Source organism: Chryseobacterium sp. MEBOG07 (assembly GCF_021869745.1).
GTDB classification, from domain to species: domain Bacteria; phylum Bacteroidota; class Bacteroidia; order Flavobacteriales; family Weeksellaceae; genus Chryseobacterium; species Chryseobacterium viscerum.
In genome coordinates, this window is the sequence record NZ_CP084579.1 from 2,652,891 (window position 1) to 2,710,561 (window position 57,671).

At 35.6% G+C, this 57,671-nt stretch carries 51 protein-coding genes, 1 other RNA gene and 3 pseudogenes (2 of these 55 cut by a window edge); 43 read left to right on the top strand and 12 right to left on the bottom strand.

All coding sequences use genetic code 11. The annotated features are described in order from the left end of the window. The 4 genes from LF886_RS12240 to LF886_RS12255 all read left to right on the top strand — a co-directional run. A protein-coding gene (locus LF886_RS12240; RefSeq protein WP_236849826.1) for a M12 family metallo-peptidase crosses the window boundary here: on the top strand, positions 1-650 show its final stretch. The gene continues 1,513 nt to the left of window position 1, outside the view; 650 of the gene's 2,163 nt are visible here — the last part of the coding sequence; its start codon lies off the left edge, out of view; it ends in the stop codon at positions 648-650. Between the two features lie 161 nt (positions 651-811). Continuing rightward, positions 812-1,738 (top strand): mevalonate kinase, encoded by a 927-nt coding sequence (locus LF886_RS12245; protein WP_236849827.1) that lies wholly within the window; start codon positions 812-814, stop codon positions 1,736-1,738. Positions 1,739-1,748: 10 nt separating this feature from the next. Beyond that, positions 1,749-2,678 carry a UbiA family prenyltransferase gene (locus tag LF886_RS12250; protein WP_236849828.1) on the top strand — a complete coding sequence of 310 codons (930 nt, stop codon included), beginning with the start codon at positions 1,749-1,751 and terminating at the stop codon, positions 2,676-2,678. Between the two features lie 63 nt (positions 2,679-2,741). Next, a complete protein-coding gene (locus LF886_RS12255; RefSeq protein ID WP_236849829.1) occupies positions 2,742-3,908 on the top strand; it encodes a proline dehydrogenase family protein in 1,167 nt (388 codons plus the stop codon). Between the two features lie 487 nt (positions 3,909-4,395). Here the strand turns inward: LF886_RS12255 and LF886_RS12260 are convergent, their stop codons facing one another. Next, positions 4,396-4,932 (bottom strand): helix-turn-helix domain-containing protein, encoded by a 537-nt coding sequence (locus LF886_RS12260; RefSeq protein ID WP_236849830.1) that lies wholly within the window; start codon positions 4,930-4,932, stop codon positions 4,396-4,398. A 968-nt stretch (positions 4,933-5,900) separates the two neighbouring features. Here LF886_RS12260 and LF886_RS12265 point away from each other — a divergent pair. Continuing rightward, complete coding sequence (locus tag LF886_RS12265; RefSeq protein WP_236849831.1) at positions 5,901-7,010, top strand: M14 family zinc carboxypeptidase; 1,110 nt, start codon at positions 5,901-5,903, stop codon at positions 7,008-7,010. A 231-nt stretch (positions 7,011-7,241) separates the two neighbouring features. Here LF886_RS12265 and LF886_RS12270 read toward each other — a convergent pair whose 3' ends face one another. Then, positions 7,242-7,739, bottom strand: coding sequence for a DUF4920 domain-containing protein (locus LF886_RS12270; protein WP_236849832.1), 498 nt, complete (start codon positions 7,737-7,739; stop codon positions 7,242-7,244). Between the two features lie 142 nt (positions 7,740-7,881). Between LF886_RS12270 and LF886_RS12275 the strand changes: the two genes are divergently transcribed. The 7 genes from LF886_RS12275 (at position 7,882) to LF886_RS12305 (ending at position 16,909) form a co-directional block, all read left to right on the top strand. Continuing rightward, complete coding sequence (locus LF886_RS12275; RefSeq protein WP_236849833.1) at positions 7,882-9,294, top strand: APC family permease; 1,413 nt, start codon at positions 7,882-7,884, stop codon at positions 9,292-9,294. Positions 9,295-9,464: 170 nt separating this feature from the next. Further along, positions 9,465-9,905, top strand: coding sequence for a GPW/gp25 family protein (locus tag LF886_RS12280; protein ID WP_103235398.1), 441 nt, complete (start codon positions 9,465-9,467; stop codon positions 9,903-9,905). 24 nt (positions 9,906-9,929) lie between these two features. Then, a complete protein-coding gene (locus LF886_RS12285) occupies positions 9,930-11,813 on the top strand; it encodes a type VI secretion system baseplate subunit TssF (RefSeq protein ID WP_236849834.1) in 1,884 nt (627 codons plus the stop codon). 142 nt (positions 11,814-11,955) lie between these two features. Further along, positions 11,956-12,843 carry a class A beta-lactamase, subclass A2 gene (gene bla / locus LF886_RS12290; protein WP_236849835.1) on the top strand — a complete coding sequence of 296 codons (888 nt, stop codon included), beginning with the start codon at positions 11,956-11,958 and terminating at the stop codon, positions 12,841-12,843. A 293-nt stretch (positions 12,844-13,136) separates the two neighbouring features. Next, positions 13,137-15,968 carry an excinuclease ABC subunit UvrA gene (uvrA, locus tag LF886_RS12295; protein WP_236849836.1) on the top strand — a complete coding sequence of 944 codons (2,832 nt, stop codon included), beginning with the start codon at positions 13,137-13,139 and terminating at the stop codon, positions 15,966-15,968. 288 nt (positions 15,969-16,256) lie between these two features. Continuing rightward, positions 16,257-16,661 (top strand): hypothetical protein, encoded by a 405-nt coding sequence (locus tag LF886_RS12300; RefSeq protein ID WP_124531765.1) that lies wholly within the window; start codon positions 16,257-16,259, stop codon positions 16,659-16,661. Between the two features lie 113 nt (positions 16,662-16,774). Further along, complete coding sequence (locus LF886_RS12305; RefSeq protein ID WP_124531763.1) at positions 16,775-16,909, top strand: bacteriocin-like protein; 135 nt, start codon at positions 16,775-16,777, stop codon at positions 16,907-16,909. A gap of 35 nt (positions 16,910-16,944) precedes the next feature. Here the strand turns inward: LF886_RS12305 and LF886_RS12310 are convergent, their stop codons facing one another. After that, positions 16,945-17,490 (bottom strand): hypothetical protein, encoded by a 546-nt coding sequence (locus LF886_RS12310; RefSeq protein WP_236849837.1) that lies wholly within the window; start codon positions 17,488-17,490, stop codon positions 16,945-16,947. A gap of 192 nt (positions 17,491-17,682) precedes the next feature. On the opposite strand from LF886_RS12310, the gene LF886_RS12315 reads away from it, so the two are divergent. The 3 genes from LF886_RS12315 to LF886_RS12325 all read left to right on the top strand — a co-directional run bounded on the left by LF886_RS12315 (position 17,683) and on the right by LF886_RS12325 (position 19,017). Further along, a complete protein-coding gene (locus LF886_RS12315; RefSeq protein WP_236849838.1) occupies positions 17,683-18,195 on the top strand; it encodes a DUF421 domain-containing protein in 513 nt (170 codons plus the stop codon). Between the two features lie 5 nt (positions 18,196-18,200). Continuing rightward, complete coding sequence (locus LF886_RS12320; RefSeq protein WP_236849839.1) at positions 18,201-18,692, top strand: GNAT family N-acetyltransferase; 492 nt, start codon at positions 18,201-18,203, stop codon at positions 18,690-18,692. A gap of 103 nt (positions 18,693-18,795) precedes the next feature. Next, the gene (locus tag LF886_RS12325; protein ID WP_236849840.1) at positions 18,796-19,017 is read left to right on the top strand and encodes a hypothetical protein; all 222 of its coding nucleotides are present in this window, start codon (positions 18,796-18,798) and stop codon (positions 19,015-19,017) included. A 36-nt stretch (positions 19,018-19,053) separates the two neighbouring features. On the opposite strand, the gene LF886_RS12330 is transcribed toward LF886_RS12325, so the two are convergent. After that, positions 19,054-19,368 carry a DUF4286 family protein gene (locus LF886_RS12330; RefSeq protein ID WP_165835327.1) on the bottom strand — a complete coding sequence of 105 codons (315 nt, stop codon included), beginning with the start codon at positions 19,366-19,368 and terminating at the stop codon, positions 19,054-19,056. 149 nt (positions 19,369-19,517) lie between these two features. Between LF886_RS12330 and gyrA the strand changes: the two are divergent. The 6 genes and pseudogenes from gyrA to LF886_RS12360 all read left to right on the top strand — a co-directional run bounded on the left by gyrA (position 19,518) and on the right by LF886_RS12360 (position 26,498). Next, positions 19,518-22,117: pseudogene (gene gyrA / locus LF886_RS12335) on the top strand (DNA gyrase subunit A). Between the two features lie 28 nt (positions 22,118-22,145). Then, complete coding sequence (locus LF886_RS12340; RefSeq protein ID WP_236849841.1) at positions 22,146-23,180, top strand: tetratricopeptide repeat protein; 1,035 nt, start codon at positions 22,146-22,148, stop codon at positions 23,178-23,180. A gap of 209 nt (positions 23,181-23,389) precedes the next feature. Beyond that, entirely contained in the window at positions 23,390-24,226 is an 837-nt protein-coding gene (locus LF886_RS12345) for a 1,4-dihydroxy-2-naphthoyl-CoA synthase (RefSeq protein WP_236849842.1), read from the top strand. 73 nt (positions 24,227-24,299) lie between these two features. Beyond that, on the top strand, positions 24,300-25,229 hold the full coding sequence (menA, locus tag LF886_RS12350; protein WP_236849843.1) for a 1,4-dihydroxy-2-naphthoate octaprenyltransferase: 930 nt from the start codon (positions 24,300-24,302) through the stop codon (positions 25,227-25,229). Positions 25,230-25,246: 17 nt separating this feature from the next. Continuing rightward, positions 25,247-25,693 carry an SRPBCC family protein gene (locus LF886_RS12355; RefSeq protein WP_124531743.1) on the top strand — a complete coding sequence of 149 codons (447 nt, stop codon included), beginning with the start codon at positions 25,247-25,249 and terminating at the stop codon, positions 25,691-25,693. 118 nt (positions 25,694-25,811) lie between these two features. Further along, positions 25,812-26,498 carry a metal-dependent hydrolase gene (locus tag LF886_RS12360; RefSeq protein WP_236849844.1) on the top strand — a complete coding sequence of 229 codons (687 nt, stop codon included), beginning with the start codon at positions 25,812-25,814 and terminating at the stop codon, positions 26,496-26,498. Between the two features lie 117 nt (positions 26,499-26,615). Here LF886_RS12360 and ffs read toward each other — a convergent pair. Continuing rightward, positions 26,616-26,713: signal recognition particle sRNA small type (ffs, locus tag LF886_RS12365), an RNA gene on the bottom strand. Positions 26,714-26,844: 131 nt separating this feature from the next. Between ffs and LF886_RS12370 the strand changes: the two genes are divergently transcribed. The 12 genes and pseudogenes from LF886_RS12370 (at position 26,845) to LF886_RS12425 (ending at position 38,112) form a co-directional block, all read left to right on the top strand. Continuing rightward, positions 26,845-27,447, top strand: a complete 603-nt coding sequence (locus tag LF886_RS12370) for a DUF4199 domain-containing protein (protein WP_124531741.1) — start codon at positions 26,845-26,847, stop codon at positions 27,445-27,447. 16 nt (positions 27,448-27,463) lie between these two features. Next, positions 27,464-28,414 carry a glycosyltransferase family 2 protein gene (locus LF886_RS12375; protein ID WP_236849845.1) on the top strand — a complete coding sequence of 317 codons (951 nt, stop codon included), beginning with the start codon at positions 27,464-27,466 and terminating at the stop codon, positions 28,412-28,414. A gap of 206 nt (positions 28,415-28,620) precedes the next feature. Then, positions 28,621-29,010 carry a hypothetical protein gene (locus tag LF886_RS12380; RefSeq protein ID WP_236849846.1) on the top strand — a complete coding sequence of 130 codons (390 nt, stop codon included), beginning with the start codon at positions 28,621-28,623 and terminating at the stop codon, positions 29,008-29,010. A gap of 189 nt (positions 29,011-29,199) precedes the next feature. Continuing rightward, a complete protein-coding gene (locus tag LF886_RS12385; RefSeq protein WP_236849847.1) occupies positions 29,200-29,901 on the top strand; it encodes a GIN domain-containing protein in 702 nt (233 codons plus the stop codon). Between the two features lie 203 nt (positions 29,902-30,104). Beyond that, positions 30,105-31,820: a phospho-sugar mutase gene (locus LF886_RS12390; RefSeq protein WP_236849848.1), complete on the top strand. Its 1,716-nt coding sequence runs from the start codon at positions 30,105-30,107 to the stop codon at positions 31,818-31,820. Between the two features lie 17 nt (positions 31,821-31,837). Beyond that, entirely contained in the window at positions 31,838-32,749 is a 912-nt protein-coding gene (locus tag LF886_RS12395; RefSeq protein ID WP_236849849.1) for a hypothetical protein, read from the top strand. Positions 32,750-32,776: 27 nt separating this feature from the next. Then, complete coding sequence (locus LF886_RS12400; RefSeq protein WP_236849852.1) at positions 32,777-34,030, top strand: pyridoxal phosphate-dependent aminotransferase; 1,254 nt, start codon at positions 32,777-32,779, stop codon at positions 34,028-34,030. Between the two features lie 266 nt (positions 34,031-34,296). Beyond that, on the top strand, positions 34,297-35,283 hold the full coding sequence (locus LF886_RS12405) for a phosphatase PAP2 family protein (RefSeq protein ID WP_152288873.1): 987 nt from the start codon (positions 34,297-34,299) through the stop codon (positions 35,281-35,283). A gap of 141 nt (positions 35,284-35,424) precedes the next feature. Next, a complete protein-coding gene (gene kdsB, locus LF886_RS12410; protein WP_236849854.1) occupies positions 35,425-36,147 on the top strand; it encodes a 3-deoxy-manno-octulosonate cytidylyltransferase in 723 nt (240 codons plus the stop codon). A 101-nt stretch (positions 36,148-36,248) separates the two neighbouring features. Further along, a pseudogene (locus LF886_RS12415) lies at positions 36,249-36,910 on the top strand (histidine kinase). Positions 36,911-36,945: 35 nt separating this feature from the next. Next, entirely contained in the window at positions 36,946-37,521 is a 576-nt protein-coding gene (locus tag LF886_RS12420) for a glutathione peroxidase (RefSeq protein WP_103232275.1), read from the top strand. A gap of 75 nt (positions 37,522-37,596) precedes the next feature. Continuing rightward, positions 37,597-38,112, top strand: a complete 516-nt coding sequence (locus LF886_RS12425) for a VOC family protein (RefSeq protein WP_317207627.1) — start codon at positions 37,597-37,599, stop codon at positions 38,110-38,112. Between the two features lie 102 nt (positions 38,113-38,214). Here LF886_RS12425 and LF886_RS12430 read toward each other — a convergent pair whose 3' ends face one another. After that, positions 38,215-38,871 carry an NAD(P)H-binding protein gene (locus LF886_RS12430; RefSeq protein WP_103232276.1) on the bottom strand — a complete coding sequence of 219 codons (657 nt, stop codon included), beginning with the start codon at positions 38,869-38,871 and terminating at the stop codon, positions 38,215-38,217. Positions 38,872-38,999: 128 nt separating this feature from the next. On the opposite strand from LF886_RS12430, the gene LF886_RS12435 reads away from it, so the two are divergent. Beyond that, positions 39,000-39,353 (top strand): MmcQ/YjbR family DNA-binding protein, encoded by a 354-nt coding sequence (locus tag LF886_RS12435; RefSeq protein WP_103232277.1) that lies wholly within the window; start codon positions 39,000-39,002, stop codon positions 39,351-39,353. Between the two features lie 82 nt (positions 39,354-39,435). Continuing rightward, entirely contained in the window at positions 39,436-39,927 is a 492-nt protein-coding gene (locus LF886_RS12440; RefSeq protein WP_236849855.1) for a hypothetical protein, read from the top strand. A 41-nt stretch (positions 39,928-39,968) separates the two neighbouring features. On the opposite strand, the gene LF886_RS12445 is transcribed toward LF886_RS12440, so the two are convergent. Next, complete coding sequence (locus LF886_RS12445) at positions 39,969-40,889, bottom strand: bifunctional riboflavin kinase/FAD synthetase (RefSeq protein ID WP_103232278.1); 921 nt, start codon at positions 40,887-40,889, stop codon at positions 39,969-39,971. 216 nt (positions 40,890-41,105) lie between these two features. Between LF886_RS12445 and atpD the strand changes: the two genes are divergently transcribed. From atpD to LF886_RS12460, 3 genes are all read left to right on the top strand, one after another. After that, positions 41,106-42,614 (top strand): F0F1 ATP synthase subunit beta, encoded by a 1,509-nt coding sequence (gene atpD / locus LF886_RS12450; RefSeq protein WP_236849857.1) that lies wholly within the window; start codon positions 41,106-41,108, stop codon positions 42,612-42,614. Positions 42,615-42,703: 89 nt separating this feature from the next. Next, positions 42,704-42,985 carry a FoF1 ATP synthase subunit delta/epsilon gene (locus tag LF886_RS12455; protein ID WP_236849859.1) on the top strand — a complete coding sequence of 94 codons (282 nt, stop codon included), beginning with the start codon at positions 42,704-42,706 and terminating at the stop codon, positions 42,983-42,985. Between the two features lie 80 nt (positions 42,986-43,065). Then, the gene (locus LF886_RS12460) at positions 43,066-43,884 is read left to right on the top strand and encodes a hypothetical protein (protein WP_236849860.1); all 819 of its coding nucleotides are present in this window, start codon (positions 43,066-43,068) and stop codon (positions 43,882-43,884) included. Positions 43,885-44,203: 319 nt separating this feature from the next. Here LF886_RS12460 and LF886_RS12465 read toward each other — a convergent pair. Then, a pseudogene (locus tag LF886_RS12465) lies at positions 44,204-46,392 on the bottom strand (B12-binding domain-containing radical SAM protein). Positions 46,393-46,549: 157 nt separating this feature from the next. Beyond that, positions 46,550-47,311: a hypothetical protein gene (locus LF886_RS12470; protein WP_236849861.1), complete on the bottom strand. Its 762-nt coding sequence runs from the start codon at positions 47,309-47,311 to the stop codon at positions 46,550-46,552. Between the two features lie 562 nt (positions 47,312-47,873). On the opposite strand from LF886_RS12470, the gene LF886_RS12475 reads away from it, so the two are divergent. From LF886_RS12475 to LF886_RS12485, 3 genes are all read left to right on the top strand, one after another. Further along, positions 47,874-48,461 (top strand): Crp/Fnr family transcriptional regulator, encoded by a 588-nt coding sequence (locus tag LF886_RS12475; RefSeq protein ID WP_124531707.1) that lies wholly within the window; start codon positions 47,874-47,876, stop codon positions 48,459-48,461. 138 nt (positions 48,462-48,599) lie between these two features. Continuing rightward, positions 48,600-49,250: an NADPH-dependent F420 reductase gene (locus LF886_RS12480; RefSeq protein ID WP_236849863.1), complete on the top strand. Its 651-nt coding sequence runs from the start codon at positions 48,600-48,602 to the stop codon at positions 49,248-49,250. Positions 49,251-49,354: 104 nt separating this feature from the next. Continuing rightward, entirely contained in the window at positions 49,355-49,744 is a 390-nt protein-coding gene (locus LF886_RS12485; protein ID WP_236849869.1) for a YybH family protein, read from the top strand. An 82-nt stretch (positions 49,745-49,826) separates the two neighbouring features. Here LF886_RS12485 and LF886_RS12490 read toward each other — a convergent pair whose 3' ends face one another. The 3 genes from LF886_RS12490 to LF886_RS12500 form a co-directional block, all read right to left on the bottom strand. Then, complete coding sequence (locus LF886_RS12490) at positions 49,827-50,705, bottom strand: DMT family transporter (protein ID WP_236849870.1); 879 nt, start codon at positions 50,703-50,705, stop codon at positions 49,827-49,829. A gap of 68 nt (positions 50,706-50,773) precedes the next feature. Continuing rightward, positions 50,774-52,045, bottom strand: a complete 1,272-nt coding sequence (locus LF886_RS12495; protein ID WP_185147150.1) for an aminotransferase class I/II-fold pyridoxal phosphate-dependent enzyme — start codon at positions 52,043-52,045, stop codon at positions 50,774-50,776. A gap of 82 nt (positions 52,046-52,127) precedes the next feature. Further along, complete coding sequence (locus LF886_RS12500; RefSeq protein WP_124531697.1) at positions 52,128-53,165, bottom strand: PLP-dependent cysteine synthase family protein; 1,038 nt, start codon at positions 53,163-53,165, stop codon at positions 52,128-52,130. 222 nt (positions 53,166-53,387) lie between these two features. Between LF886_RS12500 and LF886_RS12505 the strand changes: the two genes are divergently transcribed. Both LF886_RS12505 and LF886_RS12510 read left to right on the top strand, forming a co-directional pair. Beyond that, a complete protein-coding gene (locus LF886_RS12505) occupies positions 53,388-56,873 on the top strand; it encodes a DUF2723 domain-containing protein (protein ID WP_236849872.1) in 3,486 nt (1,161 codons plus the stop codon). 88 nt (positions 56,874-56,961) lie between these two features. Continuing rightward, positions 56,962-57,671: the beginning of a hypothetical protein gene (locus LF886_RS12510; protein WP_236849874.1), read on the top strand. Its footprint extends 784 nt past the window's final position; the window shows 710 of its 1,494 coding nt (coding positions 1-710); its start codon is at positions 56,962-56,964; the stop codon falls past the right edge of the window.

The following is a 57,671-nucleotide window of genomic DNA, read 5'->3' on the forward strand; positions in this document are numbered from 1 at the left end:
ATTGCAGTGGACCCAATGCTTTCCAGATATCAAGACTCTTTTTGACCGATGGTGCATGGTGTGATGGAACTCAATTTACAGATACAGGAGGTTCTGCAGGTCAATATAAAGACAATGAAGAACTTGTAAAAACTTTCTATCCTAGCTCCGGTTCTTCTATGAGCATGACATTTACTACATTCGATCTTGAACAGGGGTATGATTTTATGTATGTGTACAATGGTCCTTCTACCGCTTCGCCATTATTCACCAATGGAAATAATCTGAGTGGAACTACAGTTCCCGGTCCATTTACATCAACAGATCCTTCGGGGGCAATAACGGTAAGATTTATTTCAGATGGAGGAGTTACAGGAAATGGCTGGAATGTGAATTTTTCTTGCAATGTCTTAGCAGTAGAAGACATCAATATAAAAAATAATTCAATAGATATTTATCCAAATCCTGCCAAAAATATGATAACCCTCTCTTCAAAAGAAAGACTAAAAGGATATAAAATCTATGATGAAGCGGGAAGACTGATTATCTCTGATTCTTCTTTAAAAGGAAATAAAAAAGAAGTAGATCTTTCCTCAATTCAGACAGGAAACTATGTGATCACCGTAGAAACGGAGAAGCAGACCATCAACAAAAAGTTAATCAAAGAATAATTTCTAAATAAATTTATTGTAAAAGCCTGAGAATATCAGGCTTTTTTCTTATCTTTAATAGGTGAAAGAATGAAGTAAGCTCAAATAACTCGTATTTCGGTCTGAGTTTTGCTTATATTCAGCCGAATAATTTTAACTTTGCAAAAAGATTTATTGTCAACATGACCAACCCTCTATTTTATGCAAAAATAATTCTGTTTGGAGAATATGGAATGATTGAAGATTCCCAAGGACTTGTGGTACCCTACAGCTTCTATAAGGGAACCTTAAAATTTTCCGATCTGAGTTCTGAATTTGAACTTACCTCCAACAGACATCTGCAGAAATATTCTGAATTTCTTACAGCACTTGATCTTTCCGACGATTTTAAGTTGGATATTGAGAGCTTAAAAAATGATATTTCAAAAGGACTTTTCTTTGATTCTAACATTCCTCAGGGATATGGAGTGGGAAGTTCAGGAGCTTTGGTAGCTGCTATTTTTGAAAAATATTCAATCAGCAAACTCAATCCTGATAATATCTCAAAAGATAATCTTAAAAAATTAAAAGCTGTTTTCGGTGAAATGGAAAGCTATTTCCATGGTAAAAGTTCAGGGATGGATCCACTGATCTGTTATATGAACCTGCCGATTCTTATTGAAAATAAAGAAAACTTAGACAGGGTAGACATTCCGGAAGGAGAAGAAGGAAGAGGAGCTATTTTCCTGATCGATTCTGGGATTACAGGAGAGACAGGACCAATGATTCAGATTTTCTTTGAAAAAATGAAGACAGAAGGTTTCCGTAAAACCCTGAAAGAAGAGTTCATCCGTTACAACAACGCATGTATCGAATCTTTCCTTAAAAAAGATATGAATCCTTTCTTCAGAAACCTGAAAAAACTTTCTCACTGGGCTTATGAACATTTCCGTCCTATGATTCCTGAAAGTATTTTTAAGATCTGGAAAAAAGGTCTGGATTCTAACGCTTATTATCTAAAACTCTGCGGAAGTGGTGGAGGTGGCTATATCTTAGGATTTACCAAAGACTATGCAAAAGCAGAAAAAATGCTTGAAGGCTTCCAAAAAGAAGTGATTTACAGATTTTAAATAAGCTGGAATGAATTCTGAAAAAGAAACTTTCCAATCTAAAAACGATCTCTCAAAATCTCTATTTTACAGATTTTCACAATTCGTGGGCTTTTTGCTCGGAGCACGATTTTTTGTAGCTGCTCTGTTGACATTTGCCCTTTATGTTTCTACTTTTTTCCTGTTCAATCAGGATGAATCTTTCGGAAAATTCGTATTTGATTTCAAAGTACACGGTATTATTTTCTGTACCGTTCTTACCATTCTGGCGGGTGGCATCATCAATCAGTTTTATGATCTGGAGAAAGATCATATTGTAAAACCTTTCAGAACAAGGGTTCAGAGCTTTATCAAGCAGAAATACTTCCTATACGCTTATCTGGTACTCAGTGCTATTTCTTTAGGTGTAGCGTGGATGATTTCCCATAATGTCTTTGTTTTTTTTGTAGTCTATCAGTTCTTTATGTGGTTTTACAGCCATAAACTGAGCAGAATACTCATTGTAAACAACCTTACCTTTGTCAGTCTAACCTTATATCCTTTCTTTGGAATGATGGTATACTACGAAACCTTTTCCAAAAAGGTATTTCTGATGGCTGTTTTTCTTTTCCTTATCTTACTATGCATTGATATTGTGAAAGATACCCTTACCAGAAGTGTAGACAAAACGTTCGGATACATCACCATTCCTAATTATTTTAAAAGCAGGAACACAAAAATTATCCTGACTTCTTTACTGATGATTACCATGGCAGTTTCTATGAAAATCATCACCAAAACTGGTGTTACCGGATTCATGGCTTATTATTTTGCCGGAGGACTTTTTATCATGATACTGTGTATCTATCTTCTTATCAATGCTTCGAGAAGGAGTAACTTCTTCACATTGAATGTGTTGCGATTTTGGGTATTTGTAGGAATTATTGCGATGCTTTTAAACGGAATAGAGCATAAATTATAAAAAAATTCTTTAAATAAACTGAGGTTATTATTACCTTTGCATAACTAAATTTAATAAATAGGAATGTCCATTTTTAATGATACTAAAGTTGCATTTGCAGACAAGTCTGATGCACAATTGAGAAAGGCTTACTGGATGTTTAAAATGATTGAACAGCCCGCTCTTACAAGCCTTGGAACATCTGTCCTGAATTTTACAGTACACAACAACTTTCCTTTCGTTACCGGAATTGTAAAAAACACCTTATTTGCACAGTTCTGTGGCGGTGAAACCCGTGAAGAAAGTATGAAAGTGGTGAAACAGCTGTTCAAGAGAGGAGTTGGAAGTATTTTCGATTACTCTATTGAAGGGAAAGAAGATGAAGAAACTTTTGATGCAGTCTGCAAAGAGATTAAGGATATTATAAGATTCTCAGTGGGAAACCCGGCGATTCCTTTTATTGTATTTAAACCTACGGCTTTTGGAAGAATTGATCTTTATGAAGCAGTTGGAAAAGGGGCAGAGCTTACGACCAGTCAGAAAGAAGAATGGGAAAGAGTCGTGAAAAGATTTGATGAAGTATGTCGTCTTTGCCACGAAAATGATAAAAAAGTAATGGTAGATGCCGAAGAAACCTGGATGCAGGATGCAGCAGACCACCTTTGCGAGGAGATGATGGAAAAATATAACCAGGAAAAGCCTATTGTCTGGAATACGATTCAGATGTACAGAACCGGCAGACTGGAATATATGGAAGCGAATCTTCAGAGAGCAAGAGAGAAAAACTACTTCATCGGTTACAAGATTGTTCGTGGTGCTTATATGGAAAAAGAAAGAGCCAGAGCAGCAGAAAAAGGATATGCGGATCCTATTCAGCCGACTAAAGATGCTTCAGATAAGAACTACAATGCCGGAATCGACTTTGTGATGGATCATTTGGATAAAGTTTCAGCATTTTTTGGAACCCATAACGAAATCTCATCAGAGCTGATTATGGATAAAATGAAAGCAAAATCTCTTGAAAGCGGTAACCCGCATGTTTATTTTGGGCAGCTTTATGGGATGAGTGATAATATTACCTTCTATTTATCAAATAAAGGCTATAATGTGGCTAAATATCTTCCATACGGACCTGTAAAGGATGTTGTGCCGTATCTGACGAGAAGAGCCAGAGAAAACACTTCTGTAGCCGGGCAAACCGGAAGAGAGCTTGGATTGATCAAAAAAGAACTTGAAAGAAGAAAAAAATAATAGTATTGTTCTATATAAAACGATCAGGCCCGCAATTTTGCGGGTCTTTTTTATTGAAATTAACTCTATTAAAAATCCATAGTAATTTCTGAGTTGCCAGATTTGAAGACTTTATCTGAAATTAGTAATAATAAAAACAATAATCCATTATATTAATTATCTCTTAAAATAACCTTATTTTTATTGTTGATTTGATTTTAAATTTTTATATTTGATAGAGCCATAAAAACTAATGTATGAAAATGTATTCATTTACCTTTATAATTCTGCCATACGACAGGATCTCATCAGTATAATAAACAACAGTATTACCCTTATCAATAACCGAAATTGTAAAATACATAGGATGGGAGCAGATGATCATAATAAGATAAAACTCTATATACTGTATGCCCCATCAATATTTTAAAAATAAAATAAAGCAATAGCTTTAGTTTTCTTCTTCAAATATTTTTTAACCTGATCAATTTTCCTTGATCAGGTTTTTTTAGGGTTCAAAACTTTCGAATTTTCCGTTTTCGTAGAACAAAACAATACGCTTTATTTTACCTTGTTGATTACCAAATAGTTGTCCTAAAATCTGATCGCCAGAATTTTCTAATCGCTGAGAATCGGATATTTTTTCAGGAGCTTTATCTTGGGTCGGTATAAACGATTCTCCAGAGCCTGATTTTGGGGCTTCCGGTTCTGCTTCATCACTTCCGAATTCATCATCATCGTTCATCATGGTAAACAAGTCGGGGAGAGGAGTTGTTTTTATTTTTTCCTCATCAGTATGTTCTTCTTGAATTTCTGTTTCTGGCAGTTGAGATTTCAGCATCTCACCCTCGCCAGTAACCAACCAATCCCAAAGAAGTTCCGGGAAACGGGATTTTATTTTTATGATAAACTCAAGAGACGGTTTGTTTCTTCCCGAAGTAATATGGGAAATAGATGAACGCTGTACATCAATTTCATCAGCAAACTCTGAAGGGGTAAGATTGGAGTACTCTATAATTTTGGAAATTCTTTCATTTAAACTCATAAAAATAAGCCTTTAATTATTTTACAAATGTAACTCATATAATTTACAAATGCAAAATACAAATGTAAATAATTGAGATTATTGTTTATGTACATTTGTAACTTGTCGATAGTATGTTTTAAATCAATAGATTGTAACTAAATTACAATTGTATTAAATGATTATACTTATCCGTTATAAAATTCACCTGGATTCATTCAGCCGATACTATTTGACATATTATTACACCTAAATACTAGTTTAATAATGTAAATCGATGCTTTTTCAAAGGTTATTTTGTTCTTTAAACCCCTTAAAATTGATTGTTTACATTATTAATCAATAAAACTCCATCCCCTAGACAATAGACCTTATAAATACCTTTTAAAGGCTTATAATAAGCATTTAAAGGCTGTTACAAAGGTGAATTACTGATGTAAATACCTTATATAAGCCCCTATTATGCTTCATTTGAGAGAAATGTTATTTCTATTAAACAACTTTTCTTATTGCAAGCTAAAATGCTTAAAAAAACTTCACCCGAATTAAAATTTTCTGCTAAATTTTTGATTTTAGGATGTTTTACATTTGTATAAGCTTGTAAATTACTGAGTTTTCCACATTTTATATGTTTAATAAAATACCCCTCAAATGGCTTAAAACAGCTATTTTTCCACTTCAAGTGATGTTATAAATACGATTTATATAAACACTATAACTTGCTGAATTTTAGTATTTTGAATATATTGAATTATATTATTCGCAATCCACAATTTTATCAACAGACAAATTGTCTTTACAGGTTGTTTAATAATATTACAAATGTTAATAGTGTTTCTAAGTTTAAAAATAAGCGAATTTAATTATTGTAAACAATTTTCAAAACGGATGTCAAATGTAAATTGCTGGATTTTACTAATATTTACAAATGTTAATTTAAGTTTTTGCCCAAAAATCGTTAAATTTGATTTTTGTAAACTATTCCTAAAATGAATTTTGAACAGATCTATTCTCAAACCCCCGATTTCTCAAATCGCTATATTTCCCCTGAAAAATTATTTTCTTACCTACAGACCAATCTCGGCGATTATATTAAAGAGGTCGGAACATCTTATTTAGATAAGCCCATTTATCAGTTAAGCATCGGAACCGGAAACATTCAGATATTAGCCTGGTCACAAATGCACGGAAATGAATCCAACGCGACTCATGCCATGCTTGATCTTCTAATAAGCCTTGATAAAGCTCCTGAAATAAAAGAGGATCTTTTCAGTGAAATAAGACTGGATTTTATATTCATGCTCAACCCGGACGGATCTGAAAGGTGGACAAGACTGAATGCAGCCGATATTGACCTTAACAGGGATTTTCATAATGAAGCAAGTAAAGAGATTAAGTTTCTTAAAAATGCAGCAGCTTCAAAGAAGTATGATTATGCATTAAACCTCCATGAGCAGAGAACCATTTTCACAACAGATGGTATTCATCCCGCTACACTTTCTTTTTTGGCTCCTTCCGAAAATGTAGAACGTACCGTTACTGAAAACAGGAAAAAATGTATGGCAGTGATCGGAAGTGTATACAACCATTTAAAGGAAATGATCCCTAATCAGATCGGAAGATATTCTGATGAATTTTACCCGACTTCTACGGGAGACAACTTTATCAAAGCAGGAATGCCTACCATTTTATTTGAAGGAGGCCACTTTGTAGATGACTATACCAGAAAAGGAACCCGAAAATATTATACAATAGCTCTTTATTATGCGTTGAAGGCTATCAGTGAGCTTAACTCTGATATTACAGGTTGGGAAACGTACCTTGAAATTCCTGAAAACCAGGAAACCCATTATGATCTTATTTACAGAAATGTAAAATTGAATACAGATCATGAATGTATTTTGGATATAGCTGTTCAATACAGAGAGATCAAAGAAGAGGGGAAAGATGAAATTTCTTTTATTCCTTTTGTAATGGAAGCCGGAGACGTTAAAAAAAGAAAAGGCTGGCTGGAAATAGACTGTACCGGAAAGAAATTTATTTCTGCTACTAAATACCCGAAACTGGATTCCGTATTAGATTTTAAAATTGAAGACTAAAAGATTCTAAACATTATCACACTCATCAGAAGTGTTTGAAAAAGAAAATAAGTCAAAAAAATAACCTTATAAAACAAAATTCGGCAGTCCTTCAGGACTGCCGAATTTTTATTTTTATATCTGATTTCCGAATCTGGGAAGGTTCATAAAATTCATATTCAATAGGGATGGGCTTTAGCCAAAACCTAACCTTAGAAATATAGGATTCAGATTTTATACAATGATTAAAGCTTAGTTTACTACTTTAATTCCGTTCGCTACAAATCTGATCTCTTCTTTCGGCTGGGTAATTGCATCGATTTCAGCTTGAGGTTTTTTAGCATCTTCAGCATAATGTTTCTGCTCATTTACAGAAGTTACTTTTCTCTCAGCAGTTCCATCCAATACAACGGTTTTACCTTTTAAAGCTGTAGGTACAAAGAATGCATAGTCTTTCATTTTTACAAAAAACTTAGAATTGTCTTCTGTCTGAATAGTAAGCCAACATCCTTTTTTGTCACAGACATCAGTTACTTTTCCTTTAACAGCTACACCTTCAACCTTTTTGTTATCTTTTTTAAGCTGTTTATTCAATTTATCTACCGTGATAGCTTTAGATTCCACAGATGAAGTTACCTGATCTCCATAAGTGTCACCTACCAAAGCTTTTCCTTCTGGTGGACCAGACTGGGCAAATGCAAATGTAGAAGCAGTTAAAGCGGCAGCAAGTAATATAACTTTAAATTTCATGTTTAATATTTTCCCCAAAAATACTAATTAAAATTGAATCATAACAGAATAAAAAATGACAAAAAACAGGTGTTTTGAGGAATTTTTAATAAAATTCAAAATCAAAGACAGATTTGATTATATTTGACGCCTATACTTGACTATGCAGAAAAAACTGAAATTATGGGACGCTATCATGCTGGTGATGGGGTCTATGATCGGAAGCGGAATTTTTATTGTAAGTGCTGATATGATGCGGAATCTGGGGTCCGGATTCTGGCTGATTGTAGTGTGGGTGATCACAGGAGTGATGACAGTAGCCGCAGCAATAAGCTATGGAGAACTCTCCGCCCTGTTTCCGAAAGCCGGAGGACAATATACTTATCTGAAAGAAATTTTCGGAAAAAAGATGGGATTCCTTTATGGCTGGGGCCTTTTTACAGTAATACAAACCGGAACTATTGCTGCAGTGGCAATGGCTTTTGGTAAGTTTACAGCCTATCTTATCCCTTCACTTAACGATGCTGCTCCTATTTTTCAAAGTGGTGAATTTAAAATCACCTGGATCCAGATTCTGGCCATTGGAGTTATTGTTTTACTTACTTATATTAATACCAGAGGAGTAGAAAGCGGAAAAATCCTCCAGAATGTATTTACCGGTTCCAAAATTATTGCATTATTAGGTTTGATTGCTGCCGGTTTTATTTTGGTTGATATTTCTCATTTATCAGAAAACTTTAGCTGGGGATCAGATTCCTTTAGTAATCTTAAAAAAGATTTGAGTGGTAATTTCCTTAAAGAAGGCTGGGAACCCATTGGTGGCATGACTCTGCTGGGCGGAATTGCGGCGGCAATGGTAGGTTCTGTTTTCAGTTCTGTTGCCTGGGAAAGTGTGACATTTGTTTCCGGTGAAATTGACAATCCTAAAAAAAATGTAGTAAAATCGATGATCTACGGTACTTCTGCTGTAATGATTCTGTATATCGCGGTGAATTACATATACCTAAACGCACTGGATAGAGATGGAATAGCATTTGCAACCAATGACAGGGTAGCAGTAGCGGCTTCACAGAATATTTTTGGAAGTGCAGGAACCATTATCATCGCTTTATTAGTGATGGTTTCCACTTTTGGATGTAATAACGGATTGATCCTGGCGGGAGCGAGAGTTTTTCAGACCATGGCCAAAGACGGAATGTTCTTTAAGTCAGCGGTAAAAAATAATAAAAATGAAGTTCCGGAAAATGCTTTATGGATGCAAGGAGTTTGGGCTTCAATTCTGTGTCTGAGCGGGCAGTACGGAAACTTACTGGATATGATATCCTTTGTGATTGTTCTATTCTATATGATTACTGTTTTTGGTGTTATTTATTTAAGAATGAAAAAGCCTGATCTGGAAAGACCCTATAAGACATGGTTGTATCCGGTGACTCCTATTATTTACCTGATTATAGGATCTTGTTTCTGTATCTTATTGTTAATTTATAAGCAACAATATACGTGGCCAGGCTTTGTATTGGTATTATTGGGGCTTCCTGTATACTATTTCATCAACAGGAAAAAGGCAGATCATTAAAATAAAATACAGGATATAAAACATACAAAATATTCAGGGCTTTCAATTCAGTTTGAAGGCCCTGCTTTTTGAACAATATTTTAAAGTATTGTAATAATTATTGGGTGAAAATGTGTACTTTGGTATTTCGTTTTTAAATAAACAGGACCATGAAGTAAAAACAATAAGCTATGGATACACCAAATTACAGAATGCCTTTCGTACCGTCTACTTTAATGACCGAAGGCGGAAGTATCGATACCTGCGATATGGGGGAAAGTATTGCCCACAATATTATGCTGCTGATCACTACCAAAAAAGGAGAGAACAGATACGATGAAAACTATGGAAACGATGTTTGGAACCTTGAATTCGATAATGGAGTAACAAGTGCCATTTGGGAAAATGTTTTCGTCAAAAGCCTCAGAAGACAGATTCAGGAATATGAACCACGAATCGTAAACCCACAGATCGACGCACATATACAATTTGTAGAGCACAGCTACGATACTAAAGAACATACCGAAATTAAAAAGAAAGTAAGAATTGCTATCAATGCAAAAATGGAAGAAACAGGAGAACGTTTCAGTTTTTCAACAGAACTGTTTCTAAGCCCGATGTCTATTGATTAATATTTTTAACAGCGAAAGAAAATTATGAATTTAGATCAGAATATTTATTCCAAAGAATCTGTAAAAGCAAGAATGCTGCAGAATGCCACTAAAGTATGGGGACTCAGAAGTCCGCAGTCTTTAGATCCTTTTGTAAAACTATTGATAGATGCATTCAGTACAGAAGTTTTTAAAGCGAATAATGAAATACAAACGGTGAATGCCCGTATATTGGAAAAACTGGCAAAACTTCTTACACCGTCCATTTATACACATCCTATCCCTGCTCATTCTGTGGCTTTTACACAGCCTTATGATTCTTCTGAAGTTTTATTGGAACACACAGAATTCTTTTTCCGTAAACAGATGACTTCTACGGTAAAATCAGAATCAGATAAGCAGTTGAATATTCCTTTTACTCCGGTAGGAAATGTAAGAATCAATAAAGTTCACACATCCATTATGTTTGTAGGGAATACCTGCTACAGTATTGATGACCGGTTTAATAAAATTCCGATTGCAAGATTTCAGGGAAGACCTGAAGATTACAGGAAAATTACAATAGGAGTAGATGTCAGCAAATATATCAGTGAAAACTTTCCAAAATACCTGAGTATATTCTGCTCCAATCCGGCTTTTGAACATCTTGATTTTGTGTATAAATTATTGCCATATATCACGGTGACCAGCAATGGAAATCCTTTATTTGTAAGAGAAGGATTAAGTTATCTTTCAGAAAGTCATAATGATGGCTATGAACAGATGTTCAAAGAGCAGTCTATTAGAAATAAGGTGATTGAAGACATTAAAAGTATTTACCGTCATAAATTTATTGAAGTAACAGGGATTTCTCAAAGTCTGTTCTCAGAACCTGGACAGCTTCCTCAGAATCTTGACTTTTTATCAGAAAAAGAAGAAATTACAAAGTTCCTCGATAATAAAAAATATTTGTGGCTTACTTTTGAATTTCCACCACAGTTTTCAGCGGAAATCCTTGATAACTTTTCCTTTGTACTAAATGCTTTTCCGATCTACAACAGAGGCTGGAAAAAAACAGAATACAGCCTTGATATCATGGGGAATAATATTCCTTTGGTAACAGACGAAGGAGAACACTTCCTGTATGTAGATGAGGTACAGGATGGTGACGGAAGAAAATACACTGAAATACCTTTCACCCCGGCCGATGACCTTAAAAAAGGATTGTATACCGTAAGAAAAGGAGGAATGGAGCGTTTCACAAGCAGGAATGCCGTTGATATGATTGCTAACGTTCTGGAACTTACGAGAGATGAAATTGCAGCATTTTCCCTTTTAAACAGAGATAATGTGAAAGGAGTTCTCAGTGAAATGTCCGATAAGATGAAATCCATGGTACAGAAAGTAAATAATGCCAAAAGGAATATCAGGCAGGAACTGAACTATGTAATCATGGAGCCGGTAGAAAAAACCGATCATACTTATGCTTCTTTCTGGGTAACACACTGTACTTTGGCCAATCATATGCGTCCGGGAACCGAGCTTTCCAACCAGTTGAAATCACAAACTGTTATATTGCTTTCCGAAACATTGGGTGGAGCTGAAGAGCAGAAAGGAACAGACAGCATTCAGGCATATAAATATGCTTTAACGACAAGGGATAAAATAATTTCTTTGGAAGACGTTAAAAACTACTGCCGCATGATTCTGAAAGATGAGGTAAGAGAAGTAAGGGTGAGAAGAGGAACAATGATCAGCAATAAACCTAAAGAAGGTTTTGTAAGAACCGTTGAGGTAGAAATCATTCCTCAGAACTATTCTTTCTATGGAAGGGCCTATTGGGAAAACATGGCAAACATCATTAGAAATCAAATTATTTCTAAAGCCATTGACGGAATTGAATATATTGTAAGAATAAACAACGAAGACATTGATTTTCAGGACATGTAAAGTTCTTGTAAATAAATGAGTAACCGTTTAAAATATAAAATGCCGTACCATTACGGCATTTTTACTATGTCATTATGAGGATCAAAATCACAATGACAAAATTTTCATCCCTGAAAAAACAGCCATACAAAGAATCAATTGAATGAAAAAAATATCACTCTTAATACTGCTTCTCCTTTTCGGTCTTCCATTAAAAAGTCAAACGACTAAGGATTTAAGAAATAAAATCAATGAAATAATTTCTACAAAAAAGGCAACTGTTGGCATATCTTTAAAAGGAATAGAAGATAAAGATACCCTCAGTATCAATGGAAATAAAGAAACACCGATGATGAGTGTTTTTAAATTCCATATTGCACTTGCTGTTTTACATCAGGTAGATAAAGGAAAGCTAAAGTTAGATCAAAAATTCTTTATTAAAAAAGAAGCTTTACTCCCTGAAACCTGGAGCCCGATGAGAGATGAATATCCTCAAGGAAATATCTACCTCACTTTGGATCAGTTGTTAAGGTATACCGTTTCCCACAGTGATAACAATGGCTGTGACATCCTGTTGAATATCATTGGCGGAACAGAGGTTGTTCAGAAATTTATCAATCAGCAGGGGATCAAAGATTTTACCATAAAACTGAATGAGCAGGAAATGTCATCCTTTGATAAATACTACATTAACACAACAACTCCTCTGGCAACCACAGAACTTATAGAAAAATTCTATAAAGGAAAAGTTCTTAAGAAAGAAACTACAAAATATTTGTACCAGGTAATGGTAGAAACCTCAAGAGGACTTACTTGGATGAAGGCAGGTTTGCCGATAGGTACAGAATTAGCCCATCGCACCGGAATTTCCGGGAGAAATGAAAATAATCTACGCGCTGCTATGAATGATGTAGGAATCATAAAACTTCCCAATGGGAAACATGTTATCCTATCTGTTTATTTGAAAAATATCAATGAAGAAATGGCTGATACCGAAAAAATCATTGCAGACATCAGCCGTACAGTCTGGGAATACTATGTACAGAAATGATATTTTTGTTAAATGGGCTAAAGCCCGTTCCTATCGATAAATAAGTCTTTATTCATGTTTTACAAAAAGAATATATTCATATGACTTTAGCCAAAACTTACTGATCAACAGTATAAATATTATTTCCATAAAATTTCATGCGATCTAAGCTTAAATACTTTTAAAGCCTTTATCCATACCCAACAAGCCCAAAGTATTTTTTATGAAACTTTTATAGCTTTTATATTCAAAAAAATTCTATAAAATTTCGTATTTTTGCACGTTGTGATTTTCAGGCAAAATTACTCCAAATTATGAGCAAATCAACAGAATATATAGAAGTTTACGGAGCACGTGAACACAACCTGAAAAATATTAATGTAAAAATTCCACGTAATGAATTGGTCGTTATCACCGGTCTTTCAGGAAGTGGAAAGTCTTCATTGGCTTTTGACACTATTTTTGCAGAAGGCCAGCGTCGTTATATCGAGACCTTTTCCGCCTATGCACGTCAGTTTTTAGGGGGATTGGAACGTCCTGATGTTGATAAAATTGAAGGACTTTCACCGGTTATTGCCATCGAGCAGAAGACGACCAACAAAAACCCTCGTTCTACGGTGGGAACGGTTACAGAGCTGTACGACTTTCTGCGTCTTTTGTATGCGAGAGTTTCGGATGCGTACTCTTTGTCTACAGGACAAAAGTTGGTAAGCTATACCGAAGATCAGATTCTTGAAACCATCAAAGGAAATTATAAAAAAGAAAAAATCATGCTTTTGGCGCCCGTAGTGCGTTCCAGAAAAGGACATTATCATGAACTCTTTGTACAGATGGCCAAAAAAGGCTACGGACAGGCAAGAATTGATGGTGCGCTGCAGGATATTGAATATGATTTAAAACTTGACCGTTACAAAACCCACGATATCGATATTGTGATCGACCGTTGGATTATCGGGGAAAATGCTTCAGAAAGCAGAATGGAAAAATCATTGCGTACAGCGATGGAAATGGGAGAGGGAATTATTGGAATTCAGAAACTGGGAGCTACAGAGATCGAATACTTTTCCAAAAACCTGATGGATGCAGAAACAGGACATTCTTTGGCCCTGCCGGAACCTAATACTTTCTCATTCAACTCTCCGAAAGGAAGCTGCCCGAACTGTAAAGGATTGGGAATGATCAAAAAGATCAATACCGATTACTTTATTGATAACCCAAAACTATCTATCAATCAGGGTGGATTGTTACCTTTGGAAGATATCAAGTCTAACAAATGGATTCTTTCACAGATCAAAAATATTCTTGAAATCTTTGGATTAGGATTAACAACGTCACTGAAAGATATTCCTGAAGAAGCATTGGATTATATCTACAACGGATGCCACAAAGAATTCAATAAAGATCTTAAATATGCAGGTATTACCAAGAAAATAAAGATTGGTTTTGACGGATTGATTGCTTTCATGGAAGAAATTATCGATGAAAGAGAATCTTATGAAGCGATTTTGCTTGAAAGACACTTCACTACAGAAGAAATCTGTCCGGAATGTCATGGAACCCGCCTTCAGCCTTCAAGTTTAAGCTTTAAAATAGATGGAAAAAATATTGCTGAGGTCAATGCTTTAAGCTTATCTGACTTAAAAGAATGGTTAGCTGACGTTAAAGATAAATTCTCAGAAAAAAATAAAATCATTGCTCACGAGATCCTAAAAGAAATTGAAACCAGACTTCAGTTTTTACTGGATGTAGGTTTGGATTATTTAAGTCTGAGCAGAAGTTCAAAAACCCTTTCAGGAGGGGAATCCCAGAGAATACGACTGGCTACACAGATCGGTTCTCAGCTGGTGAATGTATTGTATATCCTTGATGAACCGAGTATCGGACTTCACCAGAGAGATAACGAAAGGCTGATTCATTCCCTGAAAAACCTTAGAGACATCGGAAACTCCGTATTGGTGGTGGAGCATGATAAAGACATGATTATGGAAGCCGATGAGGTACTGGATATTGGTCCAAAAGCCGGTAAATTCGGTGGTGAGATCCTTTGGCAGGGAAAACCAAAAGACTTGTTGAAAGCAGATACCATTACTGCTCAGTATATTAATGGAAAAAGAAAAATAGAAATTCCTGCAGAAAGAAGAGCAGGAAACGGTAAAAATATTGTTTTAAAAGGGGCTACAGGAAATAATCTTAAAAATGTAACCCTGGATGTTCCTCTTGGAAAACTGGTAGTCGTAACCGGAATTTCAGGAAGTGGAAAATCTTCCCTGATTAATGGAACGTTATACCCGATCCTTAACAAACACTTCTACAGAGCAGTTCAGGAGCCTTTGCCATACAAAAAAATCGAAGGGTTAGATAATATTGATAAAATTGTAGACGTAGACCAAACCCCGATCGGAAGAACACCCCGTTCGAACCCAGCTACCTATACCGGAATGTTTACTGATATCAGAAACCTTTTTGCCGAACTGCCGGAAAGTAAGATCCGTGGTTATAAGCCGGGAAGATTCTCTTTCAACGTAAAAGGTGGAAGATGCGAAACCTGCCAGGGGGGAGGATTGAAAGTCATTGAAATGAATTTCCTTCCGGATGTATACGTACACTGCGAAACCTGCAACGGAAAACGTTTCAACAGAGAAACCCTGGAAGTTCGTTATAAAGGAAAATCAATTTCTGATGTATTGGATATGACGATTGATGAAGCGGTAGATTTCTTCCAGCCGATTCCTAAGATTTTTGCGAAAGTAAAAACATTACAGGATGTAGGGCTGGGGTATATTACCCTGGGACAGCAGTCAACGACGCTTTCAGGAGGAGAAGCTCAACGTATCAAGTTAGCAACTGAACTGTCAAAAAGACAAACAGGAAATACCCTTTATATTCTTGATGAACCAACCACAGGATTACATTTTGAAGATGTAAAAATTCTGATGGATGCCATCAACCAATTGGTAGAACTTGGAAACTCATTCATTATCATCGAACATAATATGGATGTAATCAAATTAGCCGATCACGTTATAGATGTTGGTCCGGAAGGAGGAAAATATGGAGGAGAAATTATTGCTAAAGGAACTCCTGAAGAAATTGTGAAGTCTAAGAAGAGTCTGACCGGGAAGTTCTTGAAGAGGGAATTGGAATAAACATTCGTAAAAATTATCCAGCATTTTGATCTGCTGAAATACTTATAGAATAATAAGAACTGATAAAAAAGGCTAAACCTATATAGTTTAGCCTTTTTTTATGCCTAAAATTTGCTCCCAATATTAAATTTTCAATTATTTTTAAAATTTATAACACTGTAAATCAATAAATTATATTTCAATGTTAACTCAATGTTAACTCAATGTGAAATTAATATGAATTATTTTTAATAACTTTGGGTAAGAGATACAAAATAAGGTTAGTATAATATTTAAAACCAGTTAGTTATGAAAAATAGAATTCAAATATTGTTCGCTTCACTTTTCGTTTGCGGAATTGCTGCCGTTTTGAACACTGCCAACGCCCAAACTACAGATCATAATACGATTGAGCCTATTCAACTGAGTAAAAGTGAAACTTTCAGTGATATAAGAAATAAATTGGAAGCTAATTTTGATCTTACGAATCCTGATTATAAGCAGGGAACCGTAAATTCAGTAGTGAAATTTGATATTGCCAAGAACGGCAAAATTGTGAATGTTCATTCTACAGGAGATTGCAAAACAGTAAGTAAAGAAATTGAAATGGTGTTGAGCGACCTTGATTATAGAGTAGATCAAAAAAAACTGACTGATAACATGGTTGCTTACACGTATGTAATGCCTGTGACAGTTGAGATCCATAGCAGATAATAGGTTTTCATATTATTCAATAATGTGTGAATAATGAAAGCTTATCAGATTAAGTTGTAAGACAGAATAAACAGATCTATTTTAATTTTGCCCTACCATAAAATTAAAACGATATGAAAAATCTAAAGAAACTGGCTAAGTCAGATTTGAAGTCCGTGTACGGAGGAGAACCAAAAAAATACTGTACGTTTTGTGAATGGGCAAATAAAGTAATTTGCAGTGATGTTCCAATCGTTCAGTGTCCTTAAAAAAAATCAAGCCGCTTTTATAAGCGGCTTTTCTATTATTTTGTACTTTGAACAAATTCTGTTAATCTTGCTTTAAGACCCTTAGAATTTCCTATTGTATCAAAAATAACATTATCTATTTTCCATCCTTTCTCTGTATTGATCAGGTGTACCGTATCGATCCATGTTACTTTTGGTGACGACATATTGTACTCAAATTCTACTTGGGCATCAGCAGTTTTATCTTGTATCTTGACAGATTTAATTTTATAAGCTGTAAATCCTTCATATAAACTGGAGAACATAGCGCCTTCAAAAATTAATGGCTTCTCATCAGGATGATCACTGTTTTTCACCTTTTCAATATCTGCTTTTGATGCATGAATAGCATTTTCTAATGTTTCCTTTAAATCCTTTGAAAACAAACTAGCCGGAATAGGTTGATTGTAAACGGCTTCATTAGACTTGCCATACTTTGAGTAAAGTTCATTCACTTTCATACGCACAGCATTATCAGAAGAAATATCTGTTGCAGGCTTTTTCTTTTCACAAGCCACAAAAAACAGAAGGATACCCAGATAGAAAAATAATTGTTTTTTCATTTTAAAATTATGATTTTATGAAGATAGTCAAATCTCATACCAATAGAAATACAATTTATTTTACCTTTAGATACCATAAACTTTCAATAATTAATTGGCAGCCAGTAACCAATCAACGCCCGTAAATACATTTTCCGTCAACACATCAATACAATAACAAAAAATCAATACATTTGAGTAGATATAAAAATTGTGGATCCTATACTTAACGTTGCAGTTCGTTCTCTCTGTGTTTACCTTTTCATGGTAATTGCTATTCGTTTATTTGGTAAAAATCAGCTCTCTCAGCTCAATGCAGGAGATGTTGTATTGTTGCTGTTGATCTCAAATGCTGTGCAGAATGCCATGGTGGGTCCCGATACATCACTGCAGGGCGGTATTATTGCGGCACTTGTTTTGTTTGCTGCTAATTTTATTTTAAAAAGGCTGATGTTTTCAAGCCGTTCTTTTCAGACTTTTATGGAAGATGAGCCTATCATTCTTATCAGGGATGGAGTAGCAGATCAGGCAGCTCTGAACCGGGTAAAGATTACTGAAAGTGAACTGGAAGAAGCTATAAGAGAACATGGGATTGAAAAGATCAGTAATGTAAAACTGTCTGTTCTGGAAGTTGACGGCAATATTAGTGTTGTTTCTGAAGACGAGAAAAGCAGGCAGACTCATTATGCGAGAATCAAAAGAAAAATGAAAAGAAAATACCATTAAATACGATGAATTACGAATTAAGAGAAATGCTTCCCAGTGACGAAGCCAGAGTACTGGAAATTTTCCGTCAGGGAATAGATGGTGGAATTGCAACTTTGGAAACAGAAGTTCCTTCAGCTGAAGCCTGGAGTATGGAATATTTCAACGACTGCCGATGGGTTTTGGAAAATGAAAATAATGAAGTGGTGGGATGGTGTGCCTTAAAACCTGTGAGCAAAAGAGAGTGTTTTAAAGGAGTTGCAGAAGTAAGCATTTATTTTGATAAAGAATACCAAGGCAAGGGATTGGGTTCTGTGCTGCTTAAAAAGATAATTTTGGACAGCGAGGACCATGGATTCTGGACATTACAGACCAATCTCTTCTCCGAAAATGAAATGGCAATCAAATCTCATCAGAAAAATGGCTTTAGAACGGTGGGAGTCCGCAAAAAGATAGGAAAGCTTAATGATGAGTGGAAAGACCTTGTTATGATGGAAAAGAGAAGCGAGATTATTTAGAAGAAAATTGAACGGTTAAAATTAATCGTTCATCTATTTTCAACTTTGAACCTTGGCACCAACCTTGTTATATTTCACTAACGAAATTGAAAAAGTGGAAATAATGAAAAGTATGTTTAAAATTGCTGGGGTAGGTATCGTTCTGCTAATGCTGTCATCTTGCGTGGTGAGTGAGCCTTATGGAAGAAGAATGCCACCCGGACATGCAAAAAGGTATTATGGGGGAAGTGCAAGATATTATGCACCAGGCCATGTAAAGAAAGTATATATTTATGACGATCGCGGTTATCATCACAGAGGCCGGGGTCATGGACATCACAGATAAAAAATAAAGCACTGAATTTTTCAGTGCTTTATTTTTTTATAATCTCGTTTTCTTTGGATTTAGGAAAGTGTTGAAGATCATAACCTCCTGTCCAAATTTTTTATCAATGATTTCAGAAATGTTTAAAAGTTCACTTTTAATGAAATCTTCCCTCAGTCCATCATTATCAAATATTAATAAAAGATTGTAATTCTTACCATCTTCAATAAAATCACTGTGTACCTCAGAAAGGATATATTTGTCTACATCCATCAGGTTTTCTGTCATTAAAACCAGTGTTTCATCAATATAATTTTCCCATTCTTCTAGGTTATCTTTCGTACAGTGGAAAGTTATACTTAATACGCTCATATTTTTATGAATTTTTAAGATTTTTTGGATAAATTCTACAGCAAAAATCGGCATTTTTTTCGTAAATTAGCCCGTTAATAAAAATCGGAAATAAATAATTTTCAGACTTACAGCTAAAGGTCTGACTATCATTATAATAAAATTTGTTTATGCAAAAAGAAGGAGAAAGACTGATTCCTATCAACATTGTTGATGAAATGAAGTCGTCTTATATCGATTATTCGATGTCCGTTATCGTTTCAAGAGCGTTACCGGATGTAAGAGACGGCTTGAAACCTGTTCATAGAAGAGTACTTTATGGTATGTATGGACTAGGGGTGTTTTCTAATAGAAAATATTTAAAATCTGCGAGAATTGTTGGGGATGTTTTGGGTAAATATCACCCGCACGGAGATTCCTCTGTTTATGATGCAATGGTAAGGATGGCCCAGAACTGGAGCTTACGTTATCCTCAGGTAGACGGGCAGGGTAACTTCGGTTCAATGGATGGTGACCCGCCTGCAGCAATGCGTTATACTGAAGCAAGATTGAAAAAAATCTCTGATGAGATTCTTTCAGACCTAGACAAAGAAACGGTAGATTTCCAGAATAACTTTGACGACAGTTTACAGGAACCAACAGTAATGCCTACTAAAGTTCCGAACCTTTTGGTGAACGGTACTTCAGGTATTGCAGTAGGGATGGCAACCAATATGGCGCCGCACAACTTGTCAGAATCTATAGATGCAATCTGCGCTTATATCGATAATAGAGAAATTACGATCGATGAATTGATGCAGCATATTATTGCTCCGGATTTCCCTACAGGGGGGATCATCTATGGATATGATGGGGTAAGAGATGCATTCCATACAGGAAGAGGAAGAGTTGTTTTAAGAGCTAAAGTTAACTTTGATGAAATCGGAAACAGAAACGCTATTATCGTTACTGAAATCCCTTATCAGGTGAACAAAGCTGAAATGATTGCCAGAACAGCAGAACTTGTTAAAGATGAGAAAATCCCTGGTATCTACGAGATCAGAGATGAATCGGACAGAAATGGACTTCGCGTTGTATATGAATTGAAAAATGACGCGATCCCGAATGTTGTTCTTAACCTATTATATAAATATACAGCGCTTCAGACCTCTTTCAGTGTGAACAATATTGCACTGGTACACGGAAGACCGGAGCAGCTGAACCTTAAAGATATCATTCATCACTTTGTAGAGCACAGACATGAGGTCATCGTAAGAAGAACGAAGTATGAGCTTAAAAAAGCGAAAGAAAGAGCTCATATCCTTGAAGGGTTCATGAAGGTGATCGGAACGCAGGATTCTTTAGATAGAGCAATTTCTATTATCCGTCACAGTGCAAATCCTCAGGCTGCAAAAGAAGGCTTAATTGAGGCGTTTGAACTTTCTGACATCCAGGCTCAGGCGATTCTTGATCTTAGATTGGCTCGTTTGACAGGAATGGAGCTTGATAAGATCCGTGATGAATACGATGCAATCATGAGTGAGATTGCCAATTTGGAAGATATCTTAGCGAATGAGCCAAGAAGATTCCAGATCATTAAAGAAGAATTGGTCGAAATCAAAGAAAAATACGGAGACGAAAGAAGAACTGAAATTGATTATTCAGGAGGAGAAATGTCTATCGAAGATATTATCCCGAACGAATCTGTAGTTCTTACAATCTCTCACGCAGGATATGTTAAGAGAACTTCACTTTCAGAATATAAAGTCCAAAGTAGAGGTGGTGTAGGAAATAAAGCGGCAACAACAAGAGATTCTGATTTCCTTGAATATATTGTTTCTGCAACCAACCACCAGTATATGCTATTCTTTACAGAAAAGGAAGATGTTACTGGTTAAGAGTATTTGAAATTCCTGAAGGCTCCAGAACAGCAAAAGGAAGAGCAGTACAAAACCTTATCAACATAGAACCGGATGATAAGATTAAAGCATATATCAGAACCAACAACCTGAAGGATTCAGAATATGTAAATCAAATGAGTGTGGTGATGGTTACCAAAAATGGTACAATCAAGAAAACTTCATTAGAAGCATATTCAAGACCAAGAGTAAATGGTGTAAATGCAATTGAAATCAGAGATAATGACCAATTATTAGGAGCTTACCTTACCAATGGAACATCTCAGATCATGATCGCTACTAAAAATGGTAAATGTATCCGTTTCCCTGAAGAAAAAGTAAGAGAAGTAGGTAGAGGATCTATCGGGGTAAGAGGTATTGCGATGGAAGACAATGACGAAGCTATTGGTATGATTGTTGTGAACGATGTTGAGAACGAAACAGTACTTGTAGTATCTGAAAAAGGATACGGAAAAAGAACTGCAGTAGAAGACTACAGAATTACCAACAGAGGAGGAAAAGGAGTTATTACCCTGAACATTACCGAAAAAACAGGAAATCTTATTGCGATTCAAAACGTAACAGACGAAGACGGATTGATGATTATCAACAAATCCGGTGTTGCTATCAGAATGGGAATGGACGAAATGAGAGTAATGGGTAGAAATACTCAGGGAGTAAAAATGATCAATCTTAAGAAAAATGACGAAATTGCAGCCATTGCAAAAGTAGCAATGGATAAAGATGTAGAGGAAGATTCTGAAGAGATTGAAGGAGCTGAAGAAACAGAAGAAGGAATAGGATCGCTATTTGATAACCAGGAAAACAATGAGGAACCTCAGGCTGAAAATGAAAATCAGACAGAGGGAAATGAGAATGATTCTGAAGAATAAATTGTACAATTAATATAAAATAGTTATTATGAAGAAACTAATTTTAGGAATGGCTATCGTAGCGTCAGCTTTTGCTTTCGGACAGAAAAAAGATGCCGCTGCTTTGAATGCCCAGCTTCAGGAAGCTAATAAGGTTGCTATGGATGCATACAATGCAAAAAACTATGCAGCTGCAGCACCTAAGTTTATAGAAGTTTATGACTTATTGAAGTCTAGTGGTCAGGACAATAAAATATATATGTATTATGCAGGACTGAGTCATGCGTTAGCTAACAACAGTGATCAATCCATCAAAATATATACAGACCTTGTTAATTCTGGATTTACAGGAGTAGAAACTACTTATACTGCAAAAGAAAAGAAAACCGGCAATGTAATACCTTTAGATAAAGCGACTTGGGAGCTTATGAAGAAGAACGCTGATTATTCTGATTTCAAAACAGAACAGTCAAAAAGTATAGAACCGGATTTATATGAAACTTTGGCTTCATTACTTCTTAATGCAAAGAAAGGACCTGAAGCTCTTACTGTTATCGAAAAAGGGTTGGTAAAATTCCCAAACAGTGCTAAACTAAAAGAAGCGCAGACTACAGCATATCTTCAGTCAGGAAACACAGATAAATTTGTTTCAGGATTGAAAGAACAGTTGGCTAAGAACCCAAATGATCCAACAAACTGGTATAACCTTGGAGTAATGCAGGCTAAAAATCCAGCTACTGCGAATGATGCTATAGCATCTTTCAAAAAAGCAATCGAGCTTAAGCCTGATTTTTCTGATGCATATCAAAACTTAGTGTATACTACTATTGGTGATGATTCTAAAGTAGTAGGAGAGATCAATGCATTGAGAAAAGACAAGCCGGATGAAGCTTCCAAATTGATCGACGCAAGAAGAGAAAGATTTGGTAAAGCATTACCATATGCTGAAGGGTGGTACAAAGCAAATCCAAAGAGCATTGATGCGGTTTCTGCATTAAAAGAAATTTATGTAGTAACTAAAAACATTGAAAAAGTTAAAGAAATGAAAGCTAAAGAATCTGAACTAAGTGCAGCTGCCAAGTAATCATTGATAACTCAAAAATAAAAAGCCGGAACATTTACTGTTTCGGCTTTTATTTTTTAAACAAAATATCACTCTGAAACTACTTTTTACCCAATATTTATACCCTAAAATTGGCCATTCAAAATTTCTCTTCCTTATTGAAATGATGGGTGAATTTCACCTTTAGAATTTCTCTGTAATTCCGTATCTTTGAGAAAAATTTTTATAAGATGATCGAGTGGAAAACCGCCAAGGAATACGAAGATATTACCTATAAAAAATCTAACGGAGTAGCAAGAATTGCTTTCAACAGACCGGAAGTACGCAACGCTTTCAGACCCAAAACAACTTCAGAATTATACGATGCTTTTTACGATGCCTATGAAGATCCTTCAATAGGAGTGGTATTGCTTTCAGGAGAAGGACCAAGCCACAAAGATAATGGATGGGCATTTTGCAGTGGTGGAGACCAGAAAGCAAGAGGACACCAGGGATATGTAGGAGAAGACGGAAGACACCGTTTGAATATTCTTGAAGTTCAGCGTCTTATCCGTTTCATGCCGAAAGTGGTTATTGCAGTTGTTCCGGGATGGGCAGTTGGTGGAGGACACTCTCTTCATGTTGTATGTGATCTGACCTTAGCAAGTGAAGAACATGCTATTTTTAAGCAGACAGATGCTGACGTTACAAGTTTCGATGGAGGATACGGTTCTGCTTATCTTGCTAAAATGGTAGGTCAGAAAAAAGCCCGTGAAATCTTCTTTTTAGGAAGAAACTATTCCGCTAAAGAAGCTTACGAAATGGGAATGGTAAACAAAGTGGTTCCTCATGCAGAATTAGAAGATACAGCATACGAATGGGCTCAGGAAATATTGGCTAAATCTCCAACTTCTATCAGAATGCTGAAGTTTGCCATGAACCTTACAGACGATGGGATGGTAGGACAGCAGGTTTTTGCAGGAGAAGCAACCCGTTTGGCATATATGACAGAAGAAGCTCAGGAAGGAAGAAACGCATTCCTTGAAAAAAGAAAGCCCAACTTCGGAGAAGATCAATGGATATCTTAAAAATATAACTGATCATTGATAGATGATGATTGATGTCATCATTTATCAATGATCGCTTATCAATGATAAATATATGACTGATTGGATAAAAGCCGCAAGGCTAAGAACTTTACCGCTTTCATTAAGCGGAATTATTATGGGAGCTTTCATTGCAAAATGGAGACTTTACGGAGAAGGAGGAACCTGGGATTGGAAGATTTTTGCGCTCGCCCTTCTGGTAACACTTCTATACCAGATTTTATCAAATTATGCCAATGATTACGGTGACGGAATAAAAGGTACCGATGCCAAAAGAATCAATGAAGCGGAAGCAAGAGCGGTAGCATCAGGAAAAATTACGGCAAAACAAATGAAAAATGCAGTGATTCTTTTCTCAGCCTTATCTTTCATTGCTACCATTGCTTTATTGTATGTTGCTTTCATTCCAAATTATATGAATGAATTCTATATCTTCATAGGATTAGGAGTAGCATGTATTCTGGCGGCTATTGGATATACAGTAGGTAAAAAACCTTATGGATACATGGGATTGGGAGATATCTTCGTATTTATCTTCTTTGGACTTGTTTCTGTATGTGGAAGCTACTTCCTGTTTACAAAAACTTTCAGCTGGGATATGTTATTACCCGGAACAGCAGTAGGAATGATGAGTATGGCTGTTCTGAACCTTAACAATATGAGAGATATTGAAAGCGATAAATTATCTGGAAAAAATAGCTTTGCATTGAGAATTGGATTCAGAAATGCAATGATCTATGAAATGGTTCTATTACAGCTTCCCTTATTACTGATTCTTGTATTTTTAGGAATAAATGGATTTATGCAGGAGCAAAATTATTATGTTTTCATCGTAATGATCCTGTTGATCCCATTATCAAAATTAAGAAGAAAGATTTTATCGGTGAAAGAACCGAAAGAATTAGATCAGTATTTAAAGCAGGTAGGGATCCTGACGTTTGTGATGGCAATCCTTACAGCAGCCGGACTGAATTTATTTAACTAAATCTAAAATATTACACCATGAGTTCTACGATCTATGTTGAAGCTCAAATGCTTATCAGAAAACCGATTGAAGATGTTTTTGAAGCATTTATCAATCCTGAAGTAACCACTAATTTCTGGTTTACAAAATCTACCGGGAAATTAGAGGAAGGTAAGACCGTTACCTGGGAATGGGAAATGTACGGAGTAAAAAATGCCGTAAAAGTACATCAGATTATTCCTAATCAGCTGATAAAAACAGAATGGGGAGAGCCTTCGACAAACGTAGACTATGAATTCAAAACCATGGAGAAGGGGACTCTTGTTGTGATTAAAAGCTACGGATTCAGCCAGACTGGCGAAGATCTGTTAAAAGTAATTAACGACAATACAGGTGGTTTTACGACTGTTTTAGATGGTTGCAAAGCCTATCTGGAACATGGGATCAATCTCAGACTGATTGAGGATAAATTCCCATCGAAATAATAAATTAAAGAAAACACAGATGGCACGAATGCTTTCACAAATGTCACGACTCTCATTGTGCTATTTGTGAAATTATTTGAGTCATTTGTGTTTAATAATAATTGAAATTAAATTTAAAATGAAAATACAATTCTTAGGGCAAAATTGTTTCTTGTTTACATACAAAGACAAGACTATTTTGAGTGACCCTTTCTACAATTACAAAAAAACGGAATCAGGGTTTGATATTTCCGCGCAAAAAATCGATTATATTCTGTTGACTCACGCACATGGTGATCATATTGCAGATGTAGGAGAAGTATTGCAGCATTATCCGGAAGCTACCATCATTGGAGTTCCTGAAGTATGTGCGTATTTCACGCAGGCTAAAAATAGAGACGATGTGAACTTAGGAGGGTCGGCAAAAATCGACGATCTTAAAATTTCCATGGTTCCGGCTCACCATACAAGTTCTTTCCCTGATGGAAGCTATGGAGGTGTTCCTGTAGGATATATTTTCAGATTACCTGAAGGTAAAAATATTTATTTGGCAGGAGATACAGGAGTAATGGCAGATATGGAGCTTTTTCCAAGACTATACGGAAATCTGGACCTTTCTATACTTCCCATCGGAAGCCACTACACAATGTGCCCTAGAAAAGCTTCTTTTGCAGCAGCAGAGCTGTTGAAAACACCGAAAGTAATCGGATGTCACTTTGATACTTTCCCTGCAATTGAAATCAATCACGAAAGTGCATTAAAGCATTTTGCAGATAAAAATGTAGAACTTGTTTTACCAAAACTAGGCGAGACGTTCGAATTTTAATCAATAAAGGGATCGGAAGTAATCTGAAAATTAGAAAAATGAAAATGATGCGTAAGGTATTAAAAACAAAAAAAGATAATTATCAAATTACCTCTCTTCTCACTTTAAACCAAAAAAAAATGGCAAGCTACCTAAATCACACCGCTACGACCAATTACCTTTGCTGTGTTCCCACCCTGGAGGATTCTCAGGAGCTGGTTGTTTAGGACTTGCCGTTGCAAAGGTAGGAATATTTTATAAACTTCAAAACTTTATTAGAAAAAATTAGTCGAAAAAATGCAGTGGTAAAGCTAAGCCCTTGACATTTAGAGAGAAAATTTTTCAACTTTTTTCTAAAAATTTAAACATGACGAAAAGTCCATCAACACTAGGAATTATACTTTTTATCGCTACAATGATCGTTTTCTTTGTAGTGTATACATTTTTTTCAGGAATCAATTATTTTGATATCTCTTTGAAAGCCAATGCTTTTGTGCTGCCTCTTTTGTATGCAGGTGCTGCTTTCTGGTCTGTAAAATCACATTGGAACAACCATAGAGTGGTAAAATTCAAAGATGCTTTCAAAAGAGCATTTGTTCCGATGTTTGTCGGAGGAATTCTTTCCATCTTCAGTATTTATGCTTTTTTAAACTTTGTAGATCCGGCTGCTAAAAAACTCTTGAACTACCAATATGTTCAAAGACAAAAATCAGAATTGGATACAGAATATACTTCTGCAAGAAAAATTATGAAGCATCAGAAAGATATTGATGAGCTGGATCAGAAGTACAAAGAAAGAGTACAAAGCTTCACTCCTGAGGCGGTTAAAGGAAAAGATATGCTTACCGCAAGCCATTTTTCAGGATATTTTGCAGCAATTCTTATATTTTACGTAGTTTTGTCGGTGTTTTTCGGAGCATTTTTCAGAACAAGAACGATACATCAGCCCGAAGAAACAAATCAAGAATAATTTTTATTAAAATTAAATGAATTTATCTATAGTTATTCCGTTACTGAACGAAGAAGACTCTCTGGAAGAGCTTTTTTCAAGAATTGATAAAGTATGCACAACCAGCAGTTTATCTTATGAAATCTGGTTTGTAGACGATGGTAGTACGGATTTGTCGTGGAGCATTATTGAGAATATGAAAGTACAGCATCCTCAGATCCACGCTATTAAATTTTCCAGAAATTATGGAAAATCACAGGCGCTTCATGCAGCCTTTGAAAGAACAAACGGTGATGTAGTCATTACCATGGATGCCGATTTACAGGATTTCCCTGAAGAAATTCCGGAACTGTATAATATGGTGATTCATGATAATTATGATATCGTTTCCGGTTGGAAAAAGAAGCGCTTTGATAATGTAATGACGAAAAATATTCCGTCAAAACTATTCAATGCAGCAGCGAGAAAGGTTTCAGGAGTTTATCTTCATGATTTCAACTGTGGTTTGAAAGCGTACAAAAGACAGGTTGTAAAATCTGTTGATGTATACGGAGATATGCACCGTTATATTCCGGTATTGGCTGCCAATGCAGGTTTCAGAAGAATTACTGAAAAAGAAGTACAGCACCAGGCAAGACCTTACGGAACTTCAAAATTTGGAACCGAGAGATTTGTCAGAGGGTTCCTGGATTTGATAACCCTTTGGTTTGTAAGTCGTTTCGGGGGAAGGCCAATGCATTTCTTCGGAGCAGTAGGAACCTTAATGTTTATTGTCGGTTTTCTTTCAGCACTTTGGTTAGGTATTTCCAAACTGATTGATGTTGCCAGAGGAGTATACGGACATTTAATAACCAATAATCCTTGGTTCTATATCGCCTTAACAATGATGATTATGGGAAGTCTTCTGTTTGTAGCAGGATTCTTAGGAGAAATGATCATCAGAACAAACCGCGAGCACAAGAATTATAATATTGATGAAGTGATATAACTTAAACACTAATGACGCTAATGCTTCACAAATGACACTATTTATGTTTGTGATATTGGTGTGTAAAATTAGTGAATTTAGTGGTTTTAACTAGAATGGTATTAGATCACAACTAATTATGTTATAATAACTTCAATTTCAATAAATAAAAAGCACTCTGTCAGCAGAGTGCTTTTTTGTAATTTTTATAAAAACTTTTAATCCGAATGTTCAAACTCAAACCAATTCTTTTTTATTTTCTTTTGTTTTTAACGGCTTCTTGTTCGTCTAATAAAATTTCAGGTTCCTGGGAGTTTGTTGACATTTACGAGGGAGAAATTCTTAGCACAGATACGTTGAAAAGTAAAACAAACAATTCCAGATATGGGAAAGGAGTTTTAACTTTTTACAAGGATAAAACTTTCAGTTCAATGGGGAGTAGCGGGACTTACCAGATAGATTATAATCTGTTGAAAATGAAATATAATGATAATGAAAATGTAACTCCCATGAAAATTTCCAGTGTAAGTAAAAATTATTTGCTTTTATTTTCAATGGCAGGTAGTCCTAAAACATGGTTTTATAAAAAAGTAAAAGAAAAGCCAAATAAGAAATAGTCTTTTCCTGAAAAGCCAAAAATTGAAAATTATCAGGTATTTTATTGTCAAAAGACAAAGATTTTTAGAAATTTTAATCCTATTTTTGTTCAACATAATATTGAAAGTTCTGTGAGAGACGTGAAAAAACTTTCTAAGAATTTCAATAAATATCGTTGCAATTGTAATAAAGAATATTTAAAATTACATATGAAAAAAGTTTTATACACATTGATGCTGGTGGCAGTAGTTTCCTGTGGAAAAGTTTCTCCAAAAGGAAATATTGAAAAGAAAGATGTGGATGTATCAGAATTCGTAAACCTTGATCTGGAAGGGAAATTTCGTGTTTTCTATGCCAGAGGACCTAAGAATTTTGTTGAAATAGAAACCTATCCAAATGTGGCGAGCAATCTGGATGTTGATGTAAAAGACAAAACACTTTTTATTAAAGAAAAAAGAGGGACAAAGGGAGTAGATTTCTATAATGTGACCATTTATTCAAAATATAACCTGGAAAAAGTAGCAGTTGCAGACTCTGTAGAAGTGAATATTTCTAGCGAAATTAAAACCGATAATTTCAGGCTTACCATGAAAAATAATGCAAGTTTCATGGGGTCTGTCAACACCAGAAGAGCAGAATTGGAAATGCACAACAGAAGCCGAGCGAACTTCCTGGGAATGTCCAAAGATGCTGTTATAAAAATCTCAGATACAGCAAGTTTAATTGCTCCTTACTGGAAAATTACCAACCTGAATATCGATTCCAAAAACGGGAATTATGCAGAGGTGAATGTAAAAGATTCTTTGAAAGGGCATGTTCAGAACACTGCAAAATTTATCTATTATAACGATCCAATCAGAGCGTTTAAAATTGATAAGACAACGAAAGTTGAGAATAAGAAATTAGAATAATTTGGCTGGAAGCCAGAAGCTAGAGGATGGGAGAAATATTAGTTTTCATACCTTTTGTTTTCAAAATTAGAAATTTGCTTCCAACAAAATTGATAAAATAAAATAATATAAAAATAAAATAAAGCCGGAATTTTGAAACTAGGCACGATATAACTTCTAGCCTCCAGCTTCCTTCTTCCAGCTTAAAAAACTTAGACATAAATATGAATACACTAGAAAAAGCGAAACTTTGGTTAAGTGATACCTTCGATAAAGAAACGAGAGATGCTGTACAGACATTAATCGACAGCAATTCCCCTGATCTGGAAGATTCTTTCTACAGAGAGCTGGAATTCGGGACAGGAGGAATGCGTGGAATAATGGGAGTAGGAACCAACCGCTTGAATAAATATACATTAGGACAGGCTACACAAGGATTGGCGAACTATATGCTGCAGCAGTTCAAAGGAGAAGAGATCAAAGTAGCTATTGCTTATGATGTTCGTCACAACTCAAAAGAATTTGGAAAACTGGTAGCGGATGTTTTGACAGCCAATGGAATCAAAGTATTGCTTTTCAAAGATCACAGACCAACTCCGGAATTGTCTTTCACAGTTCGTGATAAAAAATGTAACGGAGGAATTGTATTAACGGCTTCTCACAACCCGCCGGAATACAACGGTTATAAAGTATATTGGAATGACGGGGCACAAATTGTTCCGCCTAATGATGAAGCGATTATCAATGAAGTATATTCTGTAAAATTTGAAGAAATTAAATTCAACGGAAATGATGATCTGATCGAATGGATCGGAGAGGAGCAGGATGATGTTTATATCGATGCTTGTCTTGAAAACTCTACCTATCAGAATGTTGGAAAAGAAAATTTAAATATTGTTTTCACATCCATCCACGGGACAACCTATACTACTATTCCGAAAGCGTTGGAAAAAGCAGGGTTCAAAAAAGTAGATCTTGTAAGAGAACAGATGATCCCAAGCGGAAATTTCCCAACAGTAGACTCTCCAAACCCGGAAGAGCCTGCAGCATTGGAAATGGCAATGGATCTGGCAAGAATTACCAACGCAGATATCGTTATTGGTACAGACCCGGATGGGGACAGATTAGGTATTGCGGTAAGAAATCTTGATGGTGAAATGCAGTTGTTGAATGGTAACCAAACCAATACCATCCTTACTTACTACATTCTGAACGAATGGAGAAAGCAGGGAAGAATTACAGGAAAAGAATTTATCGGTTCTACGATCGTAACTTCGGATATCTTCTTTGATATTGCCCAGAAATTCGGCGTAGAATATAAAGCAGGTCTTACCGGATTCAAATGGATTGGAAAAATGATCCGTGAAGCAGAAGGAACACAGAAATTTGTGTGCGGTGGTGAGGAAAGTTTCGGATTTATGACCGGAGATTTTGTTCGTGATAAAGACTCTTGTGGAAGTATCCTTTTAGCTTGCGAAATTGCAGCTTGGTGCAAAGCCAACGGAAGAACAATGTATCAGTATATGATCGAGATCTATGAAGACCTTGGAATGTATTATGAAGGATTGATAAACATTGTAAGAAAAGGAAAAGAAGGTGCTGAAGAAATTCAGGAAATGATGAGAAACTTCCGTGAGAATCCACCAAAAGAATTGGCAGGTTCATTAGTAGAAGAAGTGAAGGATTTCAAAGAACAGACAAGTCTTACCATTTCTACGAACGAGAAAAAAGTAATGAACGATATTCCGAAGTCTAACGTATTGATCTATTACACACAAGATGGAACGAAAGTATGTGTAAGACCTTCCGGAACAGAGCCAAAAATTAAGTTTTATGTTTCAGTGAAGGATTCCGTTACTTCAGAAGCTGATTTCAGAGATAAATTAAAATCATTGGAAGCTAAAATCGGAGCCGTTAAAACAGATTTGAAACTGGACTAACTCTCTGAAAATAGCAGATGATCAAAAAAATAATAGCAGTTTGCTTGCTATCTGCAGCTGTAGTTTCCTGTAAAAAGGAAGCTGCAGTTTCGGAAGTAAAACCGGTAAACGATTCGATTGCTCAAACAGAATCCAAAGAAGATCTGTACAAGCCCATAGACACAGCTTGTTCATCCACCAATAAAACGGAGGATTATGTCACATCTCTTCAATGGTACCGTACCAAAATCGACAAAGAGATGGCTGGAAACAGTCCGGAACAGAATGACAAAGTATACGAGGATTATATAAAAATAAGAGGTAAGTATACAGAATGTCTGATGAACCTTCATAGCAACGTTTTGGATAAATATGTGAATTATTATAATTATGATAAGGATCAGTACAATCTTCCGGACAATGTTAAAAAAATAGCTTCAGAACTGAAAAAAGCAGGTCTTGAATTTAGGGAAGTAGGAGAAGGAATGACCGAAATATGGACCATTCCAGGATATTATTCTTCTATTTTTAAAAATAAAGTGACTCCGGATTATGAAGCCTATATTTCAAAGACCGACAAAGAAAGTGAAACCAATTATGCAGCGGATGCAGGATTGATAATTTCCTGGGAACAGCTGGGAGACAGGCTTATGTTCTGGGAAAATTTTATGAATAAATATCCTAAGAGCAAGCTGATAAAAACAGTAAAACAGGATTATAACTACTACCTGTCCGATTATCTTTTAGGAATGGATAACACACCCACCTACGAAAGAGAGCAGGACAATGGAACCGGAAAACTAAACGATGAAAACAGAGCGGAATTCAACAGGATAATCAAGAAATATCCGAATTCTAATACCGCAAAAAAAGCAAAAGAAGTAATCTCCCTTTTTGATGCACAAACGCCGGTAGACCAAATAGATGAGAGAATTAATGGAGAGCGATAATAATAGTAAATTTTAAATAAGAAAAAAGTGAAAGTTTCAAAATTAGCAGCGAACCTGATCGGTTCTGAAATTGTAAAAATTGGTAACGAAGTAAATGATCTAAAAGCAAAGGGAGCAGAAATTGCCAATCTTACTATTGGTGATCTGAATTCTAATATCTATCCTATTCCGGCATTGCTGAAGGAAGAGATTCAGAAAGCATATCAGAATAATCTGACGAACTATCCTCCTGCAAATGGACTTTTATCTTTAAGAAAAGAAGTTTCCAAAGACCTTAAAAAAAGATGGAACCTGGACTATTCTCCTGAAGATATCCTGATCACTGCAGGATCAAGACCATTGATCTATGCTGTATACAAAACCATCGTAGACGAAGGAGATAAAGTGATATATCCTACACCATCATGGAATAACAATCACTATGCTTACCTTACTTCAGCCAACGCTGTAGAAGTAAAAACAAAACCAGAAACCAATTTCCTTCCAACTGCAGATGATTTGAGACCTCATTTGGATGGAGCTGTATTATTAGCATTGTGTTCACCATTGAACCCTACAGGAACAATGTTTACAAAAGAACAACTTTCAGAGATCTGCGAACTGGTAATCGCTGAAAACAAAAAAAGAGGAGAAGATGAAAAACCGTTATACCTTATGTATGACCAGATCTATTCTAACCTTACTTTTGGTGCTGAGCATGTAGATCCCGTATCACTTTTCCCTGAATTGAAAGATTATACGATCTATATCGATGGTATTTCTAAGTGCCTTGCTGCAACAGGAGTACGTGTAGGTTGGGGATTCGGTCCTGCTCATATCCTTGATAAAATGAAGGCGCTTCTTACCCACGTTGGAGCTTGGGCACCGAAACCGGAACAGGAAGCAACAGCTAAATTTTATGAAAATCCAGAAAATGTAGATATTTTCGTTGACGATTTTAAAGCTAAACTTGAAGAAAGCTTAAAAGTTCTTCACAACGGAGTTCAGGATTTAAGAGGAAAAGGACTTTCAGTAGACAGTATTGAGCCGATGGGAGCCCTTTATCTTACCATCAAATTAGACTATATCGGAAAAACAAAACCAGATGGAGGAGTCATTGAAAACTCTTCAGATCTTGTATTCTACCTGATCAATGAAGCAGGAGTGGCTTTAGTACCATTCTCAGCCTTCGGAGAAGACAAATCTGAACCTTGGTTCCGTGCTTCTGTAGGAGGATTGGCTGTTGATGAGATCAAAGTAATGCTTCCGAAACTGGAAAGCGCTTTAAACAAATTAAAGTAATCTTTACATAAAATAAATGCTTCGACTCTGTTCGGCATGACATTGTTAAAATAAGCACTGTGTCACGCTGAATGGAGTCGAAGATTTTTTTATATACAATTTTTTAGAGAACAAGTATGTTAACTAAACACATCAGATTACAGTATTTAATATGAAAAAATTAAATAAATATTAAAAATTAAATAAATATTTTGTAGGAAACTCAGCTAGGAACTAACTTTGGACTTTTACACACACCTAAATATAATAAAGTCGAAAATTACACGATGAGAAAACTGAGATTTCTACTCTTACCAGTTTCAATACTGGTATGCTCACAAGAGGTTGATACACTGAAGGTAAAAGAACTCCCAAAGGAAGTTGATTTACCAAAAGTACAGACCTACACCTTAAAAGACGGTTCTGTCAGAACTTACCCCAAGCCCAAATTATTTGATTTTGTAACCAAATTACCCAGAAACTTTATCAATACAAATAAAGATTTCGTAGCCAAAGATCATGCTTATTACCTGGGAGGAGCCGTTGCAAGTACCTTGATTCTTTTGCCATTTGACCAAAAACTAATTGATAATTCAAGAGAGTTGGGAGAAAGATGGGGAATGGATAAAGATAATAATTACAACAAAGTAGGCGGCGTCTTTAAAATTCCTAAAGATATCGGATCTACCTTATACCTGATAGGTAATGGTTCCACACTAGTTTTGCTGGGAATTGGTTTTGGAACCTATGGTTTGATCAAAAATGACTACAGAGCACAAGCTACAGCCAGTGGCTTAATGGAGAGTTTAATTCTTTCCGGAGTTTTCACTCAAACTATTAAAAGAATTACCGGAAGAGAAAGTCCTTTTATTGCAGAGATCAACGGTAATAAAGGAGGAGCCTGGAATCCTTTTCCAAGCTTTTCAGAATTTGGCAAGAATACCTCAAATTATGATGCAATGCCATCCGGACACTTAACGACATTTATGGCGGGTATCACAGTGATTGCAGACAACTATCCGGATGCAGTATGGATAAAACCGGTGGGATATACATTAGCAGGAGCTTTATGCTTTCAGATGATGCAAAGTAAAGTTCACTGGGCTTCAGATTACCCATTAGCCTTATTAATGGGATATTTTATTGGTAAAACCATATCAAAAAGCAGATATACTTCATCAGAAGGAACGATAGGAAAAACAAAATATAATCTCAACTTTACAGCATCCCGCCAATGGGAATATAATATGGTAGGGGTAAAACTCTCTTTCTAAACTGCTGAAATCTCTGTTTTGTAGAGTAAATAAGATACTTTTCACTACATTTGATCTCAATATCAAAGAATCATTACAGCTTTTGTAAAGACTGGGATGAAACCTATTGAATTAAAGAGAATTACTTAATATTTTTATTGAATGAAAATAATCGCTGTTATTCCTGCACGTTACGAAGCAAGTCGTTTTCCTGGGAAACTAATGCAGATTTTAGGAGAAAAAACTATTATCACCACCACTTATCAGAATGTTGTAGAAACAGGACTTTTTGATGAGGTTTTTGTGGCAACAGACTCAGAAATTATTTTTGATGAAATCGTAAAAAACGGTGGAAAAGCTGTAATGACAGGACAGCATGAGACAGGAAGCGACCGTATTGCTGAAGCAGTACAGAATATAGACTGCGATATCGTGATCAATGTTCAGGGAGATGAACCTTTCCTTAAGCTGGAACCTTTACATCAACTGATTGAAGTTTTTAAACATGATGAGCAACAGGAAATTTCCTTAGCTTCTTTAAAAATACAACTGCATGAAAAAGAAGAGATTGAAAACCCTAATAATGTAAAAGTGATTACCGATAACAATGGTTTTGCTCTCTATTTCAGCCGTTCCGCAATTCCTTTTCATAGAGAAGTTTCTTATGATGTAAGCTATTTTAAACATATTGGAGTCTATGCTTTCAGAAAAGAAGCACTGTTGCAGTTTTCAAAATTGGAAATGAAACCGTTGGAAATTTCCGAAAAAATAGAATGCATCCGCTATCTTGAATATGGAATGAAAATCAAAATGATAGAAACCAATTTCGTAGGAGTAGGCATCGATACACCCGAAGATCTTGAAAAAGCCAGAAAGTTGATTTAAAAGAATGCTGAAGGTCAAAAAGCCAATTCGCTGATTGAGCCTTTCACCTTTTTTGCAATTTTACATAAATCCCCCTATATTTGAATTTATAAATAAAATTAATGAAGAAGTTACTATTAGTATTTGGACTGATATTTTCGCACTTGACATTCGCGCAGACCGCAAAGGAGATTATAGACAAAAACATTGAATTATCCGGAGGGTTAACCAATTGGAAATTGTTGAATTCGGTTCTGCTTCAGGGAAAAGTGGTATTGGGAATCAAAGATGAATATCCAATAAGAATTTTTCAGCAGCGTCCAAATCTTACCAAAACATTGATTACTACCGGAGGAAAAGAAAATGCAATTGAAGGTTTTGACGGAACCAAAGGGTATGCAATGAACTATGCCGCCAATAAACTTCAGGTATACCCTGAATATGTGCCGGAAAGCTTTGATAACGACTTCATAGACTGGGAAAATAAAGGATTTGATGCCAAATATCTTGGAAAAGAAAAAGTAGGAGAGATCTACTGCCATAAAGTAGAACTTACCAAGAATGTCAATAAGAATATGTATTATTTTGATACAAAAACTTATATGCTGATAAAAGAAGTGAAAAAAGAAGAAACGCTGGTGTATTCCGATTTTAAAAAGTAGGAAACTTTACAATGCCTTTCAGAATTGAATCTTCAAGTACAAAAAAAGACGGAGACTATGTGATGTTGCTAAACAGAGTAGACATCAACAAAGTTTTCCCGGCTAATATTTTTAAGTTTTAGTTCAACTGCAGCCTGGCTGTACAAAATGACAAAAAATGAAGAAAATTTTTTTACTGCTGCTTTCTTCTATCGCATTCCTGCAAAGCTGCACCAATCAAAAAAGTGAAATTTCTAAAGCCAAAACCAACGAACTTATGGGAAAAACAATATATGACTTCAACGTAGAAAGTCTTGACGGTAAAGAAATCAATTTCGCTGATTTCAAAGGAAAAAAAATCTTGATTGTCAATACCGCTTCAGAATGTGGATTTACCTCTCAGTATGCAGATCTTGAGAAAGTATATGAGGAGCATAAAGATAAATTGGTTGTAGTAGGTTTCCCCGCCAATAATTTTGGAGGACAGGAACCCGGAACCAACACTGAAATTGGAGCTTTCTGTCAGAAAAATTACGGAGTGACATTCCCTTTGGCAGCTAAAGTTTCTGTAAAAGGAGATGATACAGCACCAATTTTTAAATATTTAACAGAACAGGAATTAAATGGAGTAAAGAATACAACCATTCTTTGGAACTTCACCAAATTCCTGGTTGATGAAAACGGAAAGCTGATCGATTCTTTTGTAAGTACTACAAAGCCTACGGATGAGGCAATTACAAAATATCTGAAATAAAGATAAAAAAGTATATTTTTACAAGTGGGTGTTTACATCCACTTTTTTTATTGTAAAACCCATACATGATTCTTTATGAAAAAAATAATTTTTACCCTTTGCGTCCTGGCTTCCTTTATGTTAGGATTTGCTTTTAAAGCCGTTACAGGAAATAAATCTGACGAAACGAAAAGAGTAACCGGTATTGGCGGAATCTTTTTCAAATGTAAAGATCCCAAAAAAATGAGAGAATGGTACGGAAGTCACCTAGGCCTTAATACCAACGAATATGGAGCTGTTTTTGAATGGTATCAGGGAGCTGATAATTCTAAAAAAGGATTTAGCCAATGGAGTCCTTTCAGTGAAAAAACAAAATACTTCCAGCCTTCTGAAAAAGATTTCATGATCAATTATCGGGTGGAAAACATTGAAAAACTAGTTGAACAGTTAAAAAAAGAAGAGGTAACTATTGTTGATAAGATCGAGACTTATGAATACGGGAAATTCGTCCATATTATGGATATTGAAGGTAATAAAATAGAACTTTGGGAACCTAATGATATCGAATATGAAAAATTAGGGCAAAAGATAAACAGTAAAACCACGAAGTAATTTGTTAATAGGTAGCAGGTAGCAGGATTTAGGGTCTAGGGAAATTGATAATAAGGTTTTCCAAACCAGATTACCCCGAACCCCATACCTCGAATCTTTTAACTATTCATTAGTCTTTTCTGCAAAACAAAAGATATTGCCTAGTTTTATACTGGAGTAGCCATTGCTTTTTATTTTTGAAGATTTGATCATTGCTTTTGCCAGAATATCGGTTGGCAAAGGTTTTTGACTTTCCAGGAGCCCAAGTTTATTAGCAAATTTTATAATACGGCTTCCCAGTACTTCTCCGGTTCTTTCCGAATTATTCCTTTCAAGCATTCCTGGTTTGAAAATGGTTATTTTATTGAAATGCAGCTGCTTTACAGCTTCTTCCAGTTCGCCTTTCATTTTGGAATAGAAAATTTTTGATTGTGGGTTTGCTCCATAAGCGGATACCAGAATATAATCTTCCACATCATTTTCTTTGGCAGCCTTTGCAAATTCATACTGATAATTGAAATCTACTTTCTTCTGGGCATCCTTGCTCCCTGCATCCTTTAGAGTAGTTCCCAAACAAGAAAAAGCAACATCTCCCTTCACCATATCTTTCCATTCATCGGGTTTTTCAAAATTCACGATATGAATGTTAAGCTTATCGTTTTGGATATCAACGGGTTTTCTCACGAAAATATCCACTTCATCAAACTCTTTGTCATTCAATAGCTGATTGACTAAATCTTTTCCCGTAGCGCCTGTAGCACCTATTACCAAAGCTTTCATAATAATTGTGATTTTGTGAGATTATTTCTTTCTTAAATTTACTAAATTTGAATTAAAGATTGAAAAATTATATCAAATATCATTTACAATCATTCTTAATTATTGCTCACTCATTACTTATAATTTACATGGATGCCAACGAAATTTTAGATTATTGTCTTGCTAAAAAAGGAGTTACAGAGAGTTTTCCTTTTGATAATGAAACACTTGTAATGAAAGTGGATACAAAAATGTTTCTATTGATGGGGCTTGAAAGACAGCCTTTAGCGGTTAATGTAAAAACAGATCCCGAGTGGAGTGCTGAGCTTCGTGAGCAATATCCGCAGATCACGGGTGCTTATCATATGAATAAAACCCATTGGAATTCTGTAACAGTAGACGGATTGAAAAGAGATTTGATCTTTAAACTTATTGACCAGTCCTATGATCTGGTTTTCAAATCCCTTACAAAAAAGGCTCAGAACGAAGTGAATTCTTTATAAAGGATAAAAAAAGATTGAGGTACGAAATTTGTTATCTATTATCAGTGAAATATAGAATCAACATTAATAAAATAAAGAACAAATGAGAAACCACCTTTTATTATTCATGGCAACCGGTACATTGATGCTGTCAAGCTGCACCAAAACAGAGAAGAAAAATACAGCTGAAAATCCAGCTCCTGTTACTTCAACTTCTGAAACGGCTTCAGAAAATATTAAACTAGAGTTTTCAGGAACGGATAATTTTACGATTAAAAATCCAAAAATGAAAGTAAGTTTGTATGGAATGGATGAAAAGTTAGCAGATGCTCCTGCCACTTTGATTACAGAAAAAGAATACGAGCAGAAATCTGTACCATTTACGATAGAACTGCCAGTACCTAAAGATGCTGAAAGCAAGATCAATCCAAAACCTGCAGGACCTGCAAAATACTACGTGACAATAAGCTGGGACTCTGATGGAAATGGAAAAGCGGATGAAAAAGGAGATATATTTATTGACTATGACAAGCAGTTTCCTAATGTAAAACTGAGTAGTGAACCTCAGAAACTCTACTTAAAAGTATTGAAATAAAACAAAAAGGCTATTCGGTGATGAATAGCCTTTATTTATTTTTAAAAATTGAATTCTTTTGTTATTTCTTTATCCTCGTCAAGCCTTTCAATCAGCTTTTCAAGACCTTCAAATTTGATTTCGTCATGAAGAAAATCCCTGAAACTTACGGTAATCTTTTCATCATAAATATCATCATCAAAATCAAGGATGTAAACTTCCACAGTGAGTTTTTCTCCATTTACCGTAGGATTGGTCCCAATACTCAGCATTCCTTTATATTGGTTGCCTTTTACAAATACTTCTACAATATAAGCTCCTTTTTTAGGGAGAAGCTTTATAGATTCCGTATCAATATTGGCAGTTGGATATCCGATTGTTCTTCCAATCTTCTTACCATGAACCACTGTTCCGGAAACAGAGTAGGAGTACCCCAGCATTTCGTTGGCATCTATAATATTCCCTGTTAAAAGGGCATTGCGCACTTTCGTAGAACTGATATTATTTTCGTGAATATTAATCGCTTCCATCTGCTCAACCTCAAAATCAAGTTCTTTGGATAATTTCTGAAGAAGCTCAAAATTTCCGCTTTTGTTTTTTCCGAAAGAATGGTCGTATCCTATAATAAGGTATTTTACATTGAGCTTATCAATTAAAATCTGACGTACAAACTCTTCTCCTGTTAAATTTCTGAATTCTTCGTCAAATTCCTTCAGGAACAAATTATCAACGCCATATTTCTCAACCAGCTGTTTCTTTTCTTCCAATATATTCAGAAGTTTTAAATCTTCATTGGGATTAAAAACAAACCTTGGATGTGGCCAAAAAGTAAGGATAGCAGTTTCCAGATTGTTTTCTGTACCTACTTTAGTCAGTTCATCGATAATACTCTTGTGCCCGAGATGTACCCCGTCAAACATGCCCAAAGATAATGCTAAAGGCTTGTGTGAAGAATAATCTGTAAAATTCTTGAAAACTTTCAAAACGGAAAAATTTGATTGCAAATATAGAAATAATGTGCCAATCTATCAATATAACAAGAGACTAATCCCTGTAAGCTTAGAATTGCTATACCGATATGCTATTATATAGGTATATTCTGAAATTTATCTATTATCAAAAGCATGATAAAAATCTTTTTTTTACCAATTGCAGGTTTATGAAGAATCATTATATTTGCACCAAGAAAAAATTTAGCAATGGCAAACCAAATTAAAGGTAAAATTTCTCAAATTATTGGTCCGGTAATCGACGTTGTCTTCAGAGATGTGGAAGCTGTTCCAACAATCTATGACGCGTTAGAAATTACAAAAGAAAACGGTGAAAAAGTAATCTTAGAAGTAGAACAACATATTGGCGAAGATACAGTAAGATGTATCGCAATGGACGCTACTGACGGTCTTAAAAGAGGGCAGGACGTAATTGGATACGGAAATCCTATTATGATGCCAATCGGCGAGGCTGTAAACGGAAGACTATTCAACGTTGTTGGTGATGCTATCGACGGACTTCAAAATATTTCTAAGGAAGGTGGTCTTCCAATTCACAGACCAGCTCCAAAATTTGATCAACTTTCAACTTCTGCAGAAGTTTTATTTACAGGTATTAAAGTAATCGACTTAGTTGAGCCTTACGCAAAAGGAGGTAAAATTGGTTTGTTCGGTGGTGCTGGTGTAGGTAAAACAGTATTGATCCAGGAGTTGATTAACAATATTGCAAAAGGACACGGAGGACTTTCTGTATTCGCCGGAGTAGGTGAAAGAACGAGAGAAGGAAATGACCTTTTGAGAGAGATGTTGGAATCAGGTATTATCAAGTATGGTGATGATTTCATGCACTCTATGGAAAACGGAGGTTGGGATCTTTCTAAAGTAGACTTAGAAGTTATGAAAGAATCTAAGGCTGCATTCGTTTTCGGACAGATGAACGAGCCGCCAGGTGCAAGAGCTAGAGTAGCACTTTCTGGTCTTACATTAGCTGAGTACTATAGAGATGGTGGAGAAAGCGGACAAGGTAGAGATGTACTTTTCTTCGTAGACAACATCTTCCGTTTTACACAGGCTGGTTCTGAGGTATCTGCACTTCTTGGTCGTATGCCTTCAGCGGTAGGTTATCAACCAACTCTTGCTTCTGAAATGGGTGCGATGCAGGAAAGAATTACTTCAACTAAAAATGGTTCAATTACTTCAGTACAAGCGGTATACGTACCTGCGGATGACTTAACTGACCCGGCTCCTGCAACTACGTTTGCTCACTTGGATGCAACTACGGTACTTGACAGAAAGATTGCTTCATTAGGTATCTATCCAGCGGTAGATCCATTAGCTTCTACTTCAAGAATCTTGTCTCCAGAAGTTATCGGTCACGAACACTACAACTGTGCTCAAAGAGTAAAAGAAATTCTTCAAAGATACAAAGCGCTTCAGGATATCATCGCAATCCTTGGTATGGAAGAACTTTCTGAAGAAGATAAATCAGTTGTTTACCGTGCAAGAAAAGTTCAGAGATTCTTATCTCAGCCTTTCCACGTAGCAGAGCAGTTTACAGGTATCCCAGGATCATTAGTTGATATCAAAGATACAATCAAAGGATTCAACATGATTATGGATGGTGAATTAGATCACTTACCAGAAGCAGCTTTCAACTTGAAAGGAACTATCGAAGAAGCTATCGAAGCAGGACAAAAAATGTTAGCTGAAAACGCTTAATAAATTAGACATAAAGATAGCAGATACTAGACATGAGACTTTTAAGTTGTCTGAAATCTGAAATATGAAATCTTCAAATCTAAATTAAAATGAATATAAAAATTTTAACACCAGAATATGTAGTTTTTGAAGGAGAAGTAGATTCAGTATTATTGCCTGGAAAAAATGGTGAATTTCACATCATGAAAAACCACGCAGGAATCGTTTCTTCTTTGATCGGAGGTGATGTAAAGCTTTTTGCTAATTCTATTGATGAGGCTTTTACTAAAAACTTTACCAAAGAAACTGGAAAAGACTCTGTTTTTGCTTATGCTATCAAAAGCGGTGTTGTAGAATTTAATCATAATAAAGGAATTATCCTTTGTGAATAATTAAATGAAAAGCTAAATATATTTTCAAGAAAGTGTAACTTTGTGTTACACTTTTTTTATTGTTGTAAAAGTTTGATTGGATGAAGAAAAGCATAATCATATTCTTTACAGTTCTGGGTGTTTTCCTTCATGCTCAGAATTTCAAAACCAAAAGAGGGATAATCAATTTAGATGGTATTCCGGTTGCCAAACTGTCCAATAAGTCCAACGAATATACGTTTATGGATCTTAAGGAAACTCCGCTGTATACGATAAAATTCATTGATAAAAGTATCGTTGATTCAGTGCGTGACAGCTATATCATGATCAACAGGATATATAACAGGGATAAAACCATTGAACTTGATTATTCATCACCTTCTGCATTTTCCGGAGAAGAAAAATCGGCTGTCTTTACTTCTATTAAAGATCTTAAAATAATTGATAACAAAGGGATCAATGTCAAAAATCTTGATGAGCTTTTTTCAAATGTACCTAAAAGAAAACTGGATACTAAAACTAAAGAAGCATATGTCATAAGAAAGAAAATAGACAAACTGAATATTGAGGTCAATAAAGTGGGTGAGATCCTTAGCAATGGTGTTCCGGTAGGTTATTTTACCAATTTACCGGTAAGTTTCGGCTCAGAGGATATCATTATGGATAAAACACCTATAGATATTGAAATTTACGATGCCAAAAGCAAACTTATCGGAAGATATATCACGACCACAAAACAACTGAAAACTGCTGGTGGAAAATCTTTTGTCATTTATAAGGAAATGTCTGGGAGAGCCTCTATTTTAAAGTATCCTACTTATAAAGCACTGGCTGAGCGTATGGCTATTATGGATCCGAATTTTATTAAAATACAGGAAAAAGTATCTGTAGGTCCCGTATCAAAAGAGACTCAAAATTAATTATTTATCAGAAAGAAACATACTTTTTATATCAATAGAAACGGGCTTTAGCCCGTTTTTTTATTAAAGATCAAATTTCATCTGGCTTTAGTCAAAACTTATTGAAATCTCGTTAGTCGTTTTTGGAGATTTATTTTTATATAAATTTCTTCGGAATGAAAAAATAGAACCCTTTATTCTTTAAAATCAGAATCTGTTTAATCTGCAAAATTCGCGAGAGATTATCATTCAATCAAAACAGGTTTTATTCATACAGAAAACTAACAATTCACAGAAAATCGTCTCTTTTTAAAAATCCCTGAGAAAAAATCAAAAATTTTTATAAGCTCAAAATCACTCCATTTTCCTTCAATTGCTGCATTGGTTTTGAGAACCAGAATAGCTCAAAATCTTCAAAACTCTCTTCAAATTGAGTCTTAAGTTGTTGAATAGTAGGTTTTTTTAAATTTTCAATCGAATTCTCTTCCAACACATTTACCAGCCATTCTGCCTTTTCCTGTTCCAATTCTACCTTAACAATATTAGTTTTTAAGTGGAATGTAAGAAGCGTATACGTACCAGAATATTTCTTTTTATTTTTTACGTGATTCTCAGCGATTACATTTTTGGTTAGAAAGACTACTTTTGAGTTGGCTTTCAGAGTAAACTGCGCATCTTCCAAAAGACAGTCATGAATGTAATCCGGATGAATGGTCGTCCTCGGAATTTTAAAGTCGAACCACTCCTGAAGTGAAAGTTCAAAATTCACTCCATGCATATAATTGAATAAAGATTTTTTAATCCGAAGCTGAACTTGTTATGATCAATTCCGGTTTTATCTTTAAAATCTATGTCGTTATTGGCAAACAGTATTTCCTGCTTTACCGGAACAATTCCAAAATCCTCAGGATTCATCCCGACAGGTGAATGAGCAGTCATTGCAAACTGATGCCAGAAACCACTTTGAAGAATTCCCATCTCAAACATTTGACGAACCATTTCCAAAGAATCAACTGTTTCCTGAACAGTCTGGGTAGGGTAGCCATACATGAGATAGGCATGAACCATTATTCCGGCTTCAGTAAAATTTCTGGTTACATTGGCAACTTGCTCTACAGAAACTCCTTTGTCAATTAATTTCAACAATCGGTCGCTGGCCACTTCAAGTCCTCCGGAAACAGCAACACATCCCGAAAGTTTCAGGAGATAACATAAGTCACGGGTGAAGCTTTTTTCAAAACGAATATTCGTCCACCAGGTTACCACCAAATTTCTTCGGAGAATTTCAAGGGCTACCTCTCTCATTAAAGCTGGTGGTGCAGCTTCATCCACAAAATGGAATCCTGTTTCACCCGTTGTTTTGATCAGTTCTTCAATTCGGTCTACCAGAATTTTAGCAGAAATAGGTTCATAGATTTTGATATAGTCTAAAGAAATATCACAGAAGGTACACTTCCCCCAATAGCATCCATGGGCCATTGTCAGTTTGTTCCATCTTCCGTCACTCCATAAACTGTGCATCGGATTGGCGATTTCGATAACGGAAATATATTGATCCAGTTTTAAATCGGTATAATCCGGAGTACCCACTTCAGACTGTTTGTAATCATGTCGTTTAGAATTGTTCTTATAAACCACTTCTTGATTTTCAACAAGAAAAGTTCTTTTAAATTCACCTTCCACAGTTGAAATTTCCAAATTTTGATAAAGGAGTTCCAAAGGAATTTCTCCGTCATCTAAGGTAATAAAATCAAAAAATTCAAATACTCTAGGGTCTTTAACTTCTCTTAATTCTGTATTGGGAAAACCACCTCCCATAGCAATTTTTATGTGAGGATAATGTTTTTTGATCCATTGGGCGCATTTGAAACTGGAATAAAGATTACCAGGAAAAGGGACTGAGAAGCAAACCAGTTTTGGCTGAATATTTTCTATTTTTTCACGAAGAATTTTTAAAGTAAACGCATCGATAAATGTGGGATCACCAGATAGTTTTGAATACAATTCATCAAAAGAATTCGCGCTTTTTCCGAGACGTTCTGCATATCTGCTGAAACCAAAATCGACATCAATATTTTCTACAATATAATCTGATATATCTTCTAAATATAAGGTTGCAAGATGCTTGGCTTTATCCTGAAGTCCCATATTTCCAAAAGCAAACTCCATGTCATCCAACTGGTTGAAACGGGAAGCTTCAGGAAGGAAATTCATGCTGCAGATCTGTCTTGCCAGTGTAGGGGTTTTACCCTGTAAAAAAGGAATAACCTGATCTATGGTTTTTAAATATTCTTCTCTCAGCGCATAGATTCTCTGAGAATTTTCTGAGATATTCTGAAGATCAATTTCTTTGCTGAAAACCTTCTGAATTCCATCCTTTGAAAATAATTCCAAAATAACATCAATCCCCAAATCAACCTGATAGCTGGAGATATTTTTGGTATTTAAAAATCCTTTAATATAAGCTGTTGCAGGATAAGGGGTATTAAGTTGGGTAAAAGGCGGAGTAATAAGAAGCAGGTCTTTCAACAGAAATTTTTTGCAAAGTTATTCTAAAGTTTTTTTAGAAAAAAATTTTTTCTCGTGATTATAACCAGTGAAGAAAAGTCTTCTGAATTCTGTTATATGAAAACGGGTTTCTATCCAATAGAATGCCTCCGGTTAATCATTCCATAGCAATACAATCTCAAAATAAATCTGTCGGTTTCATAAACAATGCATCAGGAGTATTACTATCAATAAAGTTTAAAAAAGAATCTTCATCAAAATATCCGTCTTCATCAAGGATTGCAGAATTCAGTAACCCACTTTCGCTTGGTTTTTCGAAGCTGATATTTTCAATGAATTTCCCGGTTTTTCCCATGATTTCATTATGAAAACTGATCAGATACCGAGAATATATATTACCTTCTGCCACAGTATAATGTCCGTTTTCTGCAATAAGGGAGCTCATAATACTTCCTCCAATATAGGTTTCGTTATCGTTGCCCGATGCCCCGAATAATACTTTGCAGGTAACATTCCCCGCACAGTAAAGCGAACCATTGACGATAATATTCTCTGCTTGTATATTCCCTGTAGCGATAAGAACAATATAGTCTTCAACAAAGAGTTTTTCGGATAAGTGAATATCTTCTTCTATAAGAATAATTTTATATCCTTCTCCTTCCTGAGTAATCAGTTCAAGAGAACGATTGCTTTCATTTTTTATGAGAACAATTTCAGGGGTATCATTTTCATTATTGATGTGAAGAGAAGCATCTTTTATTTTTTCTGCGGTTTCATCATCCAGCATTTCAAGAAACTCGGCAAGGCTTTCTTCGTCTAAAGAACTTTCATTAAAGAAATTACTTTCCAGCATTTCATGAGTGATGGTATAGAGGTTTTCCGATTTCTCCCTGATTTTATTATATAATTGTTTTTTGGTAAGTTTTTGTAGTTCCTTCATCTGTTTTATGATAAATACAATGGTCTGCTATAGGGGGGAACTCCTATAAACAAACGGATGTAATATAATCAGATAAATTTTCTTACACCAGAAAGCCGAATTTATTTTTGAAATTTTTTCCAACAAATGGAATCGTTTTTTCTGTTCAGCCACGGCATTCATGACTCCACGTATTCGTAAAATAAACAAAATCAATTCAATATAATTAAGAAAAAGGAGTGATGGGACGGTTGATATTATGATAGAAAGATTTGTATTAATAACCAGTGGTAACAGGAAAAAGCCAAATATTTGCTCAAAATGCTATGGAACAAGACTATTTTTCGGGGTAAGACCTTTACTTTTAATGTATACAATGATCCATTTAATGATGGCAACATGGGTTTCTATGAGTGGTTTCAAAAAATTCTTTGGAAAAGCGTTAGATATAGATAGGTTCTTTTAAATCCTATAAGTTGATCTTATTTATATCATTAAATATTCTAGTAAAATAAGTTCCGGTATTTTTTAATATATTGTCTCAATATTTTTTAACTCAATATAAAAATTACACCCATTCAAAATGTCAGACGAAACAGCTCCGCTTATCGAATATTTTAAAAGCTATATTCCGCTTTCAAAGAAAGAAATTGAAGTACTGAATGAAAGGTTCATTGAAAGAAGGATCAAACGGAAGCAGTTTATCCTTCAGGAAAACGAAGTGTGTCAGTATTATACATTCGTTGTTTCCGGCTGTTTAAAAATGTATAATATAGATGGTAGTGGAGAAGAACATAATCTCCAGTTTGCGGCAGAAAACGACTGGATTGTAGATATAGACAGCTTTCATAATAAAAATCCCAGCAAACTGTATATTGTTGCTCTGGAAACTTCTGTAGTACTGCAGATTGAAAAAAATGACCTTTGGTTTCTTTATACTTATTATCCCAAATTTGACAGGAACTTCAGAGTGATCATTGAACAAAAATTCATTGAGCTCCAAAATAGGGTGCTTCAAAATATAAGCGCTACCGGAGAGGAGAAATATGAATTTTTTATCAGGCAGTATCCGCAACTGGCGAATCGCCTTCCCAATACTCAGATTGCTTCTTATCTCGGCATTACCCCACAATTCCTAAGTAAAATCCGACAGAAGAGAATTAAAAGCTGATCGTATTTCCTTTTACTATTAAATTAGTTTCATCATTGACCTTACCAAATGTCAAGGCTATTTCTTAAACTTGTTTGTCTTTTTTTGAATCCCTTTCCTCCTAATTTTGACATAGATAAATAACAAAAATCAAAAGAAATGGAAACATTAAAAAAAGTGGCCGTTATCGGTCTTGGAAACATTGGGAAAGCAATAGCTGGAGATTTGATCAAGAATAACCAACAGGTGATTGTAGCAACAAGAAATAATGAGGAATCCGATAATTTTGCCCAGCAGTCCGGAGGCTTGGCTCAAAGTATGAATATTGATGCAGCCATCAATACTGCTGATATTATTATACCGGCAATATGGTTTGGTGCCTTTAAAGACTTCTTTAATGAGTATGGAAATATTCTGAAAGACAAAATTATTGTAGATGTCTCAAATCCTATTGCTCCGGATGGAAATGGAGGATTCAAAAAAATCATTGGAGAAAGAGAATCTGCGGGAGAGCTTAATAAAGCGATTCTTCCTCAAGGAGCTCAATTGGTAAAAGCATTTGGAACACTGGGGGCGGGAAGTCTTGCCGGAGCTTCCAACGGAAATCCTGAAAAAGCAGTATTGTTTTATGCTTCGGATAATCCATCCATTGATAAGGATATTGAGAAAGTGATTGAAAAATCAGGATTTGATCCTTTAAAAGTAGGAGGGATTGATCAGTCAATTCGTATTGAAGTTTTTGGAGATCTGCATGAATTTGGAGCGCTTGGAAAAACGGTGAACCTTTCTGAAGCTAAGTCAAAACTTTAAAAAAATAGATGAAAAACATTCTTATCATCATCCAGGTATTGTTAATACTAACATCCTGTTCAAAAAAACAAAATTCAACACTTAAAACATCTGATTACAAAAATATGGAAACAACAGTAAAAAAAGATATAGAGGAATTACTTAATAGCTATCAGAATGCATTGAATGCCTCATCTACTGAGCAAGCCGTTTCTTTATATAGTGAAACAGGTATTTTCATGCCGTTAGGCGGTCCAACATCTCAAGGCAAAGAACAGCTTAAAGAATCTTATGACTTTGTATTTAAAACTCTTAAGTTGAATATAAAGTTTGAAATTGAAGAAATCACGATCATCAATGAAAATTATGCCATAGCACGTACTATGTCAAGAGGAACGCAATTGCTCTATGCGGATAACAAAACCACACCGGAAGAAAATCGTGAATTGTTTGTATTGGAGAAAGAAAATTCAAAATGGAAAATCGCACGATATATGTTCAATAAGGTAAAGTAACCTTTATAAAGTGATACAAAAAGCCGGACTCAGTAAGAAGTCCGGCTTTTGTATGATTGATATCAGTCTATGAATACAAATTCTAGGCATGACATATTTTCTTTTGATCTCCAATGACATTAAGAATAACCCCAAAAAGGATCAAAGTGATTCCTATCAGCAGATTCGTAGTAAATTTTTCATGAAATAGCAATACACTAACCATGACCGCAACTACCGGTTCTAATGCTCCTAAAATGGCCACTGGTGTAGAACCAATATGTTTAATGGCATATACCAGGCATAAACTTGAGATAACTGTAGTAAGAAATGCAAAAACAAGAAAGTTCAGAAAGATAGATATGGAAGGAATAGCAAATGATTCATGACCCATCAATGCCTTTGTCATAAAAAACAGGGAAGTAAAAAGCATGGAAAAAAAAGTAAGCTTAAATCCCGATACCTTTAAGTTTGCCTTGTTCACAATAACCATATAAAGTGCATAAAAGAGAGAACTCAGCATCACGATTCCTAAACCTGCGAAATTAATTTCCAATCCATTTCCTTTTAAGCATAAAACAATGACCCCAGCAAAAGCAAACAATAATGAAACTACAGATAATCTGGAAAGTTTTTCCTTATAAAAGAAAAACATGATCAAAGCGACAATGACCGGATAGATAAACAACACGGTGGAAGCAATTCCCGGAGTAAGAAAATCATATCCTAAAAATAGAAATTCTGAAGAAAGGGCATAGCAGATTCCCAGAATAGCTAATATTAAAGCTTCTTTCTTGTTGAGCCTGAAATTTTGTCTGGAATAAATCAGATAACCGCCGACCATTAAGGCAGCAAAGAAAAACCTGTAAAACAGGGTTATGTCCATAGAAAAGTGAGCCTGTTTGATAGGCAGAATAAAAATCGGAATCAGGCCATATGAAACAGCCGACAGAATTCCCAGTATGTAACCTCTAAGTTTCATTTATTTTTACGGTTATTTAAACAAAAAAGCCACTGAATCAATCAGTGGCTTTTTTTATTTTTTTATGATTAAATTGGTTTAAAACTTAATCCTTGTTCCTGCAGTAATTTTTGCTCCTGATCTTTATAGTAGCCACCTACTAGTTTATCATGAATAGCTTCAAACGCGGCCAGAGTTTCATTGATCTCTGCATCCGTATGAGAAGCGGTAGGAATTAATCTTAAAAGAATCATTCCCTTTGGAATGACCGGATATACCACAACTGATGTGAAAATACCGTAATTCTCTCTTAAGTCTTTTACCAATAGAGTAGCTTCTACCGGAGTTCCCTGCATCATTACCGGAGTTACACAAGTATTAGTGTCTCCAATATTAAAGCCTCTTTCTGTAAGTCCGTTTTGTAGTTTGTAAACATTCTCCCAAAGTTTAGCTTTGATCTCAGGTTTTGATCTCAATAGCTCCAGTCTTTTCAATCCTCCGATTACCATTGGCATTGTAAGAGATTTTGCAAAGATTTGTGATCTTAGGTTGAATTTCAGATATCTGATGATTTCTTTGTCACCCGCAAGGAATGCTCCGAAACCAGCCATTGATTTAGCAAAAGTAGAGAAATATACATCGATCTGATCATTACAGTTCTGCTCTTCACCCACACCGGCACCTGTTGTACCAAGAGTTCCGAAACCATGTGCATCATCTACCAATAGTCTGAACTGGTATTTTGATTTAAGATCGCAGATCTCTTTGATTTTTCCCTGCTGGCCTCTCATTCCGAAAACCCCTTCTGTAATCACAAGAATACCTCCTCCTGTTTCTTCAGCTACTTTAGTCGCTCTCTGAAGGTTTTTCTCAAGACTTGCCATATCATTGTGCCTGTAGGTAAATCTTTTACCAGAATGAAGTCTTACTCCATCCACGATGCAGGCATGAGAATCCATATCATAAACAATAACGTCATTTCTGCTTACCAAAGCATCTATGGTAGAAACCATTCCCTGGTAACCGAAATTCAATAAATATGCTGATTCCTTTTTTACGAAGTCTGCCAGTTCTCTTTCCAATTGAAGGTGCTGATCTGTTTCTCCAGACATTGCTCTTGCTCCCATTGGATAGAACATTCCGTATTCTGCAGCCGCTTTTGCATCTGCTTCTATTACTTCAGGATGATTACACAATCCTAAATAGTCATTGGCACTCCAGAAAATTACTTCTCTACCCTGAAATTGCATTCTAGGGCCAATAGGTCCCTCTAATCTTGGGAAAATAAAATAGCCTTCACCATAATCTGCAAATTGTCCAAGTGGTCCTGGATTTTCTTTTATTCTTTCAAAAATATCCAACATTGTATCGTAATTTTTAAGTAAAAAGCCTTTTTTGTAGAACACGCAAAAGGCTTTATTTGTATTGTGATTTTATTTGTTCTTATTTGATAAACTCCGTTTTGAAAACTTCGTCATAATTGTGAACACAGTTGTTAACAAATCCCTGTTCGGCCATCCATTGATCACTGTATACTTTAGTGATGTATCTGGAACCGTGGTCAGGATAGATTAAAACAACCAGGTCATTTTCTGTGAGCTCATGAGATTTTGCATACTGCATGAGTCCCTGTGTTACAGCTCCGGTAGTATAGCCACCCATGATCGCTTCTTTCAAAGCAATTTCGCGGGTTCGGTATGCTGACATTTCATCATTTACCCTTACAAATTCGTCTACCTTGTCAAAAAGCAGGGCCGCAGGGATAAGGTTCTTACCCATTCCTTCAATCTGATAAGGATGTACATCTTCTTTGTGAATTTCTCCAGTCTCATGATAGCTTTTTAGGATAGAGCCATCTGCGTCTACTCCAATGATCTTGATATCTGGATTTTTCTCTTTCAAAAACTTGGCTGAACCCGACAGCGTACCTCCAGTTCCGGTGCAGGCAAAAAGGTGAGTGATCTTACCTTCCGTCTGTTCCCAGATCTCTGGACCTGTAGTCTGATAGTGGGCATCAATATTAAGCTCATTAAAATATTGATTGATGTAAATAGAATTAGGAGTTTCCTGAGCGATTCTTTTAGCTACTTCATAATATGATCTTGGATCATCCGCCGGAACATTGGCCGGGCATATATACACCACAGCACCCAATGCTTTCAGATAAGCAATTTTTTCTGGTTTTGTTTTATCACTTACTGCAAGAATACATTTATATCCCTTAATAATACATACCATCGCAATAGAAAACCCAGTATTCCCGGAAGTAGTTTCTACAACTACAGAATCTTCTTTTAAAAGGCCTTTTTTCTCTGCGTTCTCTATAATATGAAGTGCGATTCGGTCTTTGGTGGAATGTCCAGGATTATATGATTCTAACTTGGCATAAACGGTTGCTGGAATATCTTTTGTAACAGTATTTAGCTTCACCATAGGAGTATGTCCTATTAGGCCAAGAATATTATCGTAAACATTACTCATTATTTGTTATTTTCAATAAAAATCTGACTGCAAAAATACAAAAAAATAAATAATTACTAAACTTTTGTTTGATTTCTAGGGCATAGTTTTGTAAAACTTATTTTCGTATTTACAGTTTTGACAGGTCTATATTCGCAAATACTACGCCAAAATTTTTAAATTTTGTTAAAACCCGCATAAAATAAGATAAAAGCCTTATTTTCGCATAATTGATTTAATACTATGAAAAATTGGACTTTTAGGCAATGGAACACCGTTTCAGGATGGGTGATTTTCGTCATTGCGTTTTTCACGTACTTGTCCACCATAGAACCCAATTTCAGTTTTTGGGATTGTGGCGAGTACATTTCTTCTGCAGTAAAACTTGAAGTAACGCACGCTCCCGGAGCTGCTTTATTCCAGATAGTGGGTGCCGTGGCAGCCATTTTTGCATTAGGGAAAGGCGAAAATTATTCTATCGTGATCAACGCGATGTCTGCATTGTTCAGTGCGCTGACTATTTTATTTTTGTTTTGGACGATCACCCACTTTGTGAGAAGACTTCTGAACAAAGATTTTGATGAAATTACGAAACATCAGGAAATCTCTATTTTATTTGCCGGAGCGGTAGGAGCACTTTGCTTTACGTTCTCAGATACATTCTGGTTCTCGGCAGTAGAGGGAGAGGTTTACTCCATGGCTTCCATGTTTATTGCGCTTTTGGTCTGGTTAATCACCAAATGGGAGAATGAATATCAGGCGGGAGACAGTGAAAGATGGATTATTCTTATTTTCTTTGTTTTAGGACTTTCTGTGGGAGTGCATATGATGTGTATGCTGGCTATCCCTGCAGTATGTCTGGTATATTATGCAAGAAATTATAAGTTTACCTGGAAAAATTTTATCTGGGCAAACCTTATTACACTGGGGATTTTGATTATTGTTTTCAAAATTATGTTCCCTTTAATTATGACCATGTTCGGAAGACTTGAAATTTTCTTCGTGAATGGTCTTGGACTTCCTTTCCACTCTGGGACAATTGTAGCTTTTGTTTTGATGGTAGCGATCTGCTATTTCCTAATCAAATATGCAAGAAAAGCAAAGAGAAAAATCTACCAGACGGCTGCATTATCTGTGGTTTTCATGATGATCGGATTCTCTTGCTGGATGGTTATTCCAATCAGAGCCAATGCTAATCCGCCGATGAACCTTAATGATCCGGATACAGCAATTGGTATGTTGGATTATTATAACAGAGAGCAGTACGGTGACTGGCCAACAATCTACGGACAAAATTACACGGCATTCCTTGATGCTAATGGAATTGAGAAGAATGAGGACGGAAGTTTTAAAACTCAAAAAACCGGTGAGATCTACGAAAAAGATGAAAAAACCGGAACATATAGAAAAACCGGAGACCGTTTCAATTATGTATTCAACAAGTCTCAGGTAAGCTTAATGCCAAGAATGTTTAATGAGGATAAGGATGTAATGGCTAACTATATTTCAATGTATGGTGCTCCGGATTTTACATTCAATTATGCTAACGAAGACGTGGCAGACAATCCACAGGCTAAGCAGATCTTTGATGAATTGAGAGGGAAATATGAAGATAAGTCGATTACAGCTTCAGATTATCTGAAAGTAAAACCTTATAACCTGATCAACGTTCAGAAGCCGTCATTGCTTCAGAATATGGATTATTTTATTTCTTTCCAGAACGGATATTACTTTGTAAGATACCTGATGTGGAACTATGTTGGAAGACAGAATGACCTTGAAGGAAACATGGAAAGCACAAAAGGAAACTGGATTTCCGGTATTCCTTTTATCGATAATGTAAACGTAGGAAATCAGGATAAAATGCCTGCTAAATTCAAGAATGAAAGTACAGTAACATTCTTCTTCCTTCCATTAATTTTAGGTCTGATTGGATTCTTCTTCCAATTGAATAGAGACTTTGGAAGATTCTATGCACTGTTATCATTATTTATTTTAACAAGTGTTGGTATTGTTTTCTATACAGGAGTAAAACCTTTCGAACCTAGAGAAAGAGATTATGCAATGGTAGGTTCATTCTACGCATTTGCGATCTGGATTGGTATGGGAGCCGGAGCTATTTTATGGTTCCTGCAGTCTAAAATAAAATCAAACGGAGCTAACATCGCTTTAGGAGTAGTTTTATTAGGAGTACCTTTCATGATGGGATTCCAGAACTATAATGTTCATGACAGAAGCAACAGATATACAGCTTACGATTATGCGTATTCAGTTTTAAAATCATTACCGAAAAACGATATCCTTTTCGTTTACGGAGATAACGATACTTACCCGGTTTGGGCAATCCAGGAAACAGAACAGTTTAGAGATGATGTGAAAGTAGTTAACTTTACTCTTGCTTCAACTCCTTGGAATCTTGATCAGGTAAAAAGAAGAACTTACAATGCTATGGGAATCCCTAGCCAGTTGACACACGAAGATTACAGAGATGGTGTAAACGATCAGATCTATATGATGAAGAAAGAAGATTGGGAAGGTGTTTTCTCTATGTTGAAAGAACAGGGAGCTCCGGAAACACAATTCCAGTCGTTCAGAAAGTATCTTACACAGGATTCTTTAACGTTAAAACAAGCTATTGAATTCATTAAATTCAAATCTCCTGAGAAAGACGAATTGTTGAAAATGTACTTCGGAGAAGAGAAATTTGAAAAATACAATATCCTTCCGGTAAACAAATTCATTCTTCCTGTAAATAAAGAAAATGCTTTAAAAGCAGGAATCATCAATAAAGAAGATCTTCCAAATGTTGCTAATCAGATTATGATTACTTACAAAGGGAATACATTGTATAAGAATAACCTGATTCTGATGGATCTTTTGGCCAACTTCGACTGGAAGCGTCCTATCAACTTCTCATCAGGAGGTATCTATGACAGTGAAAATATTTTCTATCTGAACGATTATCTTCAGTTTGACGGATTCAGTTACAGATTAATTCCTATCCAAACGCCTCCGACAGCTGATGGAGATATGGGTAGAGTAGATGCCAATTCTCTTTATAATGTAGTGAAAAACTTCAGATGGGGGAACTTCAAAAACTTAAATACTCACTTTGATGAAACAGCTACTTCCAATATCATCAGCTACAGAATGTCAGCGAGCAGAGCTGCAGCAGCACTTGCATTGAGCGGACAGAAAGCTAAAGCATTGGAAATTCTGGATCTTGCAGCCAAAGAAATTCCTGCTGAGAAATACAACGATCCTCGTTCATTAAGCTCAATTGTATCAGGATACATTATTGCAGGTCAGGAGCAGAAAGGTCTTCAGCTTGCTGAGGTTCTTAAAAAAGGAATCTTTGAAGAGTACGATTATTATTTAAGCCTTTCCAAAGCAGACCAAAGCTACCTGAGAAGACAAATGAGAACAAAACCGATGGAATATTCTCTTGTTGTAGCTGCAGTAACGGATGCTTATACGAAGATTGGTCAGAAAGAAAAAGGATATGCTTATCTGGTAAAATCTATAGAGCCGATTGATAAAAAGTTCAATGTATTTATCAAAGATCTTCAGGAAATGGGTAAAGATAAAGCGATGAAAGAATCTGAAAATGTACAGCAGATCGCGCCATTCTACCAGTATTTATTTGATGTCATGGAACCTTATGATTCTACTTATTCAAAAGAAAAAGAAAATCAGATAACCACTGCGATTATCAAAGCAACAAAATAAACTACTTTAAAACGGGACTTCGGTCCCGTTTTTTTATTATTGGGAATCCTGAATATTAAGGTTATATTTGTGAAATTAAAAATACATAATGGCTGAAACAAAAAATAGCAGGTTCCCAATCTATGCTGTAATTGCTACAGTTGCTTTTAAGCTTCTTTTTTTACTGACACATTATATTCAGGAAGATGCGTTTATTACCTGGAGAGTGGCCCAGAATCTATTGGATTATGGGGTAATTGGTTTCAATGGAGACACCAAAATTTCTGCGTCTACCACTCATCTGTATGTTTTTGTGTCTTACCTTTTCAATCTTGTTTTTGGAAAGGAAAATTTTATTGAACCTCTTTTGATTTTCAATTCCATTCTGTTTACAATAGGAACTTTACTGCTTTCTCATTTGGTCCTTAAAAACCCATGGCACAAAGCGATTTTTATATTTCTAGTGGGTATTTTACCGCCAGCCATTAAAATCTCAATTCTCGGAATGGAGTATGGAATCCTCTTTTTCCTGGAAATGGCACTCCTGTATTACGGGTTCCATAAAGGGAAGAAATGGGTAGTAACGTTTCTTCCGGTTTTAATCATGTTTACAAGGATTGATACTGTGATATTCCTGGGAATTGTATTTCTTGTAGATCTATTCTGGAACAGAAAAATAAGATGGAATTATATTTTTGGCGGAATTCTGGGCGTTTTGTTAACCGTTGCTTTCAACTGGTTTTACTTTGGTGAGCTGGTGAATAATACCATTACCGCAAAAAAACTGCTTTACAGTGAAAACTTCACCATCCAGCAACA

Coding starts and splice junctions, on each gene's coding strand:
- LF886_RS12275 (WP_236849833.1), top strand. CDS start 7,882: ATGCAGAAAAAACTGAAATTATGGGACGCTATCATGCTGGTGATGGGG.
- LF886_RS12355 (WP_124531743.1), top strand. CDS start 25,247: ATGAGTTCTACGATCTATGTTGAAGCTCAAATGCTTATCAGAAAACCG.
- LF886_RS12270 (WP_236849832.1), bottom strand. CDS start 7,739: ATGAAATTTAAAGTTATATTACTTGCTGCCGCTTTAACTGCTTCTACA.
- LF886_RS12370 (WP_124531741.1), top strand. CDS start 26,845: ATGACGAAAAGTCCATCAACACTAGGAATTATACTTTTTATCGCTACA.
- LF886_RS12360 (WP_236849844.1), top strand. CDS start 25,812: ATGAAAATACAATTCTTAGGGCAAAATTGTTTCTTGTTTACATACAAA.
- LF886_RS12265 (WP_236849831.1), top strand. CDS start 5,901: ATGAATTTTGAACAGATCTATTCTCAAACCCCCGATTTCTCAAATCGC.
- LF886_RS12420 (WP_103232275.1), top strand. CDS start 36,946: ATGAAGAAAATTTTTTTACTGCTGCTTTCTTCTATCGCATTCCTGCAA.
- LF886_RS12250 (WP_236849828.1), top strand. CDS start 1,749: ATGAATTCTGAAAAAGAAACTTTCCAATCTAAAAACGATCTCTCAAAA.
- LF886_RS12300 (WP_124531765.1), top strand. CDS start 16,257: ATGAAAAATAGAATTCAAATATTGTTCGCTTCACTTTTCGTTTGCGGA.
- LF886_RS12500 (WP_124531697.1), bottom strand. CDS start 53,165: ATGAGTAATGTTTACGATAATATTCTTGGCCTAATAGGACATACTCCT.
- bla (WP_236849835.1), top strand. CDS start 11,956: ATGAAAAAAATATCACTCTTAATACTGCTTCTCCTTTTCGGTCTTCCA.
- kdsB (WP_236849854.1), top strand. CDS start 35,425: ATGAAAATAATCGCTGTTATTCCTGCACGTTACGAAGCAAGTCGTTTT.
- LF886_RS12405 (WP_152288873.1), top strand. CDS start 34,297: ATGAGAAAACTGAGATTTCTACTCTTACCAGTTTCAATACTGGTATGC.
- LF886_RS12280 (WP_103235398.1), top strand. CDS start 9,465: ATGGATACACCAAATTACAGAATGCCTTTCGTACCGTCTACTTTAATG.
- LF886_RS12375 (WP_236849845.1), top strand. CDS start 27,464: ATGAATTTATCTATAGTTATTCCGTTACTGAACGAAGAAGACTCTCTG.
- LF886_RS12285 (WP_236849834.1), top strand. CDS start 9,930: ATGAATTTAGATCAGAATATTTATTCCAAAGAATCTGTAAAAGCAAGA.
- LF886_RS12325 (WP_236849840.1), top strand. CDS start 18,796: ATGAAAAGTATGTTTAAAATTGCTGGGGTAGGTATCGTTCTGCTAATG.
- LF886_RS12490 (WP_236849870.1), bottom strand. CDS start 50,705: ATGAAACTTAGAGGTTACATACTGGGAATTCTGTCGGCTGTTTCATAT.
- LF886_RS12340 (WP_236849841.1), top strand. CDS start 22,146: ATGAAGAAACTAATTTTAGGAATGGCTATCGTAGCGTCAGCTTTTGCT.
- uvrA (WP_236849836.1), top strand. CDS start 13,137: ATGAGCAAATCAACAGAATATATAGAAGTTTACGGAGCACGTGAACAC.
- LF886_RS12385 (WP_236849847.1), top strand. CDS start 29,200: ATGAAAAAAGTTTTATACACATTGATGCTGGTGGCAGTAGTTTCCTGT.
- LF886_RS12310 (WP_236849837.1), bottom strand. CDS start 17,490: ATGAAAAAACAATTATTTTTCTATCTGGGTATCCTTCTGTTTTTTGTG.
- LF886_RS12345 (WP_236849842.1), top strand. CDS start 23,390: ATGATCGAGTGGAAAACCGCCAAGGAATACGAAGATATTACCTATAAA.
- LF886_RS12245 (WP_236849827.1), top strand. CDS start 812: ATGACCAACCCTCTATTTTATGCAAAAATAATTCTGTTTGGAGAATAT.
- LF886_RS12390 (WP_236849848.1), top strand. CDS start 30,105: ATGAATACACTAGAAAAAGCGAAACTTTGGTTAAGTGATACCTTCGAT.
- LF886_RS12485 (WP_236849869.1), top strand. CDS start 49,355: ATGGAAACAACAGTAAAAAAAGATATAGAGGAATTACTTAATAGCTAT.
- LF886_RS12455 (WP_236849859.1), top strand. CDS start 42,704: ATGAATATAAAAATTTTAACACCAGAATATGTAGTTTTTGAAGGAGAA.
- LF886_RS12305 (WP_124531763.1), top strand. CDS start 16,775: ATGAAAAATCTAAAGAAACTGGCTAAGTCAGATTTGAAGTCCGTGTAC.
- LF886_RS12480 (WP_236849863.1), top strand. CDS start 48,600: ATGGAAACATTAAAAAAAGTGGCCGTTATCGGTCTTGGAAACATTGGG.
- LF886_RS12330 (WP_165835327.1), bottom strand. CDS start 19,368: ATGAGCGTATTAAGTATAACTTTCCACTGTACGAAAGATAACCTAGAA.
- LF886_RS12395 (WP_236849849.1), top strand. CDS start 31,838: ATGATCAAAAAAATAATAGCAGTTTGCTTGCTATCTGCAGCTGTAGTT.
- LF886_RS12430 (WP_103232276.1), bottom strand. CDS start 38,871: ATGAAAGCTTTGGTAATAGGTGCTACAGGCGCTACGGGAAAAGATTTA.
- LF886_RS12440 (WP_236849855.1), top strand. CDS start 39,436: ATGAGAAACCACCTTTTATTATTCATGGCAACCGGTACATTGATGCTG.
- LF886_RS12380 (WP_236849846.1), top strand. CDS start 28,621: ATGTTCAAACTCAAACCAATTCTTTTTTATTTTCTTTTGTTTTTAACG.
- atpD (WP_236849857.1), top strand. CDS start 41,106: ATGGCAAACCAAATTAAAGGTAAAATTTCTCAAATTATTGGTCCGGTA.
- LF886_RS12460 (WP_236849860.1), top strand. CDS start 43,066: ATGAAGAAAAGCATAATCATATTCTTTACAGTTCTGGGTGTTTTCCTT.
- LF886_RS12505 (WP_236849872.1), top strand. CDS start 53,388: ATGAAAAATTGGACTTTTAGGCAATGGAACACCGTTTCAGGATGGGTG.
- LF886_RS12260 (WP_236849830.1), bottom strand. CDS start 4,932: ATGAGTTTAAATGAAAGAATTTCCAAAATTATAGAGTACTCCAATCTT.
- LF886_RS12435 (WP_103232277.1), top strand. CDS start 39,000: ATGGATGCCAACGAAATTTTAGATTATTGTCTTGCTAAAAAAGGAGTT.
- LF886_RS12425 (WP_317207627.1), top strand. CDS start 37,597: ATGAAAAAAATAATTTTTACCCTTTGCGTCCTGGCTTCCTTTATGTTA.
- LF886_RS12470 (WP_236849861.1), bottom strand. CDS start 47,311: ATGAAGGAACTACAAAAACTTACCAAAAAACAATTATATAATAAAATC.
- LF886_RS12320 (WP_236849839.1), top strand. CDS start 18,201: ATGAATTACGAATTAAGAGAAATGCTTCCCAGTGACGAAGCCAGAGTA.
- LF886_RS12475 (WP_124531707.1), top strand. CDS start 47,874: ATGTCAGACGAAACAGCTCCGCTTATCGAATATTTTAAAAGCTATATT.
- LF886_RS12255 (WP_236849829.1), top strand. CDS start 2,742: ATGTCCATTTTTAATGATACTAAAGTTGCATTTGCAGACAAGTCTGAT.
- menA (WP_236849843.1), top strand. CDS start 24,300: ATGACTGATTGGATAAAAGCCGCAAGGCTAAGAACTTTACCGCTTTCA.